This window comes from Winogradskyella pacifica, from assembly GCF_013403915.1.
Taxonomy (GTDB): Bacteria; Bacteroidota; Bacteroidia; order Flavobacteriales; family Flavobacteriaceae; genus Winogradskyella; species Winogradskyella pacifica.
In genome coordinates this window covers 1-57,671 of the sequence record NZ_JABFDI010000005.1, presented here as the reverse complement: position 1 = coordinate 57,671, position 57,671 = coordinate 1, and the positions used below count along the sequence as shown (strand labels likewise).

The window sequence follows — 57,671 nt, the reverse complement described above, 5'->3', positions numbered from 1 at the left end:
AAGCATTTACGTATTACTGTGACGCAATCCTTCAATGATAAAATCGTTTGTATTGGTTTTGGCTTAGGCGATAAAATAGATATTATTAAAAGCAAAAGACCATTTAGTGCTGCCTACGCTATTGATGAAAATCATTGGAATGGCAACGTTAGTTTACAGTTGAAATTGAAGGACATAAAAGAATGATAAATCCTGCAAGGTTTCAAAAACCTTGTAGGTATAAAATATAATTGATTATCTTTCCGTTGATTGTGTATGAAACAACCAATCCTATTTCTTTTCTTTTTTTGTGGCTTTATTTCAACAAGCCAAAACTTAGTGCTCAACCCTAGTTTTGAGGATCATAGAACAAAACATTGCATTTCAATTTTAGGAGGTTTTAATATTCATATTACATATTGGTCTATACCAAATTATGGATCAACAGATTTTTTTGACACCTGCGAAGAGACTATGGGAGGCAGAAACTATAATGGGTTTCAAGATGCTAAAGCAGGAACAACTTATGCTGGCATGTATTTGTTTACTGACAAAAACTACAGAGAATATGTTCAAGGAGAACTTTCTAAAACATTAATAAAAGAAAAGAAATACAGAATGACTTTTTATTTGAGTTTAGCAGATAAATCGTCTTATGCTTTAAAGGATATTCAAGTTTTAATTACGGAAAAAAAATTAAAACCTTGTGATCATTCTAATGCTTGTGATAAGGCTATTAAACCATCTAAAGCGACTGAAGGAAAGTTTAAAATGTATTCAAATCCTGATAATATTTATTTTTCTAATAAAGAGTCTTGGATAGCATATACTTTCGAATTTACAGCCGAAGGTTATGAGAACTACTTTTCTATTGGTAATTTTTATAGAAATGCTAAAACAAAAAAAGAAGATGTATTATCTAATAGTCCTTTTTTGTTTTCCTATTACTATATCGATGACGTTTCAATTGAACCCTTAGAAAAGGAAGAAAAGAACATCAAAAAAGAAACCATCAAAACGGTTGAAAAACCCACCATTAAAACTAATGAGATTTACACCTTCAAAAATGTACTATTCGATTTTGATAAATCAGATTTATTAGACATTTCAATAAAAGAATTGAATCAACTTTACAAGCATTTAGAAGCTAATCCTACATTAAAAGTTGAAATCTATGGTCACACAGATACTATTGGATTAGAAGCCAGAAACCAAGAATTATCAGAACAACGTGCCAAAGCAGTTTTAGATTATTTAATTGAAAAAGGATTAGATGTCACACGCATTACATCCTTTGGTTTTGGAAGCACACAACCTATTTCAACTAATAACACAGAAGAAGGACACCAATTAAATAGACGTGTTGCTTTTAAGTTGATACAAAAGTAAAATAAGACCTTTGCTTATTATACATTTGTATTGAATCAATTGCGGACCTGCTAGGTTTTTAAAACCTGCTAGGTCTAGTAACTTTAAACCAAATTGGCGAAAAACGATCCATACGCAGCATTAAGAATCAAAGAATTCAACATCTTTTTATTGGTTCGGTTTGCTTTGGTTTTTGGTTGGTCTATGCAATTTATTGTCATCGAATGGCAAGTGTATTCTTTAACTAAAGATCCATTGTATTTAGGTTTAGTTGGTTTAATGGAAATAATTCCTGCTTTTACAATGGCACTTTTTGCTGGGCATATTGTAGATCAAAAAGAGAAACGCAATCTTTTTGCACTTTGTATTGCGGCATTTTCCTTAATTAGTTTAGGTCTGTTTTTCTTAACATGGGACAGAATAGTTGGAGATTGGGAAACACAAACCATCTTAATTTTTATTTATATTTTAGTCTTTTTTGGTGGCTTCTTACGGTCGTTTTTTGGTCCCACGATATTTTCATTAATTGCTTTAATTGTTCCAAAGAAAATTTATCCGAATGCAGCAACTTGGAGCAGTAGCACTTGGAAAGCCGCTACAGTTTCTGGAGCTTTATTCGCCGGTTTTTCTATTGATTGGATTGGTGTACACACCACACTTTGTATCGTTTTTGCTTTAGTAACACTGGCATTAGGCGTTACCTTTTTTATTAAGAAGAAACCGATTTTAAACCCAAATATTGGAGAGTCTGTAAAAGAAAGCTTGAAAGTTGGACTGCGATTTGTGTTTAGTAATAAAGCTATTTTAGGTGCTTTATCTTTAGATATGATTGCGGTTTTATTTGGAGGAGCTGTAGCCTTATTATCTGTTTTTGCTCAAGATATTTTACACGTTGGCTCTAAAGGTTTTGGCATATTAAATGCCTCTGTTTCTATCGGAAGCATACTAACTATGTTCATTACCACGTATTTGCCTGTTAACAAGAACGCAGGTAAAAAACTACTGATTTCCATTTTTGGGTTCGGCATATGCATTATCATTTTTGGGTTTTCAGAATTGTTTTGGCTGAGTGTTTTAGCCTTGTTCTTTTCTGGTGTTACAGATGGAGTGTCGATGGTTATAAGACAAACCATTTTGCAAATAAAAACTCCAGATCATATGCGTGGTCGTGTAGCATCTGTTAATTCTATGTTTGTAGGTTCTTCAAACGAACTTGGTGCTTTTGAAAGCGGTATAGCAGCTAAAATTTTAGGCCCTTCTGTTGCCGTTATTTTTGGTGGAGTTATGACACTAATAACCGTTGCGGGAATAGGAATTAAAAATAAAACGCTACGAGAATTAGACCTTACCGTGGATATTGAAGAATTTGAAAAAGAGGACGTGTAAAATGACCACTAAGCCTTTTCGTTTTTGTTACTTTTGCCATTAATATCTTTAAAAATTTCAATTAGCATGATTCTAAAACTGCTTAAAATAGCTTTAGAAAAAGACATCGTCATCTCTTCGATTAAAGTCGCTATAGTGGTTGGCTGTATTTTAAATATTATCAACCAAGGAGACCTTTTATATCATTTAAATTTTGAAAAGGTTAATTGGCTAAAGCTTGGCTTATGCTTTGTGGTGCCATATTCTGTATCGACCTATGCTTCCGTTAAAGTAAAAACAGGACAAAATTAATAGGTTTTCAGCTCAAAATTTTCACCGTCAAAAACTCCATAGGTATAATACTGAATCCAGTCCCCTAAATTAATGTACTTAGACGTTTCATTTAAGTCAATTTCTAAAGGCAAATGTCTATGACCAAACACAAAATAGTCTCGGTGTTTATCTTCAAGCTTACGTTTGCAATACACGGCTAACCATTCATTATCTTCTCCTAAAAACTTCGCATCATCATCGCCAGAAATCATTTTGTTTTTTACAGACATATACTGTCCTATTCTAATTCCAATATCAGGATGCATCCATTTGAATAGCCATTGAAAGAAAGAACTCGTAAACACTTTTTTCATGCGTTTATAGCCTTTATCTCCAGGTCCTAAACCATCACCATGACCAATAAAAATGGTTTGGTCGCTGAGCGTAGTCGAAGCGCCATAACTAAACGTAAATTCTTCAGGTTTATGATATACAGGAATACCTAATTCTTCTTCAAAATAGCCATTCATCCATAAATCGTGGTTACCCACAAAATAATGAATCGGAATTCCGGAATCACTAATTTCTGCTAGTTTACCTAAAGTTCTTGTGAAGCCTTTTGGAACAACAGTTTTATACTCGAACCAAAAATCGAAAAGATCTCCCATTAAAAAAATAGCAGCAGCATCATGCTTAATCTCATCTAACCAAGCTACGAATTTTTTTTCTCGAGGACGAGAGGCTTCACTTGTAGGTGCTCCTAAATGATTATCTGATGCAAAATAGATTTTTTTTCCGTTGGCAATATGTATGTGATTGGATTTATTCATTATCACTAGCAAACCATTCTGCGAAAGAAGACGCTGTTTCAGAAAGTCTTAATGAATGTAATTTGATGTTATCAGGTAAACGCTGTTTTATTTTTTCCGCAAAATCAATGACCATCATTTCACTTGTTGGCTGGTAATCTACTAATAAAACGTTGTGATCTCTATCTTGTAATTCTTTGGCTAAATCAACGTGTGGTGTGTTCTTATTAAAAACCGTAGCATGATCGAAAACATCTACAATATCCTCTTTTACAATTTTCTTTAAATCACCGAAATCGATCACCATTCCGAATTTCACGTTAGAAGCATCCGAAATTGGAGTTCCAATTACAGTTACATAAAGTCGGTAACTATGGCCATGTACATTTTTACACTTACCATCGTAACCATAAAGTGCGTGACCTGTTTCAAAAGAAAACTGTTTTGTAATGCGAATTTTGCTCATGCGATTCTAAATTATAGTGCAAAGATATTATAAATGTAAAAGGAATCGGTTTTTAGTCTACATTTGACTACTTTTTTTAGAAACTATGAAAACTAATTCTTGGCTTAGCCTAACGTGAGCAGTCTTTTTGAAGCTATTCCGTTTGTTGAAAATGCGCTTTATGAGCGTGTTATTTCAGACATCTCATCGCAAAAATATAGTATTGTTGATGATTTTTTTTCAGAAGATGAAGTAATTGCTTTACGGCATTCGTTGCTTCTAAAGTATGAAGAAGATGCGTTTAAAAAATCGGCTATTGGGAATAAAACTAACGAGCTCGTTAAAAAAGCTGTACGTGGTGATATTATTCTTTGGATAGATGAAAACGTCATCAATTTTGCCGAACAATTATTCTTCAATAAAATTAATGATTTAAAAGATTACTTAAATCGCACTTGTTTTTTAGGTATTAATCAGAAGGAATTCCATTATGCCATTTACCCTAAGGACACCTATTACAAACGTCATTTAGACACGTTTCAGAATGATGATAGACGTAAATTATCTTTTGTGTGTTACTTAAATAGTGAAGATTGGAAACCTGAAAACGGTGGTGAATTGGTCCTTTATTTAGACGGTGAAGACAAGATTATTTATCCATTTCCTGGCAAAGTAGTTATTTTTGAAAGCCAAGAATTAGAGCACGAAGTAAAACCTGTAAATACACAAAGATTGAGTATTACAGGTTGGCTAAAAACTCGTTAAATACTTTTAGCGTCTTTTCTTTTTATTATAGAAATAGACAATAATAAGCACTATTCCTAAAATTAAGAATAGGCCATTTCCACTAAAAAAACCAAGTATATCCATGTTATTCGTCTTTATATCTGTTTTTGTTATACCTATAAACTATATAAGCAAGTCCGACCAAAATTAAAAAAGGCAAGAGCGAGCCTATAAAAACACCGACGCCATAACCACTATCTGGCGCACCTTTTAGTTTTTCGTCAATATTAACCTCTTGAAGAATTGCTATAATTAGGTTCATTTACTTAAAATAATTTATGATTCAAATTTAGTTGTTTTGGGCAAGCGTTATAAATGTTTTTCGAAATTTTATAATTAATGGTAAACCGCGAGCAATCATCCAAAATGTAAATGCTATAAAAATGCCGTAAAGTTTATAGTCTAAAGCATCCGTCCAAAAAATAATAGGTACAAAAACAACCAGCGTAGAAAAAACCAACACATTTCTGAGGTATTTCATTTTACCAAGTCCTTTAAAAACACCATCGAAAATAAAGGCTAAGGCACATAGAGGTTGCATGGCCAAAACAATCCAAAACACGTTGTAGAATTCAGTCAATACTGCTTCGTCATTGCTAAATAGATTGCCTAAAGGATAATAGAATACAGCACCAATGATGCCAATAAAAAGTCCAACTACAATGCCATATTTAATCAGTTTATTACTTAATTCTAAAAGGCTTTTATAATCTTTTGCACCCAACAATTTTCCTGATAAAATATTACCAGCACTTGCATAACCATCAATAAGAAAAGCTCCTAAAAACCAAAGATTTATAGCAATAGTATAGGCTGCGATATAACTCTCACCATATTTTGTAGCGAAACTCGTTCCAAAATACAAGGCAATATTTAGCGCGATAGTTCTAATGAATAAATTAAGAATCATTAGCGTAAAACGTTTCATTTCAGGATTAAAAGGCAACTTTGCGATTAAAGGAATATCTGTTTTTTTGAGTAAATAATATGCTGAAAGTAACGCCATAATCAATTGAGCAAGAACACTAGCATAAGCCGCACCTTTGATATGCATGGCAGGTATAACCCCTTCAATACCATAAACAAAAGCAAAATCTAAAATAATATTCGCCAATGCACCAGAAATAGCAATTAACATTGGGAAATAGGTGTTTTGAAGCCCTCTAAAAGTTCCAAAAACAGCGATGGTAAACAAGGTAAAGGGAAATCCAAAAACCCGAATTTGATAATAGTCTACACTATAATTTAGAATGTCGCCCGAGGCATTGTAAAGTTTAAAAATATGAGAAGCCAATGGGTATGTAATGGCTATAATTAAAAGACTGAGTGTTGTAATTACAAAGATAGCTTGAGCAGGTAAATTCTTCACGGCTTCCACATTTCCGGCACCTAAGTATTGTGAAATAATTGAAGAAATAGCACTTCGAGTTTGGCCTAAGACCCAAATTAACATGGATAAAAATGTCGTTACAATACCAACTGCTGCCAAAGATGTTGTAGCATTCTGTTCCATATTACCAATAATGGCTGCATCAGTTAAAGATAAAATAGGCTCAGACACTCCCGCAATTAAAGCAGGAATCGCCAATTTGTTAATTTGTTTTAAAGTTATAGATGTGCTCACAATACTAGTTCGTAACAATGAAAAGGAAATTCACTTTGCTTTGGAAAGTAAATATCTCCTAATCGTTTATAACCGCGAAGTTCGTAAAACTTTTGGTTTCTTTTGTTCTGCGAAAAGGTATCTAATCGAATAGAGCTATAGCGGTTGTCAATAGCAAATTGCTCTGCAAACGACATCAGTTGCTGCGCATAACCCTTGCCTTGAAGTTCTGGATGAACTGCCAATCGATGAATATAAATATTGTTTTCATTTTTAGTCAACCACTCAATAGGTATATATTCCGAATCCATAAGTGTAGAAATTACAATGCAACCTTTAACAACCTTATCTAACTCTAAAACATAAAGCTCGTTACGCTTTATATCATTTTGAAAAGCAGACAAATTTGGATATTCGTCGTTCCATTGAAAAACACCGTTAGAAATCATGGATTTAGCACAAGATTTTGTGATTTCTAAAATTGTTTGAATATCTTTTTCTTCTGCTAAACGAATCATTTTATTGTTTACTTTTACTAATCTATTATTAATAATTATTTGGGGATGTAGCTCAGTTGGCTAGAGTGCTTGACTGGCAGTCAAGAGGTCGTCGGTTCGAGCCCGATCTTCTCCACAGAAAGCATGCGTTAGGCATGCTTTTTTTATTTCACAAAGTCAATAATACTGTTTATTACTGTGTTTAACTCGCCTGAAGGATTATTTTCGTTCCAAGGATGTTTGGTATTAAACACATGATCCGCTCCTGTAATAATTTCTAACTTGCTATTTCTGCTCCATTCGTAAATACTGTAGGCTTCATTTATATTTACAGCTGTATCGTTATCACCATGAATAATGAGAATTGGAATGTCTATTTGTTTGGTGGCAGATTCAATATTCAGGCTTTTTTCATGCGCTTTAAAATCTTCAAAAAATTGATAATAATGAGGCATTTGCTGTTTCGTTCTACCGTTTACAACATACTTAACACCATCTTCTTTCCATTTTTGAATCACTTCTTCTGTACCAAATCTATTTTCAAAATTACTAACACTTGCTAATGTAATAAGCTTGGTGACTCGTTGATCTTCCGAAGCTTTTAATATCGCAATACCTCCACCACGACTGTGCCCTATTAGACAAATAGCATTAGTGTTTATCTTTAAATTAGATTCGAAACGATTTTGAGACCAAGTCATAACAGCCTCTAAATCATCTAATTCTTTAGTGTAATTGTTATTTCCAAAAGCTTCCAAATCAGGAAAATCAATAGGATTTTCCATAGTACCTCCATTATGAGAAAAGTTGAATTTAATAAAGCAAAATCCGGCTTTAGCAAAAGCTTCTGCCATTAGGTTCCATGCTCCCCAATCTTTAAACCCTTTATAACCATGGCAGAATATGATGATAGGTTGATTTGTTTTATCTTCAGAATAAAAGGCATCAATTAAGATCGGTTTTTTACCGTCTCTTTCTAAAATTATGTTTTTATCAATTATCATTAGTCGAGTTCCTTTTCAGTAAAATTAAGCTTTGGATTACAGATTTCTAAAATCAGTTTTTTGAGTTCTATTTCAAAATTATCTAAGGTTTCATTCGTAATTAATTGGTCTTTTGATCTGGCATGAGACGACGCTTTTTTACCGAACTTCAATAAGCCTTCACTTAAGTTTTTAAACGAAATAATTCCAGCTTCAATAGGTAATTGTATCAAGTTTTGTTGTCGCATCATATAGGCATAACACAAAATTTGAAACGATTTACTATACTTATCGTAATCTGAAGTCAAGTCTTCCCAATTAACAATTTCAACTTTATTTTGTTCCACCTTACCAGATTTATAATCTACAACTCTAGTCATGCCATTAAAGCTATCAATTCTATCCACTTTCCCTTTTAACTTAATAGGAAAATCTAAACCTTCAATTTTAATATTGATAGCTTCATCAGCTTCAATAGAAAGAATTTTAATCTCATTGCCTTGTTTAATACTCTCTAGTTCTAAGTTTAAGAAATTTGAAATGTAACGTTGGGCAATTTCAAAAATGATAAGATTTTTACCTTGAGAAAAACCACCTTTGTTGTAGAGTTCTTCAAAATGCTTGGTGACCATTTGTTTAGTGCGACTTTTGAAATCTTTAAGATGTTCTACAGTTAAAATAGAGCCTTCTAGTGGCTTGTAAAAATCCTCTAAGGAATTATGAATAACAGAGCCTAAAGTATTCGCTGCGATGTTTTCCTCAACCTCATCAAATTCTTTAATTCCTAAAATTTTATCGTAATAAAAATCCATAGGATTTCTAATATAGCTTGTTAATGACGACGGGGAGTAGCCTTTACCAGATAATACTTTTATTTGTTCAATTACTGAAGGCGTTTTTATTATTTCGATTAATTTCTGTTCTATAATCGGAACATCTGGTGATATAATTGTGTTCTTTATATCATGAATGCCTTCCACTTCTAACTGTGTTAAAAATCTACTTTTTTCACCGCCTTTTAAAGCATCAATTTCTGTGTTGTATAAAATGTATACGTTTTTAGCACGTTGTAAAAGTCGGTAAAAGTGATAGGTGTAAACCGCATCCTTTTCTTTAAAGGTTGGTAGTTTATTTTCAATTTTTACATCGAAAGGGATAAAGGAATTATTTGTTTTTCCGGAAGGAAGAATACCTTCATTTACAGAACTTATAATCACTGTTTCAAAATCTAAAACACGAGATTCTAACATCCCCATAATTTGAAGTCCTTCTAATGGTTCTCCTTTAAAATCTAAAGTTTCTGAGCTTAGCAGTTCTTTGTAAATAGATTGTAGTGCTACAATTGATTTAAGGTGCTTGTAGGTCGTATCTAACTCGGACAGTTGATTAAATAAGGTATTAAAGCGATATAAATATTCTAATTCTAAACTGTGATTTTGTTTCTCGCTATCGAAATTGGCTTTCATTTTTAAAATCAATTGAGAACAATATTTTAAAGCTGTTTCCGGATTATCGTTCCATGATTGAAAGAGTAATTCTATAAGTTCTTTATGCGAACTTGTAAGTTCCTTAAGCTCGTGCACAGTAATATAAACCGTGTTATTTTTTTGAATATTTGCTACTATAGCACTTGAAGCGTTTATGGGTGTAGTTTCAAACAATGGATAAACGGAAGGATGCGACAGTAAGCCAATAACATCTTTATAATAAAATTGTTTCGGATTGTGTTTATGAACGGTAAATAATTGCTCAAAAAACGACGCCAAAGGCACAAATTGTAATGGCAAACCCATGGTAACATTGAGTTTAGTTATATTCTTAGGTATTGAATTTAATACCGGAAGTAATAGTTGTTCTTCACCTAAAACGACAGCAATATTGGATAAATTAGTCTCCTTTTCTGTTAATTCCTCTAACAGCTGACCAATATATTTAGCTTGGCCAACCAATTTAGGAATCCCAATCGCTTGGATATTCTTTGGCTCGTTATAATGATTACTGACCCAATTAAAAGGTTGCGTTTCAAAGTAATTCCATTGCTTTCTATGCTGTCTCGTAAATAAACCAGCATCATGTATTGCATCATCAATAAATGCTTTATCAATATCCCAATAAATATGAGCCAAGTCGTTTTTCAGTAAACCCTGAATAATTTGAGACTCAGCGGTATTTAAAGCATTAAAACCTAAAAACACATGGATTTTTCCTTTGCAATTGTCCATGTAAGATTCTAAATTATCTACAGCTTCCCGATAAATTAAACCTTGATACCCTTGTTTTGATTGCAATAGATTATCCGTAAAGGCCGTGTAATAATTTTTAAGCTGTTTCCAAAACTTTAAATGATTTTTAACCAGATCGGTTTGATCAGGATCTAAAGACCAATGATGAAGCTCTTTGATAGCGTTTAAGTAATCAAAAATGTGTTCTTGAGGTATAAGATAACGATCAATCTCGTTGAAGTCTTGTAATAAGATTTGAGCCCATTTAGAAAAAGACTCAAAAGACTCTTGTTCCTCTTCATTAGTTAACGCTTTATACGTTTCGTAAAGTCTAAATAGTAAATCTGTATTCGGCAGGTTTTGTAAACCAGATAACTCTTCTACAAATTCTTCACTACTGAGTATTTGAGGAGCAAATATAGGCTGATCTATTAATGTAGAAAGGTGGTGCTTCAGAAAAACACCAGCACGTTTACTTGGCAGAATAAAATATAAATCTTCTAATTTTAGGTGTTTCTTTTGAAGATCTACGAGAACCGATTTTATAAAACTTATCATTCTATAAAAATAGAAAACGCCCCGAATATCGGGGCGTTTTTTTAATATATTTTAGATGTGATTAGTTTTTCAACTTCACCTCTACACGTCTGTTTTCTTTTTTACCAGCACTTGTACTGTTACTAGCGATAGGATTAGACTCACCGAAACCAGCAGCAGTTAATCTATCAGCACTAATACCATTAGCAATTAAGTAATCTCTAACTGCACTTGCTCTTCTTTCAGATAAAGCTTGGTTCATTGATTTAGAACCATCAGAATCAGTATGACCTTCTAAAGAGAAGTTAGCTTGTGGGTATTCTTTAAAGATAGCTACCATTGACTGTAATACTTGATCAGTTTGCTTCTGGAAAGTTGCCTTACCTGAATTAAATAAAATAGATCTTGCGTATTCATTTAAAGTTTCCATTACTGGAGCAGTTGGCTTAACTTCTGGACAACCATTGTTTGCAACAGTTCCAGCTTCGTTAGGACACTTATCATCTTTATCTAATACACCGTCACCATCAGTATCTGGCCAAGGACATCCACTGTTTGCAGCAGGACCTGCTTCGTTTGGACAATTATCATCAGCATCAGCAACACCGTCACCATCAGCATCTGGACAACCACCTAAAGTTTTTAAACCAGCAACATCTGGACACTTATCATCTTTATCCATTACACCATCACCATCAGAATCAGGACAACCATTAAATTCAGCTAAACCTGCAACATTAGGACAATCGTCTTTTGAATCTTGAATACCATCGTTATCAGAATCTGGACAACCATTGAAGATCTCTAAACCAGCTTCTTCAGGACAAGCATCATCTTGATCATATATACCATCACCATCTGTATCAGTACCACCAAACTTAAACGTAAGACCAACTGAATGTTGGAAATGTGTTGGTAAATAATCTTCGAAAGAATGCTTGTAAGTAGACTGAACATCTATACCAAGACTTTCAGATAACCAAAACTTGATTCCTAAAGTTCCGTTTAAAGTTCCAGCTCCAATTTCATCAACCCAAGTGTAACCACCACCAACACCTAAGTAAGGGTCAATTGTGTTAGAGTTAATAATATCCATAAAGCTATAAGAAACTCTACCATCAACACCATAATATGTTAAATCATCAACGTCATTAGTTGATTCTTCACCTGTAATAGGATCAGAATTAGAACCAAATTTTTCAATTCTGTTTATAGATCCTTTTGCTGTGAAAGTAAAACCATCACTAAGGTATCTAGAAACAGATACTGTAGAAAGTGAAGGTAGGAAATTCCAGTGATCAGATGCATTAAAGTATTCGTCAAAATAGTCTCCTTGTGGTGCGTCTTCTCCTACTGGGTAAAAGTCAACTGCGTTGGCTCCAAATGTAATGGCCCATGGATTGTTCTTGTCTTGTGCATTAGAAGTGCTAAAACTTGCGATAAGCACTGCGACAAAAAATAATCTGCTAAGATTTTTCATATTCTAATTAATTTAAATTTTAAGTGTTAATTGTTGGCAAAAATAAGTTGTTAAACTGTATTAACAAAGACAAATATATAAAAATATTGCAAAACCGCCCTAAAATAAGGCGATTGGGTTAAAATTATAATGGTTTCAGATAACATTTAGCTCTTTTCCTACTTTTACAAAGGCCTCTATGGCCTTATCCAGCTGGCTTTTGTCGTGAGCAGCAGAGAGTTGCACTCTAATTCTAGCCTTGTCTTTTGGAACTACAGGAAAAAAGAAACCTATAACATAAATCCCCTCCTCAAGTAGCTTATTAGCCATAGTTTGAGACAGTTTGGCATCGTATAACATGACCGGAACTATAGCTGAATCTCCATCGACAATATCGAAGCCTGCGTCTTTCATTCCTTTCTTAAAATATTTGGTATTCCAATCTACTTTATCTCTTAATGTTGTATCGTTTTTAAGCATGTCAAAAACCTTTATAGAAGCTCCAACAATTGCAGGAGCCAAAGAGTTTGAAAACAAATAAGGTCTAGAGCGTTGACGTAAAAGCTCAACAATCTCTTTTTTGGCTGTAGTGTAACCTCCCATTGCACCACCTAGTGCTTTTCCTAAAGTTCCGGTAATGATATCGATTCTACCTAAAACTCCTTTTTCCTCAAGAGTTCCTATTCCTGTTTCACCGATAAATCCTGTAGCGTGACATTCGTCAATCATCACCATAGCATCATACTTATCCGCTAAATCACAGATTTTATCTAAAGGTGCTACTAAACCATCCATAGAAAACACACCATCGGTTACAATAATTTTGAAACGCGCTCCATTAGCATTTGCTTCAATTAACTGTGTTTCTAAATCTGCCATATCATTATTTTGGTAACGATATCTTGCCGCTTTACATAATCTGACTCCATCAATAATTGATGCATGATTTAACGAATCTGAAATTATAGCATCTTCTTTTGTTAATAAAGGTTCAAAAACACCTCCATTAGCATCAAATGCAGCTGCATATAATATGGTATCTTCTGTACCATAGAAGTCCGCAATTTTTTGCTCTAACTCTTTGTGAATATCTTGTGTTCCACATATAAATCGAACTGAAGACATACCAAAACCATGGGTATCCATTGTATCTTTAGCTGCTTGTACAACATCTGGGTGTGAGGATAAGCCTAAATAATTATTCGCACAAAAGTTTAAAACTTTCTGTCCTGTAGTAAGCGTTATTTCTGCTCCTTGTGGAGAGGTAATAATACGTTCTTCTTTAAAAAGACCAGCGTCTTTTATTGATTCTATTTCTTGTTGTAAATGATTTTTTATATCTCCGTACATTGCGTTTGGTTTTGAATATGAAACAAAGATACTATGAAAAATTAGACTTCAAGAACTTCAATTGTATCATTTATATAAACCACCAACTTATGCGTTACCTTTAAATTCATTTGGTTCAAAACAGCTTCGTAATCACTTAATTGTGCTGCATGAAATCTTTTAGCATCACCCGTTTTATAATCAATAATTATAGCTTCGTTGTTAGCGTTTATATTTAATCGGTCTGGCCGTAGTAGTTGACCAGTACTCGTAATAATATCGCGTTCATTATAAACCTTAAAATTATCTTGATAATACGTCTTTAACATGGGATGTTCTATAACATTTCTAACTAAAGTCATTAACTCTTCTTTGTTTTCGGTTGTTACATCTCCCGAAATCAATAAATCATTAAAAGCGAAATCAACATCATCATCCGTTATAATTTTAGATAATATTAAATGTACTAAATTTCCGCGTTCTATAGCCGCTTCTTGTTGTGTGTCCCAAAGTAAACCTGATTTGGTGACAATATTTAAATTGTGAGCCTCTTTGGCTACAGAAATAAATTTTAAAGGATTAGCAGTAATTTCCTTTTCGGAACTATTGTCGTTCGGTTTTAAAGTTCCAAAACTATAATTGAGTTGATTGTCGGTCCACTTATTTTGATGTTGTAAAAAATTAATAAACATACCAGCATAGGTATTCTTTTTCACCTCACCTTTTGTCGTAATATCTTTTTTCGAAATAATATATAATTGCTCCACAGCTCTAGTCAACACAACATACAATAAATTGATATTATCTAATTCTAATTGCGATTGATGTGTGTTATAAATAAGTGATCCTGTCTCTTCAAAATGCTCTACCTCTTTATTATAATTAAGAAGCAAGGTATTGAACCCACTATAATTTTCAGCCTGTACAGGAAACCAAACTTTGGGTTCTATCTCTCTATAGATATCGAGATCCGCATACGGAAATATGACCACAGGAAACTCTAGTCCTTTAGATTTATGAATGGTCATAATCTGAACCGCATTCATATTTTCTGGAGTGACAACACTTAATTTATCTGCTTTATTTTCAAAATAGTTAACAAATGCAGCGACATCCGAATTTTGTTTTTGAGTAAACTCTAAAACAACATCTAAATAAAACTGAAGATAGGCGTCTGAACTTTCATTAAGATGGAATAATCGTACAACATGTTCTACCAATTCATAAAGCGGTAATTGTAAACATTGATTAATGTCTATATATAAATCTAACGCTTTTAAACCCACAAACATCTCGTTTAAGTCATCCGTGAGGTAAGTGATAAAAAACTGATGTTTATCTTTAATCTGAAGTTGCTCCGCTAAATAGGAAAGCACCTCCACCTTAAGACTGTCGTTATTGGGTTGAGTCAGTAACTTTAAAAATGAATTGATAAAATTAACCTTATCAGAATTTTTTAAAAGTAGGGTTTCTGATGAAGTGATTTTAATACCATTTTCATTTAAATAATTAGCTATCGCAACTCCTTCTTTTCGTTTTCTCACCAATACACAAATATCATCTAACGGAAAGCTGTTATCTTGACATTGTTTTATGGTTTGTAAAACTTGACTTGCGTACATTTCGTGAATGTCATCCTCTTTTTCAACATTTAAGAAATTCAGATTCACATAGCCTTCAGATTTATTATGAGTTTTTTGACTGGCTAACTTATAAAGTTCCGCATAAGCGACTTCACTAAAAGTACTCGCACTAAGAAATTCAAAAAATGAATTATTAAATTCAATAACCGCTTTTGCACTTCTATAATTGGTATCTAAAGCTAAAACTTCGGCTTCAAGCTGAAATGGATTATCAATTTTATTATACAGTTTTATAAACTGTTCGGCTTCACCACCTCTCCATCTATAAATCGCTTGCTTAGCGTCACCAACGAGCATCGCAGAACCATTAGCGGTTGATAGTGCATTTTCTAACAAAGGCACTAAATTATCCCATTGCATTTTTGAGGTATCCTGAAACTCATCTATAAAATAATGCTTAAATTTTTCACCTAAACGTTCATATATAAATGGTGTAGGTTGATTTTTAATTTCTTTACTTATAATAGTATTAAATTCTGAAATCAACATTTTGTTTTGATCAGCCTTTAAGGCATCTAACTCATTTTTTATAGCGTTTAATACGGACAGCGGAGTGATATTTCTATAAAATCCTTTTTTAAGTTTTAACTCGAAAATTGCTTTTTTAGTAGCAACGAAAGCCGCTGATAAGTGAGATTGAATACTTTCTATGGTTGAAGCAACCGTTTCCGAAACACGTTTTGGATACAGGGTATTACCCTCAATTAAGTCGTTTTGCCATGCCGATTCAAAGTTAATACTGAAGCGTTTGTTTTTTAAATTTTCAAAATGCTTGGGCAATGAACTTCTATTAAAATCATTAAATTGTAATCCCGATTCCTCAATTAAGGTTAACGCTGTTACAGCGGTATTTATAATGGTTTCTTCTTGCTGTTGAATTTCCTGAGATAATTGTTGCTTTAAGTTTTTAAAATCTTCAAGTGTCTTCTTCTTTAAGGTTTGAATGGCAAACACGTCATTCTCATTTACTAGTAATTTTGAAATTTTATTAAAGTCATAACTAATATCCCAACTTTTATCATCATCGGCTTTTTCAATCGCAAAATCCACTAAGACTTTCGTTAAAGTTTTATCACTTCCCGCTTTAGCGATAAGGCTATCCACCGCTTCATTGAGAAGTCTTTCTTGGTCGAGCTCCACTTCAAAATTTATAGGCAGTTTTAAATCGTGCGCAAAAGTTCTAATCACTCGATGCGTAAAGCCATCGATGGTAGAAATATCAAAAGCACCATAATTATGAATTATATGTTTTAAGATGCGATTCGATTTTGTTTGAAGCGTTTCTGGTGCTATTTTTAGTTCCTCGCAGATAGCCACAAACATGGGGTGGGGATTTACTAAGCTGTTTTCCGAAGAAAATGATTTTAGCATATCTACAATACGCTCTTTCATTTCACCAACGGCTTTATTGGTAAATGTTATGGCTAAAATAGATTTAAACTGATCGAGACTTGTAGACTGAATCAGTATTTTTAAATAGGCTTTGGCTAATGTAAATGTTTTTCCACTGCCTGCAGAAGCGTTATATATTTTGAAGGCTGAATTTTGCAAGAGATAATTTTTATACCAAAATAGGGAATCTTAATAGTTTATTAAGAGAAAATCAGTGACAAAATTGTAAATTTGGGTTGAGAGAATTTATAAACCAATTAAAACATTAAGATTATGGCTTTCGAATTACCGAAATTAAAATATGCTTATGATGCTTTAGAACCAAATATTGATGCTCGCACAATGGAGATTCATCATACTAAACATCATCAAGGCTACACATCTAAATTAAATGCTGCTATTGAAGGAACTGATTTAGAAGGAAAAACTATAGAAAACATTCTTATTAACCTAGATATGGATAACAAAGCCGTTAGAAATAATGGTGGTGGATTTTACAACCATTCTTTGTTTTGGGATGTTATGAATCCTGAAGGAAAAGGCCGCTTATCTGGTGAGTTAAAAGATGCTATTGAAGCAAAATTTGGTTCTTTTGAGGCCTTTAAAGATGCATTTTCTAAAGCAGCTGCAACACAATTTGGTTCTGGTTGGGCATGGTTATGTGTACATGAAGGAGGAAAAGTTGAAGTGTGTTCTACACCAAACCAAGATAACCCATTAATGCCAGGTGTTAAATGTGAAGGTACACCAATTTTAGGATTAGATGTTTGGGAACATGCATACTACTTAAACTACCAAAACAGAAGACCAGATTATATTGACGCATTTTTTAATGTGATTAACTGGAATGAAGTAGAAAAGCGTTATGCTGAATCTAAGTAAGCAAAACTTAGATTATATCTATTAAAGAATCCGAGTCTTAAAAAAAGATTCGGATTTTTTGTTTCAATAACCCAATTCTTGCTTTAGGTTATCGTCAAAATTTCAAAACCTACTAAATTGCATAAGCGCCAAAATGGCCATGATGCGTTAAACTCACATGTATATTTACGGAATTACACAGTACTGTAGGGATATTAAATTCTGATTTTTGAAATTTTAAATCCTCTTTTGAAAGCTGATATAATTCTGAAAGCGTAATTAATAGTGCATTTCTTAAAACAGCACTCTGATTTTTGTAGGTTTTATCTTTAAATTCTATGACTTCGGAAGTCATGCGGTCATCAAGAAGTCTGGCTTCAGATAAAATGTATTTTGAAGTGATGCTAGTCTTAATTTGACATTCGAAATTTTTATACTTTACATTACCGTTTTCAAATTCAAATTTACACTCAAAACTTTTCGGACTATAAAATTGGCTTGGGTTTACTTGCACATATAATTTATATGCAGCTTCTTTCATGCTCCATAATCTCCAAACCACATGAAATGGATTCGTACAGTTCTTAATTAATTGCTGTTCTGTCTCTGTAAAAATTTTTTCTAAATAACGCGGTCGTTGCCAATGAGAAGTAAATTTCGCTTCCTCTAAATCCACGATATCATTGCCAACCATTAGGCCTTTAATTTTGTGTTTATAATTAGCATAGCAGCTTTAACATCTAACATTTTTTCCATGTCCTCATTTTCTAATCTAATATTAAATTCATCTTCAATATCTAAAATGATATCCACAAGATTTGCTGAATTAACCTTTAGATCATTAATAAAGTCTGTGTCTTCAGAAAGCGTTTTAAAAGCTACCTCATCTTGAATATAAGGTTCAATAATGGTTTTTAGTTTTGTAATAAGTTCGTCGTTAGTCATAATTATTTCTGTTGAACACGGGATTCTTGTCTAGTTTAATTTTAGTTTGAATATATAAAGTTACGTAAAGTGATAAAAACGTAATAACGTTGCTTTTTATAAATCTATTTAATAGTTAAATTTCTTAAAAATTACGCAAGCATTGACATCACCAAAACCAAAACTCGCCTTCGCTATAATATCAAAATTGAAATCGGTTTTTTCTGTTGGAATTTTATTTGAATCAACAAGCGCTTCAATTTCTGAATGTAAATCTTCACAATTAATATTTGGTGCTACAAACTGATTCTTCAGCTGTATAATACTTGCAACACATTCAATAGAGCCTGAAGCTGCTAAACAATGCCCAATCATGGATTTTGTAGAGTTTATATATGGAAAATCAGTTCCCTTTCTACCCAAAGCTTTAGACCAGTTTTCAATTTCTAAACTGTCTTTTGAGGTCGCTGTTAAATGTCCATTAATCACTTCAATATCATTTGAGGTAATTCCTGAATTTTCAATTGCTTTTCTTATGCAACGTTGTACAGCTTCGGCGTTTGGTGCTGTTAGTGTACCTCCTTGTCGTTGACCACCAGAATTTACTTCACCTCCCAAAACCTCAGCATAAATTTTAGCACCACGTTTTAAAGCACTTTCTAATGATTCTAAAAGCACGGCTCCCGCACCACTTCCTGGTACAAATCCACTTGCTGTGGCGCTCATTGGTCTCGATCCTTCTTCTGGGCTTTCATTGTGTTTATAAGTCATTACACGCATAGCATCAAAGCCTCCCCAAATATAAGGACCATGATCACTACAGCTACCAACTAACATACGTTTGGTTTTTCCATTTTGAATACGTTCATAACCCATTAATAGCGCTTCGGTTCCTGTAGTGCAGGCTGAAGAATTTGTGGTTACTTGATTTCCTAAACCCAACATACCACTCAAATACGCACTTACACCACTTGCCATGGTTTGCAAAACTACCGTACTTCCTAAACGCCTTACATTACCATCGTCAACACCATAAATTGCCTCTCTAAATTTTTCAACTCCTGAGGTTGCTGCTCCAAAAATTAAACCTGTATCATAATCTAATTGACTTTCAGAATCCATATCAAAACCGGCATCTTTCCAGGCATCAATACCTGCGATGCATCCGTATAAAATCCCTGAACTATTAAATCCTCTTAATTGTAAATCTGTAAAATATTGTGATTTTTTTTCGTCCGAAATTTGAGGAACACCACCAATCTGACATGAAAATTTAAAATCTTTTAAGTTATCATGACATGTGATTCCGGACTTACCTTCTTTTAAAGATTTCGTAAAATCGGGAACTCCAACTCCATTGGGTGCTACAACTCCTAATCCTGTTATGACTACTCTTTTTTTCATCTTGTTTTAACCTTATTAAAAAGAAAGAAATTTATAATTCTGAAAGCTATCTGATTTTTGAAAACTGACAGCTCCGTATAAATTAAACTTTAATCATTCCTGATATCGTTCCTCTGCAAACCAATTCTCCCTTTTCATTTAGCATCTTCACTTTACATTTCAACTTATTAAAACGAAAGACTTCTTTTTCTGAAATTACAGTTACTTTTTCATTGGGGAAAACAGGTAAATAAAAATCCATTTGATGAGATGTTAAAGCTATTTGAGGTTTTCTAGCTTGGCTTAATTCATCTTTTAATAAATAAATACCCAAACATACCAAACCAATTTGCGCCATACATTCTGTAAGAATCACTCCTGGTGTTATGGGATGATCTTTAAAATGACCTTGGTAAAAACTTTCATCTTCTTTAAATGTGTAGTGCCCTGTTATTCCATTTTCTGAAATAGCAGCAATACCATCTACGAATAAGAATGGTGCTTGGTAAGGTAGCCGTTTTATAATGTCTTCCTTTATCATACCATTACCACTCTAACAAAATACGTTGTGCCGAAAAACCTGGCCCAAAACTTAGCATTATTCCCTTGTCTCCTTTTGGTAAATCTCGATCCATAAAACGCTCTAGAACATAGAGAACAGTTGCGCTACTCATGTTACCAAATAATCTTAAAACCTCTTTGGTGTCATCTATGTTTTTGCCTAAATCGCCAAACAAATCCTCAACCGTTTGCACTATTTTTTTTCCTCCTGGATGAAATATCAAATGATCAATATCTTCAATAGTTAAATTATTTCGTTCTAAAAACGGGTGTATAATTTTTGGAAAATGATCTGCAATGGTTTGTGGTACTGATTGATCTAAAATCATTTGTAAGCCTGTGTTTTTCAATTTAAAACCCATCATGTGGTTGGCATCATAAAAATGATACATGGCTTCGTCTTTGATTTCGGGTCCTTTTTCATGATCGTAAGACGATAGAATTACACTTGAGCAGCCATCTCCAAAAATAGCTGCACTGACTATGTTTACCATAGAAAAATCGTTAAGCTGAAAAGTTGCGGTTGGCGCTTCTACGGCAATAACAACGGCTCTCTTATTTGGATTTGCTTTTAGAAAATTCTTAGCATATATTATTCCTGAAACTCCTGCTGCGCATCCCATTTCTGTCACTGGTAAACGAACAATGTCTTGTTTCATTTTTAAGCTATTTATTAAATAAGCATCCAACGACGGAATCATAATCCCTGTGCAACTTACTGTAATAATATAGTCGATATCTGTAGGTTGTAAATTTGCTTTATCTAAGACTTTCTGTAAACTCGCTTCCGCTAATTTTATAGATTCTCTAGTATAAATATCATTTTTTTCCTCAAAAGAGGTACTTACAAAAACCTCTTCAGGATCCATAATAGAATACCGCTTATCTACAGCTGCATTTTCAAAAATCTTTAAAACTTTTCGTTTAAAACGTTCTTCTTGGCCATCTAACCATAATTCAACAAAGGGTAAAATATCTTTAGTTTCTCTGCTGTATTTTGGTAATTGTTTTGCTACTGCTGTTATTTTTACTGCCATATATTTTCTATTAAAGGCGATTTTTATTTTTCGTTTTTAAACAAATCTGCATAAATACTCAACTTCGAATAAGCCATTGATAACGAAAAGCCCATTGCCAACGAATCTCTGATTTTAGATGTAATGTATTAGAATAATTTTCCAAATCCTTTCGGCTAAACGCTCTTAAAATTGAAGTTAATCCGTCCTCAACTATCATATCGTTGGAAATTGTTAATCCTAATAATTGAAATAATCTATAAGCTATTTTACTACGCTGTAAATCGTTGACTACTATTCCTAAGTTAGCATTTTTTGAAAGACGCTTCAATAAACTTAAAATATCCTTATCCTTAAAATGATGCAAAAACAAAGTGGTTAAAGCAATATCAAACTCTAAAACTTCAAATTGATCTGAAAAAACATCAATGCTTTCAAAGCTTAATTCTGGAAAATCAGTTGACAATTCGTTAGCATAAGCAATAGCATCTGCATTAGCATCTATTCCAATTAATTTAAAATTGTACTGATGCTTTCTTCCATAATTTGCTACTAACCTTAAGATATCTCCATGACCACAACCTAAATCTATAATGGTGTAGGTTTTATCTTTAGGTTGATTTTTTAAAAGTTGTGCAATTCCATCTAAGGTTACCCGATTGCCACCCAACCATTTGTTAATCTTACCGAGTTTATTCAAAGTATCACGAAGCAATTCTCCCTTAAGAGAAAAATCGTCCATGATTTCGGTTTTGTTACTTCTTAATTTGGTATCTAAAAATAAGCTCATTTCACTTTCATAGGTTTACCGTGTGTCATTTTAATAATCATTGGCATTAAAAACGGAAACCATCGCAATACTGATAACAATTTTGGCGCCAACCAATCTTGTCTAAATAAATAAGCGATACTGTGACCTACTTTTAATCGTAATCCAAATGTTTTTCTCCAACGTTTGGTATATAGATATTCTAATCTTTGGCGTGATGCAATTTTTCCTTGAAGGTAATCAATAATCAATTCAGATGCTAATTGCGCACTTCTAATTGCCATTCCCATACCATTTCCGCATAACGGATGAATCATACCTGCTGTATCTCCACACATTATGATATGATTTTCTACAGGTTGTTTCGTTTCGAAAGAAATTTGACTTATGGTTATTGGCTTTTCAAATTGTGATATTGTAGTCTTAAAAAGTGTCTTTAATTCGGAATTTTTAAAAAGTACTTCTTCTTGAAATGTTGCAATGTCTTTGTAGGTTTTGAAAGCTTCAAAATTAGTAATGTAACACAAGTTAATATGGTTGTTTTCCACTTTTGAAACACCACAGTAACCCCCTTTAAAATTATGCAATGCGACCTTATCATCAGGGAAATCTCCTGAAACATGAATTTTAACTCCTAAATATGGTGACTTCTTTTTAATGAATTTTCTATCAAACTGAATATCTAAATTTGAGCGTTTGCCATAGGCTCCAATAACTATTCTTGCTTGAAAACTTTGATTCGTTTTTGTTTCGATTTGAAAATTGTCTGCTTCAAAATTTACATTGACTACAGAATCTTGAAACACGGAAACACCGTTTTTAATAGCTAATTGATACAGTTGAAAATCCATCTCATAGCGACTCATTCCAAAACCTCCAAGCGGTAAATTAGCTACAATCTTTTTATTGTTATGTGTGGTTAATTCGAAATTAGAAATTTGTTTTGCACCGAATTCAAAAGGATTGAAACCTAAAAATTCTAAATAAGGCAATACTTCGTTAGATACATACTCTCCGCAAACCTTATGTTTTGGATACTCATTTTTCTCAATGAGTAAGACTTCTAATTTAGATTTCGCTAAATGAATTGCACTTGTTAATCCGGCTAATCCACCACCAATAACGATAACATCAAAGTCTTTTTTCTTCATTTAAAGCTTTTAGTAAAACACAAAGTTCTTCGTTCTAATATACATATTGTTAAGTTACGTTAGAAAAGAAAACAATAAAACGAGTTTAACGTTTACTATTCAATTTTAGTAATTGTAAACACATCATCTCTAAATTGAACTGTATCACCAACAGATTTTGAAAGTAATAATTGGGCCATTGGTGTTGCTGCAGAAATGGCATAAATTTTATAATCTTTTAAACTGATTTCACCCGCACTAATAGCTATGAAATAATTGGCTTTTGATGTGAACACCACACTTCCAAATGCGACTCTTTGATGCTTAGATGCTGTATTAATGTTCTGAAGAATTTCTTTTTGTTTTTCAATTTCAGATAATTGATGACCTGCTTTTTCACGTTCTAATTGCAACATCGCTCTGCCTGTTTCATGCTTATCTCCAGCGCTACTTTTGGTTTCAGATTGTAAGGAATTTTGGATGTCTAAAATAGTGTTTTGAACCGTTAATAAACGGTCGTTAACAAACTTTAAACAGGACTTATATAATTCATCTTTTATAGTCATTTTTACTTCTTTAAGTCTAATTTTCCGTAGAACCTCATTTGTTTTACAATCCACTGTTTTCGGTTTTGAATATATACCGAGGCCGGATTTGCCCGATAATTTCTTGGATTAGGTAATACTGAAACGATTGCTGCGGCCTCATAAGCGTCTAAATTTGATGCTGATTTTTTAAACCAATACTTTGATGCTGCTTCAGCACCATAAATGCCCGGTCCCATTTCAATACTGTTTAGATATACTTCGAGAATGCGTTCTTTACTCCAAATGGTTTCAATTAAAAACGTAAAATAGGTTTCTAAGCCTTTACGTAACCAGCTGCGATCTGGCCATAAAAAAACATTCTTTGCCGTCTGCTGACTTATAGTACTTCCTCCCTTAATACGTTTACCTTTTTTGTTGTGTTCATAGGCTTTTTCAATGGCTTCGACATCAAAACCGCTATGGTCTAAAAACTTTTGATCCTCACTACAAATAGCAGCTAACTGTAAGTTTTTAGATATTTTATCTATGGACACCCAATCGTGTTTCCACATTTTAGAGGCTTCTTCACTTTCTGTATATCTAATAACCATCAAAGGTGTTACAGGAACAGGAACGTATTTAAATAGAAACACCAAACCTATAGAAAGCGCAACAAACCATAAAAGGATTTTTATTAAAAACCGAAATAATCTTTTCATAAATTAATCTAATAATTGAGCTAACTGTTTACCCATTGTACTACCGATTGCAATTCCCATTCCACCTAAACGCACTCCGCAATACGTATGGTTTGATAATTGTTTTACGATTGCTTTTTTCTGTTTACCGACTCCCATTATGCCACTCCAACGATGATCAATTTCAAAATTAGTCTGTGGTAAAATAGTGGTTTTTAAAAGTTCTTGAAGTTTATTTTGAATGATTTCTGTTTCACCGAATGTTGTGGTCGCTTCGGTTTTAAAATCTAGATTTCGACCTCCACCCAACAAGATTCTGTTGTCTATATTTCTAAAATAATAATACCCTTCGTCTAAATGGAATGTTCCTCTAATAGGTAAATTCTCAATAGGTTTAGTAATTAAAACTTGTGCTCTTGCTGGCTGAACTTCGGGGATATTGAATTGTTTAGCAAAGCCGTTTGTAGCTATAAAAAGTTTCTGGGTTGAAAGTTCAAATTGATTAGTGTTTAGTTTCACTGAATTTAAATCTTCTGAGAAGGTTTCAACAGTACAATTATTCAATATTTTTATTCCTAAAGATTGCACTTTATACAATAGAGCATTCATCATTTTACCAGTATCAATCTGACCTTCAAATGAATTAAAACAATATTTCGATTTTATGTTTTTAAAGCCGAGATTGTTTTCTTTGAAGGAAAACACTTTGGTATTAAATAGTGGCTGTAAAAATTGATTGATATATTCCTGCCTATCAATGCATGAATTAAATAAAGTGTCATCAGAATCTAAAAACAACTCATAACCTCCGAGGTTTTGATAACCGATAGCTTCATCGCCTAGAGTTTTACGAAGTAATTGCAATCCATCGATTCGTTTTTTAATTAAATCCAATACCTCAATTTCCGAATGGTGATTTAAGTCGTCAATAATTTCACTTAAACTTCCAAAGCATGCGAAACCTGCATTTTTAGTACTCGCTCCTTGTGGAAGCATTCCTTTTTCAAGAATTAAAATCTTAGCATCTGGAAATCGTTGTTTTAGTTGTAAAGCGCAATTAAGGCCTACAATGCCGCTACCAACAATTGTATAATCAATGTTAGTTAGCCAGTTTTTTATTTCCCAATATGATAAATTCATAGCATAAAAAAAGCTCCTGATTTAGGAGCTTTTAAATTAATAAATTATATTCTTAATCTACTATAATTTTCTTAGTCACTTTTTGTGCACCATCTACAATAGTTAATAAGTAAACACCCGATTGTGCATTATTAAGCTGAATTATTTCTTCAAATCTACCTGTATTTTGAAAGCTTTTCGTATAAATTGATCGGCCTCTAATATCATAAACAGCGACAGAAACGTCTTCTCCAGATTTTGGATTAAACTGAATATTAAACTCCCCGTTATTTGGATTTGGATAAATACTTAATTGATCTAATTCGTTATCATCAACACTTAGAGACTCTGAACAAAATTCTAATGACCAATTTTGCAATATCCCTGTATCGCCAGAATAGAAATCAGCGATAAGAATTCTCCAATCTCCCTGAGAATCTAAACCTTCAAATATAGATAATGGTTCAACCGGGCTATACGTATTCCCACTGCCTGTAGCGCTACAATCTATTGTAGATGCACCATCTTCAAATTCAATGAGTATATCATCGCTGCTTGAGCAATTTCCTGACCAAATAACGGCCTCCGTAACGCCATCTGGGTGTAATAACTGTACTAATAAATCACCTACAAAAGTATGATCTACATCTATATTTAATTTAAGAGACTCAATAGTAAAATTATCTGGAACGTTAAGCGTACGTTGTAATACAGGACCATTTATAGGCGTAGTTGAACCTGTTCCATCTGCGATACTTACTCCAATATTATCACCACTCGCACTGTAGGTATCACAAGTTATGGCAACTCCAATAGCTATATTTTCGTTATTGACATTAAAGAATATTCCGTTTGCTGCTTCTACCATTATTCTATTGCTAGAAGACGCTACATCTGGTACTGTAATATCATGTGAACCATCATTTGGCACATTTAAAGCTAAAACCGTATCAAAATTCTGACCATCAGTAGCTAATAGAATATTTACATTTGCTTCATTAACACCATTACCTGTAGTCCCCGCAACATTCCAAGTTACCGTTTGAGTTGTGCCTACATCCCAAGTTACCCCATCTACATTTTGGGACGTTACTACAAATGGACCCGCTGCCGTGGTAACTGTTGCTGTCATCTGATCTGAATCTGTTTGTCCACCTCTAGCATCATTATCTCTAACAGTTAACATAAAATTAATATTACGACTAATAGTTACTAATTTTTCCCATGTTGTTGATGTCCCACCATTTACTAAAATGTCTTCTAATCTCGGTACGTATCTGACAGGATTATTAGTACCTTCAAAAGATCTTACTAACGGACCAGTAGTTGTAGTTTCAGTTGGTAATCCAGCAGTCCCTAAATCGTACTGCTCCCATGTATAAGTTAAGGTTTCCATACCATCTACATCACTAGAATTATTTCCATTTAATTTATATGGTGTTCCTTGAGGTATTATATAATTAGCACCTGCGTTTGCAACAGGCTGTGTGTTACCTGTTGGTACTGCATCTACTGGACAAGCACCTGAACTCGTTACATGATTCCATATTGTGTTTATACTGTTTTGATGAAAATAAGCATCGCTACCAATTTGTATATTATCAGAACCACAAATACCTGCATAGGCCATAATAGTTGTTCCACTACCCGGTTCATAAGCTGAAGAAGAAGATCTATTTACACCTGAACAACTACCCACTGTACCATTAAAGGTATGTGGTGCACCAAACTGATGTCCTAGTTCGTGAGCCACATAATCCACATCGTAAGCATCGCCAATTGGTTGTGTAGACCCAGTAATACCACTACCTTTTCTACTATTAACACAAGTAGATCCTAAACTTGCTAAGCCTCCTGATGAACTGGTACTAAATGTATGTCCTATATCAAAGTTAGCAGTACCAATTTGGGCGGTAATTTGATTATGACTTTGTTGAATTAACAAGTTCCCATTGTCATTATCAAACGGGTCAGTTGCAGCATCAGTATAAACTAAATTAGCATTATTAGCCACCAAGGTCATTGTAATTGATAATTCTCTTTCGTAAATACCATTTATTCTCGTCATCGTTGTCACTATCGCTGCCATTGCGCCAGCAACCGTTCCACCATGAAAAGCTGCGTACTCTCCTGTACATGCTATAGCTGTACGATAATTTCTCAAAGTACCATCACTAGCATTTTTAGTTATAGGATCATTAAACGTTTTAGCATCTAAATCCAAATCTTCATCTATAACACCACACTGAAATTCAAAATCGCTTTCTGTTAAATCTCGTTTAGAATAAACCGTGTATATATTCCCTACTTTAGAAAATGGATCTATAAACTGAGTCCCATTAGATGTTCCTAAAAACATAGCGTGAAGGCCTTTAGACGTAATACTAAACCTAACTATTTCCGTAGGATTATCGATCCCTTGACCAGCATAAGATCTCATATTTGGAAACTGAGCCTGTAGTTTTGGCTCCATAATTGAAGCTTCAAAAACCTTAAATCGACTTAGTTCACCATCTGAATTTGGAAAAGAAATAATCGTATTTCCTGGATTTTCTCTATCACCAATAGTTTGAAGTTTCGTTTTTAATTGTTCAATCTTTAGTTGAAAAAATTTTTCAGATTTAAGATTTATTTTTCTTGAAATCTGTTCGGATTGTTTTGCTTTTTCAGCATTTAGACGCGTCCATAATTTAGAGGAGTTTTGACCTTGAGCAGCCATTGAAAAAAGCACAATAATAATTGTGGTAATTTTTAAAACGTAATTCTTAAGCATAATTTTCTTTTTTTATAGCTTATAAAGTTAAGTTTTTTATATTAAAAAACTCGTTACCCTATAAAAACAGGCGATTCTTACATAGTATATGGTACAAAAAAAACCCAAACTTACATTTGGGTTTTAATTTTAGTCTTCAATTTGTTTTTCTAACTTAAAGTCTTCCATAAACTTAGTGGTATAATTACCAGCTAAATATTCTGGATGATCCATTAGTTGTCTATGAAATGGTATCGTTGTTTTAATACCTTCAATCACAAATTCATCTAATGCACGCTTCATTTTATTTATTGCTTCTTCTCTAGTTTGAGCCGTTGTAATCAACTTAGCAATCATAGAATCATAATTTGGCGGAATGGTGTAGCCAGCATAAACATGTGTATCTAAACGCACTCCATGTCCACCCGGAGCATGCAATGTTGTAATTTTTCCTGGTGAAGGCCTAAAATCATTAAACGGATCTTCAGCATTAATTCTACATTCTATAGAATGTAATTTAGGCGTATAATTTTTTCCAGAAATTGGCACTCCTGCAGCAACTAATATTTGTTCTCTAATTAAATCGAAATCAATAACTTGCTCTGTAATTGGGTGTTCTACTTGGATACGTGTATTCATCTCCATAAAGTAGAAATTACGATGTTTATCTACTAGAAATTCTACAGTACCAGCACCTTCATACTTAATGAATTCAGCAGCTTTAACCGCAGCTTTACCCATTTTAGCTCTCAATTTATCTGTCATAAACGGAGAAGGCACTTCTTCCGTTAATTTTTGATGACGTCTTTGGATAGAACAATCACGTTCTGATAAGTGACAAGCTTTTCCGCGAGAATCACCAACAATTTGTATTTCGATATGGCGAGGCTCTTCTATGAGTTTCTCCATATACATATCATCATTACCAAATGCTGCTTTAGATTCTGAACGCGCAGATTCCCATGCATTTTGAAGATCTTCTGGTTTCCAAACGGCACGCATCCCTTTTCCACCACCACCGGCAGAAGCTTTTAGCATTACAGGATAACCGGTCTCCTTGGCAACTCTTACACAATCTTCAAAGGTTTCAATAATACCTTCACTTCCGGGAACACAAGGTACACCGGCAGCTTTCATGGTTGCTTTAGCATTGGCTTTGTCACCCATTCGGTTAATCATATCTTCAGACGCACCTATGAATTTTATACCATGCTCTTCACATATTTTTGAGAATTTTGCGTTTTCAGACAAAAATCCATAACCAGGATGAATAGCATCTGCATTTGTAATTTCTGCAGCTGCAATGATATTTGATATTTTAAGGTAAGACTCACTACTTGGCGCTGGTCCAATACAAACAGCTTCATCTGCAAACTTAACATGAAGACTTTCTGCATCTGCTGTAGAGTATACAGCTACCGTTCGTATGCCCATTTCCTTACAGGTTCTAATAACTCTAAGCGCTATTTCCCCTCTATTGGCTATTAATATTTTTTTAAACATAACTTTTATGTATTTAAAATTTCAAATTCCAAATTCCTATAAATTTAGAAATTATACTTTGGAATTTTAAATCGGGTTATGATGGATCTACCAAGAATAATGGCTGATCGAACTCTACTGGGGACGAATCATCAACAAGTACTTTAACGATTTTACCAGAAATTTCTGATTCTATTTCGTTAAATAATTTCATTGCTTCGATAACACAGAGTACATCTCCTTCTTTAATATCTGTACCAACCTCAACAAAAACGGGTTTGTCTGGAGATGGCTTGCGATAAAATGTACCAATTATTGGAGATTTTATAGTAATGTATTTTGAGTCTTCTGCAGGTGCAGCCGCTTCTTGTACAGGTGAAGCTGCTTGTTGAGCTGGCATCTGTTGTTGCATTACCGGAGCTTGCATTGGCATTTGTTGTACAAATGTTGTCTCGTTTTCTGAACCAGTTCTAATGGTGATTTTAATATCATCCATTTCTAACTTAACCTCACTTGCTCCAGATTTAGCAACAAATTTAATTAAGTTCTGAATTTCTTTTATATCCATAATTTTAGATATTTTGTTAGTTAGTTTTTTAATTAGGAGTTATAAGCCCACTTAAGATAAATTGAGCCCCAAGTAAATCCACCACCAAAGGCAGCAAATATAATTTTATCACCTTTTTTAAGTTGTGATTCGTAGTCGAATAATAATAAAGGTAATGTTGCAGAAGTGGTGTTACCGTACCTCTGAATATTCATCATTACTTTATCACTTTCTAATTCAATTCTATTGGCTGTAGCATCAATAATACGCTTATTAGCCTGGTGTGCTGCCAACCATGAAATATCAGCGTTGGTAAGGTTATTTCTTTTCATAACCTTTTCAGCGACATCTGCCATATTAAAAACAGCATTTTTAAACACTGTTTTCCCATCCTGAAAAATATAATGTTTACCTTCTTTAAAAGTATCTTTATTAATAGGATAAGAAGAACCACCGTAAGTTGCTTGTAAAAAGTCTCGACCTTCGCCGTTACTTCTTAATAATTCATCTTGTAAACCTAAACCTTCTTCGTTAGGTTCAAAAAGAACCGCTCCTGCTCCATCACCAAAAATAATGCAGGTTGCTCTGTCTTCGTAATTAATAAATGATGAATTTTTATCCGCTCCTATTAAAAGAACTTTTTTGTAGCGTCCGGCCTCTATATAAGCTGTCGCTGTAGACATGCCGTAAAGAAAGCTAGAACATGCGGCTTCCAAGTCGTACGAAAATGCATTTACAGCTCCAATTTGTGTTGCTGTATATGCAGCTGTTGCAGCCGCTTTCATATCTGGTGTTGCAGTACAAACAATAACTAAATCAATTTCTTTAGGATCTAATCCTTTTTTTTGAATTAAGTCTTCTGCCGCTTTTATGGCCAAAAACGATGTGCCTTTACCTTCTTCTTTAAGAATTCGACGCTCCTTTATGCCTGTTCTTGATGTGATCCACTCATCATTGGTCTCAACCATTGTTTCGAGGATTTTGTTCGTTAAAACATACTCAGGAACATAGCCTCCGACAGCTGTAATTGCTGCTGTGATTTTACTCATTATTAGCTTTTAGATTAATTAAAAGTATGAAAAATCGATAAAAAATGTTACGTTTTATTCAATTTTCCTCGTTTTCTAGCAAATAGTAACGCAAAGTAAGTGGTTTTTGCTCTATTCAAAAAATAATAACAAAAAAAACGCTCACATAGGAGCGTTTTCTTGTATGCATGCATAGTACTTATGCTGCGTTTTCTTCTTCTACAGAGTTGTCAATAAGAACTTGACCTCTGTAATATAGTTTACCATCATGCCAATGAGCTCTGTGGTATAAGTGTGGCTCACCAGTTGTAGGGCAAGTTGCTATTTGAGGTACAGAAGCTTTATAATGTGTTCTTCTTTTATCTCTTCTTGTTTTCGATATTTTACGCTTTGGATGTGCCATTTTAAATGTTATTTATCCGTTAATAGTTTTTTTAAATTATTCCAACGAGGATCAATATCCTCTGATGATTTTACTTTGTGGTCCTCACTTGGACTTAGTTCTTCTAATTTTGAAAGTATATCAGTCTGTAACGAACCGTCTTCAATACCTGGATGAATTCTTTTAATAGGAACTGCTAAAATAATCAGCTCATATATATATTGTGCTATATTAATTTCATATTCCCCATGTTGTACAATTAAGATGTCTTCATTCTCATCATTATACTCGTTACCAAATTTAACGACTAACTTAAAATCGTCGTTAATAGCCTGGTTATAGGGTTCATTTGAAATATCGCAATTAACATTTACTGTGCCTTTAGCCGAAAAATACAACTCTAAAAGTGTTGATTTTTTTTCGAATTCTAGGTCAATTTTAACATCAATCGCATTAAATTCATCATATTCAAAATGCTGAAAGAACGTATTATCAATTTGAAAATCAAAATGATGCATTCCTTCTTTTAATCCAACAAAAGGGATAGTATAAGATTTTAATGCCTTCATTATCACATTCAATTTGAGCGTGCAAATATATAAATTTTTCCTTACTTAAAGCCTAGATATCAACAAATTTTGTTTATAACTATCTAGAAGCCTTTTTTAAAGGGTTTTTACTATAATAATTATAGTCTTCTCTATGTTTAAAAATTTCGATTGCAGTAAAGATTGCTTGTTTCATTGAACTTTCATCTGCGATCCCTTTTCCTGCTATTTCATACGCCGTACCATGGTCTGGAGACGTTCTCACTTTATCTAAACCTGCGGTGTAATTTACACCTTTCCCAAAAGCAATTGTTTTAAAGGGAATTAAACCTTGATCATGATAAGACGCTATTATGGCATCGAAATTTTTATAGGTGTTAGAACCAAAAAAGCTATCTGCTGAATAGGGTCCGTAAACTAAAGTGCCACCAGCTTTAATTTTTTCTAAAGTAGGTTTTAAAATCGTATCATCCTCGTTACCAATCACTCCATTATCACCAGCGTGTGGGTTTATAGCTAAAACAGCAACCTTAGGTTTTCTTACTCCAAAGTCCTGTATTAAAGATTTAGTAACCGTTGCTATTTTTTCTTTAATGAGGTCTACGGTAATCGCATTGCTAGCATCTTTAAGCGGAACATGATCTGTTAAAAGTCCCACTCTCAATTCATCAGAAACCATAAACATTAAACTTTTTCCATTTAAGGCTTTAGCTAAATAATCTGTATGACCAGGAAAGTTAAATTTTTCCGATTGAATATTGTGTTTATTAATTGGTGCGGTTACTAATACATCAATCGTACCTTCTTTTAAAGCATTGGTAGCCGCTTCGAGAGATTTTATAGCGTATTCTCCTATCTTTTTGTCCTCTGTACCAAATTCGATTTTTACAGGTTCGCTCCAAACTTCAACTACATTAACTTTTCCGTGAACCACTTTTTCTGGAGAATCAATACTAAAAAAATTAATTTTACTATTAAAATGGTTCTTAAAGAACTGCATTGTTTTAGCCGAAGCAAAAATCACAGGAGTATTTAATTCTAAAGATCTTGGATCTTCGTAAGCTTTAATGACTATTTCCGCACCAATACCGTTGAGGTCACCAATAGAAATTCCTACAATTATCTTTTCGTCTTTTTTCATTTTTTGTCTTTAACTTTGTAACTGCAAATTTAACTAAATAAAGTACAAATTATGTTTACAGGCATTATAGAAGATCTCGGAACAATTGAAAAACTAAATAGAGATGGTGGAAATCTTCATATTACAGTACATACCGCTATAACAAGTGAATTAAAAATAGACCAAAGTGTCGCTCATAATGGTGTCTGTCTCACCGTTGTTGGTATTACAGGAGATACTTATACGGTTACAGCAATCCAAGAAACACTCGATAAAACCAATTTAGGATTACTCAAAGAAAAAGAATGTGTAAATATTGAACGCGCCATGAAACTGGGTGACCGCTTAGATGGCCATATTGTTCAGGGGCATGTAGATCAAACTGCAACTTGTATTGAAATAAAAGAAAACGAAGGTAGTTGGGTTTTTACTTTTGAATATGATAAGGATCTTAATAATATTACCATCGAAAAAGGGTCTATTACTGTAAACGGAGTGAGCTTAACGGTTGTAAACTCTCAATTGAATCGTTTTTCTGTAGCTATTATACCTTATACATTTAATCATACCACATTTAAAACATTAAACGTTGGTGATACGATAAATTTAGAGTTTGATGTTATTGGGAAATATGTAAAACGTCTTAATGACCTAAGGCATTAAGCGTTTTTACGAGATAATTTATTAGACTTATAAATACCATAGCTTAACGCAAATATAAATAGAACTACTATGCCTCCATCAATTGGAAGACCAGGCGGTGGTGGTGGTGCTGGCGGCGGCGGAACAGATCCAGTAGTGCCCTGAGCCATAGAAGCGAACCCTACAAAAAAAACTAAGATTGAAACAAACATATTTTTCTTATGCATTCTGTTAATTGAGGTGTAAAAGTATTAAAAAAAATGAGTTGACAAAATTAAATTCATTAAAAACATCTACAAACGGCAAATTTTATCGACAAAGTGCATAAAATGAGGTTGAAATAGGGAAGTTACCTACATTTTTATTTTTACTTAACGCAAATATAATATTAAAATTACATAACCAACATAGTGTACTCGCTCAAATAACAAAATAAGCGTTTAACTACCAACGCTTTCTAAAAATAAAGACGAAAAACAGCATTCGTAGTAATCCCTAACGAATATCTAGAAAATTTTATTGCATTATTCTCTGCATCAATTCTGTAATAATTATTAATTGGATTTTTAACATCTGAGATGTTCCAAGCGGAAACACCAACCTCCGAACGAAACAATTTATTTATCTTAAATTTATAAAGCGCGGAAGCGTCGATTCTTAAATAGTCTTGTAATCTTTCGTAATTTGCGCTATCAAAATTAATATCATTGGCTGTAACTTCATTTTCTATTAATGGTACCGATGTTGGTTTCCCTAGTCTATAATTTAATCCTGCAGAAACGTTCCACGACTCATTACTATAGGTTGTACCGATTGTAAAGGCATGTGTAATATCAAAATTACTGGGGAATTCAATTTCCTCAAGCGTTTCAAAGGTATAATCGTTTTTTATATATGAATAACTCAACCACGTGTTTAGATGATTGAAATTTTTCCGGACTAAAAACTCAGCTCCTAAAACATCATAGCTTCCTTTTTCTTTTTCAAATTCATACTTCGTGGTAAACCCTTGGCTTTGTGTGGTTATGCCATCAACTTTTTTGTAATATGCTTTCGCATCAATTAACCAACCTTTGTTTTTATAAAGCAATCCTAATGAGGCTTGTTTACTTTTAATTATTGGTATACTATCATTATCTGTGAGCTGCCATCGACGTTTTTCTACTCCTAAAAAATCATTTTGAAAGTTGATAATTTGCGAGGTGTTTTGATGTTTAAACTCACCTAATGCTTCTAATTCAAAATGGCTACCTAACCCTTTTCTAATACTTAAACGCGGTTCTATAATTACTTCATCAAACTTCTCAATATAATTCGCCCTTACTCCTAACTTTACGGTAAGATTTTTAGTTTCATTTTCAAACTGTGTCTGAGCAAAAACCGCTTGTTCTCGTAAAACTTCAGAATCACGTCTTACAAATCTTGGGACATCAATATCATTTAGGTTTGTAATTTCAGATTCAATAAAATTATAGCCCAAATTGAATTGCCATAAGTTTTGAGTATAAAACCCTTCCAATTTTGCCGAGGTTTCAGACACTATATTTTCTTGTAAGAAACGCTGTTCTGCCATAACGTTAGCGTTTACAGCTTGTAATGTATAATCTGTATTATAAATATTGAGCACAGTACTTAATTTATCATTCCATTGCCGACGATAATTTAAGCCTACCGAAATACTCTTTTGAGAAATACTACTTTCTCGCGTTTCTTCTACTCCATTAAAAAGCGCAGATTCATCAAAGGTTAAATCATTATGAACTAACATGAAATTTAATCGTACAAAATCCTTATCCGATGGTTTATAAAGCCACCTTAAAGACGCATCATAAAAATCGAAGGCTTGATTTGAGTTACTAACATTAGATGTATTTTCTGCTACTTCTGTATTTTGTGTCACACGTTCAAAATACGTTTTATAGGTTGGTGTTCTTACCAATTCATCAATAGATTTACGTCCTGCAATTTGAACTGAAGACTTTTCACCAATTGGTGCATTTAAAAATAAATCGGCATTAAGAAGATTAATTCCAAAGGAACCTTTAAAATTGGATTCAATGGTTTTACTAGAATGCATATCAATAGTTCCTGAAACACCGTCGGTATATGAAGCATCTGTACCGTTATTAATTACGGTTGCCGTTTGTGTGATCTGCGGATTGAAACTTGAAATAAGTCCGAAAAAATGACTGGATTGATACATTTTTATCCCATCCCAAAGCAATAAATTCTGATCGTGAGACCCTCCTCTTATATTAATATTAGAAACCGTTTCATCTACACTTAGTACACCAGGCAATGCCTGAACGGTATGCAACACATCAGACTCTATAAGTCCGGGAAGCAAGGTAAACCTGCTATAATCAATAGCAATACTTCCGTCTTGTTGCTTGTCTATACCTTTAACAATATAGCCGTTGAGCACTACAGAACTAAACACTTCAGCTTCTTCAATTAAAGTAATAGCCTCACAACTATTTAATTTAAAAAACTTAGCTTGACGCTTTATGGTTTTAAAACCTATAAATCGGATGGTAAGAAGCGTCTCTAATGATGGTACTTCTATTTCAAAATAGCCATCATCATTAGTTACTGTGTAATTGTGTTTTGTATGAATAGTTGCTCCATAAAGCGGATTTTCTATGTTGTCTCGCAAATAACCACAAATTGTAATGGGCTTGGTGATACTAAAGACCACGTCGCTAATTTTGGTAAAAATAAAATTGGTCTGTTGTTCTAAGGTTTCAATTTTAGTACTAAGACTTAGATCATCATCTAAAGGGATGACATAGACTTCTTTAAGAAGGTCACTTTTATAATTGAAATTAATATTATGAGTTTTAGAAATCTCATTAAGCACTTGTATGATAGATATTTTTCCATCATTAGCTTGTGCTTTTACTGAAAAGCAAATAAATACACTTAGTAAAAAAGTTATATACTTAATCTTTAGCATTGTGTATGACGACCTCTTTATTATTTATAATTTCATAGGTCAAACCAAGCGGCTGTGTAATTGATTTTAAAGCATTATTAAGGTTATCGTGCTCAAATGCGCCTGTAAATCTCAACGTATTTGCAGCAATGGAATCCGTAATTGTGATGTTATATTGACTTTCAAACTCTAAAAGCACTGCTTGTACTGATGCATCTTTAAATACACTCATATTTTTAAGCCAATACGGTTCTGCTATAGCAATAATAGATTTTTTAGCCGTTCCTGATTTTAAAATAAACTCTGAACCGGCTGGTACTTTTATAACCGCATCGTTATAACTGACTTGCACCAAACCTTCATAACAGGTTACTTTAAAAATACTATCCTTTGTAAATACATTAAACTCGGTTCCTAAAACCGTTACTTTTCCAAAATCAGTATTGACATCGAATTGCTTTCCTTTTTCGACATCAAAAAAGGCTTCTCCTTTTAAATTTAAGGTTCTTTCGTTATCCCAATTTGAAGGACTATATGTAAGCTGAGACAACTCATTAAGTTCTACTCTAGAATTATCAGGAAGTGTAATGGTTTCTTTTTGTGCTAAATCGGTTGCAATTGTATTGGTATTATCTCTATTTAAAAACAAAAATAAGGTTAAACCAATAACAAAAACAGCTGCAAATCGTGATGCTATATTCATCCAATTAATTGACGAAGCCTTTTTATTTTGCAACTGGCTTTCTAAAGCTTCAAACGCAGGCACTTTTGCATTATGATGACCACTAAATCGCTGTGCTTCTTCTGCTATTTCATTATACAGCTTCGCATCATCTAAAGCATTAAAAGCTTCCGCCTCTGCTTCAGATAAGTTGTTGTCCAACCATTTTTTTAGTAAATATTCTTTGTCCATAACTTGATGCTATACTTATAAAACAACTCAACTTTCAATTGTCCCAAAATTATTTTCAATTCAGTTCTTCCAACTGATCTTTCAACTTATTTAAGGCAGCATAAATTCTGTGTTCAGCTACTTTTTTGGTAATATTTAATAACTCTGCAATTTCTTTATGGGTTTTTCCATCGACCTTACTTAGAAGAAAAGCCACACGTTCTTCTTCTTTTAATGTTGACAAAGCTGTTTCGTAACGCTTTAAAAATTCCTTTTTTCGCAACATAAATTCTGGCGTCTCATTGGTATAATCCTTCGGCTTTACTTCTTGATGCTTAAAAACAATCTTTTGGTGCTTCACTTCGTTAAGCATCATATTATTTGCAACCGTATATAAATAAGATTTTGCAGCTTCAGGTGCCACTTTAGCACAATTTTCCCATAATTTAATAAAGGCATCTTGCACTTTATCTGATGGGTTTAATAAATCACCATACTTGTAATACAAAATAGTACTCATGCTTTGCGCATACTTTTCGTAGAGTTTAGAAAAGCGTAGTTTATCACAGATATCTTTGTGGAGCGACTTAGACAATTAAAAGTGTTTTTTTGAAATTTGAATTACCAAAAGTATACTTTTTTTTAAAGACCATGCAAAAGATTACGTTACTAAAGCATCAAATTTAAATTCTAGAATTAGATTCGAAATCACCATTAAAAAATTTAATTAAAATAATTTTGGGAGATTATACAATGTGATTGTTTTAAAACTATACGTTCAATTTAAAATGACATAATACATGAATCAACCTATTAAAAGTAAAAGCAACTATTCAGAATTTGAAACGACTCAGATTTCAATTAAATAAAAAAAATAAAAAAATTCTTGGGACATTTAATTACTGAGTTGTTCTAAGTATAAAGGGAGTAATTAAAGCGCCTTATTAAATGAAAAACTTAACCATGATCATAAAAAACAAATTAATTATGAAAACTATCAAACCTTATCTTTTTGCCTTATTAGGTTTATTCTTAACAATGACATCTTGTAGAACCGAAGATGATATAAGTATTGATCCACCAGCAGAATCTACATTACAAGCTAATTCAGCTTTGGCAAGTCAGATTCAAAGAGTCACCATGAACGACGGCTCAATAGATAACGTCGTTTACAATGCCAATTGCTTTACCATTCAACTACCAATAACAGCAACCATAAATGGGGTAGAATTAACCATTACTAATATTGATGATTATGATGATCTTGAAGATGTTCTTGACGAATTTGATGACGATGACGATACGGTTGTTATCGATTTTCCTATCACCATTATTTTTGCTGATTATTCTGAAATTCAAGTTAACAGTTTAGATCAGCTAGAAGATTATGCTGATGATTGTAACGATGAAAATGAATTTGATGATGACATAGAATGTCTAGATTTTGTATATCCAATTTCGGCTTCCGTTTTTAACACCAATAATGAAGTTATTGCAACACTAACATTCACCAATGACTATGACCTTTATGAATTTATAGATGATATAGACGAAGATGATTTAATTGGTTTCGAATTCCCTATAAGTATCATAATTGCTGATGGTAATGAAATTGTAATTAACAATTTCGACCAGCTCGATGATGCCATTGATGATTTTGGTGACGATTGCGATGAAGATGATGATTACGATTATGACGATGACGATTGTACGAACTGCACACCAAGCCAATTAGAATCTATTTTAACAGCTTGTTCGGGTTGGTATATAGACGAATTAGAACGTAATGATAATGACTTAGAAGACAACTATACAGGTTACCTCTTTAATTTCTCTACAGATAATACCGTTACAGTCACTTGGACTGGCAACACTGCCAATGGAACTTGGACGACAAGTGGAAATGGAAATAACATCACAGTAACCTTTGATATTCCTGGATTTGATGACATCAATAGTACTTGGAATTTACATGAAATCGATAATGACGATGATGATAATGAGGTTGAAGTCAGCTTTGAAATTGGAGATGACGACGAACTAGAATTTAAAAACGACAATTGTAACTAATCCTTAAAATTAATTAATACCTAAAATTAAATATTATGAAATCACATTTTATAAAACCCCTATTTACATCCAAAATCTTATTAAGCGCTCTACTAGTTTTCAGCTTATTATCTTGTTCTAATGACGATGATGATGACCATAACGACGATTGTAATACTTGTACTACGGAACAATTAGAAACTATTTTAACAGCTTGTTCAGATTGGTATATTGAAGATTTAGAACGAAACAATATCGATTTAGAAAGCAATTATGTAGGTTACTTCTTTAATTTCTCAGCAGATAATACGGTTACCGTGACTTGGGATGAAAATACAGCAAATGGCACTTGGACTGCTAGTGGCTCAGGAAATAACATCAATGTAACCTTTAATATTCCAGATTTTGATGATATCAATGATACTTGGATATTAGATGAACTTGATAATGATGACAATGATAACGATGTGGAAGTCAGTTTTGAAATTGGGACTACTGACGATTTAGAATTCAAAAACAATACCTGTAATTAATCACCTTAATTACAAAGTTCTAATTTAAATTTCCAAACTTAATTGATTAATAGCAGAGCCAACCTTGAAGAAATTCTTGGTTGGTTTTTTTATTGAAGACCTAAGAAAAGTATACAAAAAGCCTTACTTCTCTTTAATACCTACGTTTATAGCCTCATAGATCGATTTAACCTCAGCCTCTCCATACTTCCGTTCTAAACGTCTTATAGTAAAATGTGCCGTTGCCATATTCTGAAAGTGATCTACAAACACATAATTTAATCCACCACCCCCTATAGCGCCTACAATAGGAACAGCTTGTGCTAAAAATTTCTCACTGATAAGAAGACTTAATCTCGTAGCAATTTTAGATAAAAAATTACCAACAGCATTAGATCCCAAAGCACTTGCTCCTTTTACCAAACTATCTAAGCTCATTTTTATACCAGCTGCTGACACGTTATTTAATGCTGAATTTAATGCCATACGTGTGGTGTAGTAACTGGCTTCCATACCGTCATCATCTATAGAATCTCCACCAAGCGCAAAAACTTGCAGACATGCCATCTGCCCTTCTAAAGTATAAATATCTTCACCTTCACTACGCGCTATATCCATAATAGTACGCATTAAAAACTTAGTGGTAAGTGTCACTTCTGAAGCAAAAATAGCAGTACCAAAACCTGTAGAAGATCCGAAAAACCCACTTAATGCTCCTGTACCTGTTACAATACTTTTATACGTGTTTTTTGAAGGCTTTTTAAATGTTTTGTTTTTTTGAATGGTTAATAAATTAGCTTTTATAATTTTTAATAATACCGATTCTGTAATCTTCTGCACTTTAACTAATACTTTTTCTGGCACGTAGCTAATTCCTGTTTCAACCGTATTACCAATTTTATTGACATTACGAATTGCCCAACCTAAATTTTGCATGCTAGATTTTGCGCGTATTAAGGCTTCTTTGTCTTCTGGTGTTATGGGATTTACTGTTAGATTCAAAACATTTCTATTTATTATAATAGGTCGTAAAAACTTAGCAATTGTTACACAGCAATGAAAGACTAGCCACGAACGATATCAAAAAAGGATGCATATCTTCTTTGTTTGATTGGCAAAAACAATGCTGCGTCCTTAAATCATATGTTTAGACGTCTTAAGTCACATAAAAAAATCCGCGTTTCACAATTAAGTGAAACGCGGATTATACACTAGGTTTTAAAATTTTAGTTTGGGGTAATTGTAATTCTAAGAACGGTATCAACATTTGGGTAACTATAACCATCGTTAACATTAGATAAGAATTGAACTGGTTCCGTTTCATCGATTCCAGTATCGGCAGCTAATTGATTAGTCACTGTATTAGGACCAATAGCAGGTTGCTCGTTAACCTCAGTTCCGGCATCCCATAAGTACACCTCATTTGTAATATCTCCACTTAAAGGGGTTCCGTCTGCACTGAATAATTCAATTCCTGTATCTTGAGTAGCAAACAATACATCATTTGTAGCGGCTAACATACTTGCAAATGATAAGCTATTTCCTGCTTCGGCTGTAAAGCTAAACGTATAAGTATTTCCTGGTAATAAAGGCCCAGGACCACTACCTCCATCTACAGTATTAAACACAGCTCCTGAAATCTGGCCTTCTAACCCACTTAGATTATCAGCTAAAACAGCCGTATTTCCATCTTCAGCGATATGTTCTAATCCTAAATCGAAATCTGTAACTCCCGATGTGAATAATGGCATCGTATTTCCTTCATGAACCACAAAGATTCCAGGAGATGATGGGTAAGTCACTCCAGTATTCTCTGCAGTATAGTCGCTTAAAGGTGTTGCATTTCCGTCTTCAGCAATCGCTTCAACACCTTGTCCGTAATCCGCTTCACCTTCTGTGAACAAAGGATTTTCACCACCATGAATCACATAAACACCAGGTGATAAAGGCGCAACAGAACTTCCTGCACTCGTCTCTAAACTTGCTGTTGTTAAATCTTCTATAGAAACAGTAAATAGTGTACCTTCTACATGAGTGATGCTTACAGAAATTATTTCGTTTACCGCTGGGTAATCAAACATAAAACCATTGGTAACATCTGCAATTTTTAATACGTTTCCGTTTTCTACCGCTCCAGTATCAGGACCAGATTGCATGCCAACTGTATTAGGACCCACTGCAGGTTCTTCGTTGACTTCTGTTCCCGCATCCCATAAATAAACTTGATCGGTAACGTCTCTAGAAATAGGATCTCCATTGTCATCATAAAACGCAATGCCGTTGCCATCAGGAGCAAAAAACAAATCGTTAGTTGCTGCTAACATGGTTACAAAAGATAATTTTTGACTTCTACCGGCATCAACGGTAAATTCGTAACGTTTTCCCGGCGTTGCTGGCCCAGGACTTGCATCGCCTACCGGGGTATTAAATATTCCAGAGTCTATAAAACTATAAGCACTCCCAATATTTTCAATACGCACTGTAAAATTAGAAGGTTCGCCGAGATTTACTATCGTGCTGTCGTCGTCATTATCGCAACTTGCAAAAAGGGTAATAACGGATAAAAGTGTAATAAATTTAAATTTTTTCATTGTAAATGTGTTAATGATTATATATCTACAAATATCCTCCGAGAGTATCACCAAATTATAACAACGCCATAACTATAGTATAAACTATTATATAAAATTTATAACGAAGCGGTTCTTTTAAGCACTGGCAGATTAAAATAAAACTCGGTGCCCTGATTTAAAATACTATTCACTTTGATAGTTGAATTGTGAAGGTCCATAATCTTTTTAACAATGGCCAAGCCTAGTCCACTACCTTTTGTGGCGTCGGAATAGAATTTGCCTTTTCGGTAGCGTTCAAATATATAAGGTAACTCTTGAGATTCTATACCGCTTCCGGTATCGGACACCTTTACCATCACCTGATCATTTGCTGTGTAAAGCTCTAAGGTAACAACATCGCCTTGCTGACAATGTTTAATCGCATTGTCTATGATATTCTGTAATGCTCTATCAATTAAGGCAATATCCGCGTATACAAAAGGGAGATCTTTAGAATACACCGTATTTATACTTACTCCTTTATTTTTGGCGATAATGCGGTATTTATCGGCGATATCTTGAATAATTTCTGCCATCTGTAAGGCTTCAGGCTGCACGGCTTTTTGATTGGCTTCCAAAACACTTAACTCAAACAAATCGTTCACCAATTTCTTAAGACGTTCCGAATTTTTAAGCACTATTTCCATGTAACGCTGCTTTTCCTTTTCCTCTAGGCTGTCTCCTTTAATCATGATGGTTTCAACAAAACCTTGAATAGACGCAATAGGTGTTCTTAGATCGTGAGAAATATTTGCAATAAGTTCTTTACGCAAGTTGTCTACACTCTGCAAATCTTGAATATTACTTTGAATGGTATCGGCCATGTCGTTATAGGTATTGGCCAATAATCCCATTTCGCCATGCTGCACACCTACAACGCGAGCATCATGATCCCCATTTTTAAAAGATGTAAACGCCGCAATAATTTTATTGAAATTTCTTGTGATAATATAAATGGAAAGCAACGCCACCAATAAGGCTGCAAATAGTGCATATAAAACATTACGCATGCTGAGTTTACGAATATAACTGGCCTCATGTTTATTAATTAGCGAGTCGTAATCGTTACCACCAACGATCGTATAGATATACCCTACTTTTTTATCTTTATAAAGGTAAGGTGCTGCTGAAAATATTTTTTTAGTACCCGGTAATTTTGGGTCGTCACCCTTAATAAACACCTCTCCATCTTGGGCGATAAATTCGGTTACAGGTTTTAAATCAATGCGTTTTGCTTTCACCTCTTTATTCATGGCAACATGCTTAAGAATGTTCCCTTCTAAGTCTAATAAGTAGACTTCAGTCGCAGGATTAGTGGCCATAACATGATGCATTAAACTGCTCATTTTAGCACCCACTACCGAATCGCCGTCGTAGAGTCCTTGGATTTCTTCAACAATAAATCCTGAGACATTTTTATTTAAGCCTTGGGTAATTTCATCGTGATAATCTTCCGAAAGTTGTGTCGATGTTTTGGTAATTAAAAAGGCAAGTACTACAAATAAGAGGGTGAGCACACCAGCAATTTTGTAGAATAAGGTGTTTTTTGTTTTCATAAGGTCTTAGGATTCAGAAAATCGGTAGCCCACTCCCCAAGTGGTGAGTATGTATTCGGGGTTTCCAGGGTCTTGTTCTATTTTTGCGCGTAAGCGGTTAATATGAGAATTTACAGTATGTTCGTAACCTTCAAACTCATAGCCCCAAATGCGGTGTAATAATTGCGCACGGCTATAGGTTTTACCAACGTTATTGGCTAATAAACAGAGTAATTCAAATTCTTTGGGCGTAAGATTAAGTCGCTCACCTTGTAATTCTACTTTTCGCATTTCCTGATTGACCACAAGATCTTTACGCGTTAATACTGGTAAATCTGGGTCTTCTTCTGAAGTCGTGCTTGTTGTATCGAAGCTTTGGCGCCTAATGATCGCTTTTACACGGGCTTGCAATTCACGAACACTAAAGGGTTTAGTCATATAATCGTCTGCTCCAGTTTCAAGACCTAAAATCTTGTCGATCTCATCGCTTTTACTAGTGAGCATGAGTATGGGCGTATTAACTTTTGAAGCTCTTAACTCTCTACAAATATCTAAGCCTTTTTTACCAGGTAACATTAAATCTAAAATAACAAGATCGTAAGCATTTGTGGAGGCTTCTAAAAAACCTTCGTTACCATTATAACAACTTTTTACGCTTGTTTGATCGTCTTTAAGGTTTATTGTAACCAATTCTGCGATATGCACATCATCTTCAACAACTAGAATTTGAACCATTTTCAATTTATTTTGTGGGCAATCTAGTCCTAAAGTATCATGAAAGTATCCCGATACTATGTTATTTTAAAAACAACATCTGCTTAGATTACAGGTTAATACTTGCAATAGACGAAAGAAGCTGCAGATGCTTTCAAATAAGTTGAGCAATAAAAGATTTACTCCCAAAATTTTTCGATTTCTTCAAGGGGTTTGCCTTTATTTCAAAAGACAATATAAAATTCTGTTATAGCTTATCCACTATATTCTAGAAATACCGATGTAATTACCTGCTTTTTTGAATTGTAGTTACGTAGAACCTTATTAATTCTTTGTCAGACAATCCATTGAAAAATCGGCTAATAAGTCGACGCAACTTTGTACTTTTATAACATGAATATAGGATTAGTACTTTCTGGTGGTGGTGTTCGTGGAGCAGCACATATAGGCGTCATTAAGGCACTAGAAGAGCACGGCATCTTTCCTACACATATTGCAGGCACGAGTTCTGGTGCTATTGTCGGCGCCTTGTATGCTGCTGGAGTTTCCTGGTCAGAAATGTTAACGTTCTTTAAAACCATACCGCTTTTTCACACTAAAAGGTATGCACGAAATAAACCTGGATTTTTAAACTCTGAAAACTTCTATGATGACCTCAAAACCTATTTTCCGAAAGATAATTTTAATGATTTAAAAAAGCCTTTATTCATTCCCGCAGCTAATATTATTGATGGAACGTCTAAGATGTTTAGCAAAGGGCAACTTATAAAACCTATTATAGCTTCAGCCTCTTTTCCTGGTGTGTTTACACCAACCGAAATTAATGGACAATTCTATGTCGATGGAGGCACATTAAATAATTTTCCTGTTGAACCCTTAAAAAAAGATTGTGATAAAATTATAGGTGTATTTGTTAATCCTTTAAAAGAGATTAGTATAAAGGACTTAAAACACTCTTACTCAGTAATAGAACGTGCCTATAAAATTAAAGTTACAGCAGAATCTACGAATAAATTCCCGGATTGTGATTTGGTAATAAGCCCTAAAGACTTAGTCAATTATGGCACTTTTGGAATGAGCAATGTGGACGCTATTTTCAATTTAGGATACATGTCCACACTTGCAGCATTAAAAGACAACCCAAGTCTTTTTACACCATAAATTAAAATTATTTCTTCTACCGTGGATTAAAACTACCCACAACCAACTTATATACAGATATTTATTTTTTTTGAAAGGAATTTTAACAGTTCTCGACAAATTCAAGAACCAACCAATCAAAAACTAAATGCAACTAACCAAAATTTTAGGCTACCTTGGTCTTATCGCCTCTATTCTTGTAGGATTAGGCGAATATTTTCTACACTATTCACCTTCCATTTTAGAACATTCTGAGGGTTATGAGTTTTTCAAATTTGTAGCTTTAGAGCATCTTACCACAGGACATTTCCTAGCTGTTATTGGACTGCCTTTTTATTTTGCAGGATACATACATATATATAGAATGCTAAAATCTGGTAACGAAACTTTAGCAAGACTCGTTTTGGCCATTGGTTTTGTTGCTTTTGCTGTTGGAGGTGTTTGGATAGGCTCTAGAGCATCTATAGGTAATATTGTGCACTTAAAGGATACTATAGATCCTTCAACATACCAAAACCTATTAGCACATTACACCGATCATATGGAAGTTTTAGTAAAAGCGCTTCGTATAATTATAGCTACACTTTCTGTTGTTTTTGCTATCGCTATTTTAAAAGGCGGCACGTATTATAAAAAATGGATGGCCATTTTCAATCCCATTGTTATACTTATTTTATTGGTAGTTTTAGGAAAACTAATCCCTTCAATAGGTAAGCACATGTTACCCATACTAATGAATGTAACTCACTTTATTTTATTTGCACTATCACTTTACCAACTAAAAACTATATCAAATGAAACTCATTAAGAAATTTTTAAAACTATTAAGTATTGCCATACTACTGCTCCTTCTAGTGTTAGTTGGTTTTTTCTGGAGAGATTCAGTTTCTGATAAATACGACATAACTATTGCGGAAAATGAAATTCCAAAATTCACCCCTATTCCTTTAGATTTTGTGCATCAATATAATGGCAAAAAATCATTGCCAATTGCTCCTTCAGCGTTAATCGATATTAATAATGATAATATAGATGAAGTCTTTTTTGGAGGTGGCATGGAACAAGAAGATGCAATTTTTGCGTATCGGAATAATGAATTTGTAAATATTTCTTCAGAAGTCAATTTGCCTAAAAAAGGAAATACAACGACAACTGTTGGTGTGGTTTCTGCCGATTTTGATAATAACGGATTTACGGATATTATTTTAGGCCGAGAAGACGGACTTCGCATTTATTTTAATACCAATGGAACGTTTACAGAAACTATTATTGATACTCCAATCAATGAAAAATCTAATCCTGCCGGAATAACGGTAGCCGATATTGATAAAGATGGAGATTTAGATATCTTTTTAGCTACCTATCTTAAAAAAGAATTGATGGAAGGGCAAAATATTTTTGAAGATTACAATTATGGTTCTACAAGCGAGTTGTTACTTAATAATGGTGATAACACTTTTAAAAGTATTACTAAATCTGCTGGTTTAGACTATGTACATAATACATTTCAAGGTGTTTTTGTTGATATCGATAATGATAGTTGGCAAGATTTAGTAGTGGTACATGATACTGGCGAAGTACGTACCTATAAAAATAATGGGGACTTAACTTTTACCATGAAAGCCAATCCTTTGACTAAGAAATTTGCGTATCCAATGGGACTCGCTGTGGGTGATTATAACAATGATGGTTTGGTAGATTTTATGTTCTCTAATACAGGAAGTACACTCCCTAATATGATTGCACAAGGAGATATAAAAGATACATCCTTATTTACTGATAAATGGATGCTATTTAAAAACGAAGGAAATTTTAAATTTACCGATGTAGCAGAAAAAGCCAAAATAGCAGATTACGAATTTGCATGGGGTTGTACTTTTGCAGACCTTAATAACGACGGTTTACAAGATTTAATGGTGGCCGAAAATTATGTAGACTTCCCTCCAAGTAAATTATTCAAATTACCGAGTCGTGTTCTAATTCAAAAGGAAAATGGAACATTCGCACCTACCGAAGAAGAGAGTGGACTTACAAATCCTCACTTTGCTATTACGTCATTAGTAAGTGACTTTAATCAAGATGGGTATTTAGATATGATTTGGGTAAATATTGATACACCTGCATTAGCCTATATAAATAAAGGTGGAACCAATAATTATCTACAGGTAGATTTAGGAGAGTCTGTTAACGTACAAGCTGCTAAAGTAACCGTAACTACGCCAACAAAAACGCTGACCGAATGGTTAGTAACAGGAGAGGGTTTAGCTAGTGATCAAACCGCATTACTTCAATTTGGCTTAGGCAAAGAATCTAGAGTTTTAAACATAAAAGTTTGGTTGGCAAATGATAATGAGATTAGTATTGATAATCCAAAAATCAATACTATTATCGATTTAAAAGCTGAAGTTGAAAGGCAAAAGTCAACTTTAGAGACACTTGAAGAAGAATTATAAAATATAAGTGACGTAGAATTTTTTTAGCGTATCTTACCTAATAACTACCTGATATTTAAGTTTTTTCTGTATTTAAAAAAAGATTTAACTTACCTATTATAACTATTATCAATAACCTTAAATAGCATTAGCACTATTTTAAAGGCTGGTACGCTTTTGTTTTTGTTTTAATGAAAACAGTAGCGTATAAATTAAAAACTAATGTCAAACAAAATCACATATTACAGCATTCTTGCAATCCTTATAATAGGATTATTTGGTGCAGGAGGGCTAGTTATTGAAGAATTTAAAACAGGTGAAGGTTGTCCTAAAATAATGGACATACCAATGTGTTTGGTTGTTCTAATCTGTTTTATTATTCCACTAATATCACATCTCTTAAAAAAGGGTAATGTCTTATATTTTTTATTTACAGGGCTTGCTGGTAGCATTGCTTTAATAGCTTCAATTATGCAATTCACAGGACATGCCGAATGCCCAAAAACAGCTTCAGGTACACCAATGTGTTACTACTCCTTATTGCTCTTTAGTAGTTTAATTATTCTAAAAACATTATACATTAAATCAAAACCTAAACCATGAAAAAACCAGTAGTCATTGCTCAAGTAAGCTCCTTAGAAAATAAGCAACCAGAACATGCACTGGTCAACGGATTAGACTTAGTCATCGTGAAATTTGATGATGATATTTCTGTACTTTACGGAAGATGTTTGCACAGAGGAGCACTAATGTCCGACGGTCATGTAGATGGTCATAATCTTATATGCGGAGTTCATGGATGGGATTATCGTGTAGATTCAGGAGTTTCAGAATATAATAACAAAGAAGTCCTTCATAAGTTTTCTACCAAAATTGAAGGTGATGATTTATTTGTAGATGCTTTCGAAATTGATGCTTATTTAGTAAATAGTCCACAGCCTTTTAATCGCGATACGTATTTAGGAGCCTACGCAGATACCCATCCAGAAGAAACAGAGCCATATACAGGTTATATAAAAGAATTGGCTCAAAATGGACTAAAAAATATTGGTCATCATGGATTCTCAGCTTCTATGGGAGTCGATAGAGATACACTTCCTAAATGGAACGATATTCAGTTTTTACCCGCACAATTAGCATCGAGACCTTTATTAGATCATGAAGACGTTGCAACTAAAGTTGTGATTGGACCAAAAGCAAAAAAGCCCTTAGAACTAGATATGCCACTTTTTGTAAGTGATATGAGTTTTGGAGCCTTATCTCGTGAAGCTAAAATAGCATTATCAAAAGGAGCTGAATTAGCAGGAACAGGAATTTGCTCTGGTGAAGGTGGCATGTTACCAGAAGAGCAAGCGAGTAATTCCAAATATTTTTACGAATTAGCATCCGCTCAATTTGGATTTTCTTGGGATAAATTAGACCACGTACAAGCCTTTCATTTTAAAGGCGGTCAAGGTGCAAAAACAGGAACAGGAGGACATTTGCCTGGCAATAAAGTAAGTGCTGAAATTGCAGCAGTTCGCGGATTAAAAGAAGGGGAAACAGCAATTTCACCAGCTGCAAACCCAAATTTTCATACAGTTGAAGACTTTAAAGTGTTTGCAGATAAAGTTAGAGAACGCACAGGAGGCATTCCTATCGGGTTTAAAATTGCGGCCAGTCATATTGAAAAAGACATTCAATTTGCACTCGATGTTGGTGTCGATTATATTATTCTAGATGGTCGTGGTGGCGGAACAGGCTCTGCTCCTACTATTTTAAGAGATCATATTAATGTGCCAACCATTCCGGCATTAGCAAGAGCAAGAGCTTATATGGATAAAGTTGGTGCAACTGATGTCACTTTAGTTATTACAGGAGGTTTACGTGTTGCTGAAGATTTTGCAAAAGCCATAATGTTGGGAGCAGATGCTATTGCAGTCTCTAACTCAGCGTTACAAGCTATTGGATGTTTAGGGATGCGTGCTTGCGGCAGTAATAATTGTCCGGTAGGGATTGCGACTCAAAAAGAAACGTTACGTAGCAGATTGATTATCGATTCTTCTGCTAAACAATTACAAAACTACTTTGAAGCAAGTAACGATTTAATCAAAGTTATAGCGCGTGCTTGTGGTTATGATAGGATCTCTAAATTCAATCACGATGACCTTTCAACTTACGACCACGACATACATCAACTTACAGGAATTAATTACGCAGGAATAAAATAAAAAAACAGACTATGGAAAAACAAATGCATTTAGCGGCTCAATATTTAGCTGCAGCAGGAATAAGCTTTTTAGAAAAACAACCAGACGACAGCCATACTAACTTAGGGTTTGATAAAGACAATGGAAATCTTTGTACGCATATACTTTCAGACAATGGTGATCAATTATGTTTAGATTATGAAAAGTTCGCATTACAATGGAAATCTAATAAAGGAACTACAACTTTTGAGTTAGATGGAGCAATGCATGCTGAGGTTTTAAGTTGGTTATCGGACACGTCTAAAGCCCATTTAAATAAAACATATCACTACGCGTTTCACTACGATTTACCTTATGCTATAGACAATTCTTTTACGTTTGAATTGTTAGATTCTGACCAATTGAATACACTCAAAAATCTACGTGTTTTAGCGCAATCAGTTCTTGAAAAAATAGATCAACACTACGACCTTAATACATCGATTAGAGTCTGGCCACATCATTTTGATTCTGGTATTTATAATGCATTACCTGGTTCTGATATTACTATTGGGTTAGGTTTAGCAATTCCTGATGCTATTAGCAACAAACATTATTTATATATCTCTGGATACAAAAATGGTGGTACAATAGACACATTACAATTACCGAAATTGCCATCTGGAGAATGGAAATCTGATGACTTTAAAGGTGCGGTTCTTAATGCAGATACGATTGTAGAATCTGAAGGTGTCGCATTTTTTGAAGAAGCAATAAGCGTGCTAAAAAACAACGAACTATAACCACAAAAGTATTACTGGTTATTATTCTGAACTGGAGTAATAACTGGTAGTAATGACATTTACAATGTTTCAACATCTTTGGAAATTTTAATCATAGTTGTATCCACGTTTGGGCTTATTTTGTTGATTACATATTCCGTTAGATCTGTGAATATTCATCAATTTCAGTTTTAAAATTAGGTCTAATTAAATCCATTTTATTATGAAAAAACAAAAATAATTTAAGGTTCTAAACCATAGAAAAATACTTCCAGAAGGACGTATACAAACCGTAACAGCTGGTTCTGAAGGTACGTGTGGCAAACACCACTAACTAACCCAAGCTTTGCAAAATATGCAGAAAATTGTGGTGTTTCAGGAATTCGTGTTGAAAAACGCAATAAACATAACAGACCTACACTTTTAAAAGTGTTACAGATGTAAATTTAATTTAAGAATAAAACATATTAAACAAACTAAAAATGAAAATAATTAATAAAGCAAGTAATTTAATAGCCGCTGCGCTTATGCTATTTTTTGCAATTCCAAAATTAGTAGGAATTGAAAAAAGCGTTCAAGGGTTTGAACAGTTTAAATCGTTAGTACCGATAGATCCAGATATTTTTAGAGTATTTACAGGTAGTGTGGAACTCGTAATTGCGATTCTTCTTATCATATATACTATTAAGAACACAAATAACTTAGGGAAATTGGCCTATTTTTTATTATTGGCAACAATGATTGGCGGTTTAACAATGGAGTTCTTTGCAAGACCAGAACCAGTAATGATGCTTGTTGTTATTGCAGTACTTCTTTCTGTACTTTCTATATATAAACTCAAAATATTAGCCAAAAAGTAGTATAATATTCAAAGTAAAATACAGCACTTTTAAAATGAAAGTGTTATAATTTAAACAATAGATAGATACAGTAAATAAGGTTAATGCGGAATTGCAAATAGTTAATCGCCCTTTTAAGTATTTGTAATTTTCTCTTAACGCCTATTCATTTTATGTTAAGTGATTTTAGCTCTGCTTATGTTGCAGTTATAAATTAACATCATAGGCAATTTTACCTTGCCATTGTTATCGGTGTTTTTGTTGGATAATATATTAATACAAAATCAAAATAACATGTTTGAATCTTTCAGTATTGTATTTACAATCGCAGCACTTTTTAACTACATCAATTATAAGTGGTTAAAACTACCAACAACTATTGGGTTGATGATTTTAAGCTTACTCTTAATCATTCCTATAATGTTAAGCGAATCTGTTTTTCCAGAATTTTACAGATTCTTTTGTGATATTATTGTTAACGCCGATTTTAAAACACTATTACTCAATGGTATTTTAAGTTTTTTATTGTTCGCAGGCGCACTGCATGTTAACCTCGCCGCACTCGAAAAAGAGAAAAAATCAATTTTGTTGTTTGCAACGTTAGGTGTTCTCATATCTACATTTATAGTCGGTGGTTTAGTGTTTTTTGGCGCACAATGGATTGGTTTAGAATTGCCTTTTCTGCACGCACTTTTATTTGGTGCTTTAATTTCACCTACCGATCCAATTGCGGTGATGGCTATTTTAAAAGAAGCAAATATTGCTGAAAGTTTAGGTATAAAAATAGAAGGAGAATCCTTGTTCAATGATGGTATTGGTGTTGTTGTCTTTTCTGGTATATTATTAATTGCTACAGCAACAGGAGAACACAGTTCAGCTGAAATAGGGACAGAAATAGGCACATTATTTTTAGAAGAAGCAGTAGGCGGATTACTTTACGGATTACTCATCGGTTTTCTAGGCTTAAAATGCATTCAATCATTAAAAGAAAACCCACAATTGGCAGTAATGATTACACTTGCTGTAGTCATGGGAGGAACAGCAGGCGCATTTATGCTACACATATCGGCACCATTAGCAATGGTTGTTGCAGGTTTATTAATAGGAAACAAAATTCATGTAAACGAAGATAAAAACGCTATACAAAAAGCCATCAATTCTTTTTGGGAAATTTTAGATGATGTTTTTAACGGCATCTTATTCGTACTTATCGGATTGGCTATTCATCTGTTAGAATTTGACCTCACACATTTATTATTAGGTGTTCTTACTATTGTCATTGTATTGGTAGCGCGTTTTATTTCTGTTTTACTTCCTTATTCACTACTAAAACACCAAGCAGAAAAGCCAATAAAAACAGTCGCTGTATTAACTTGGGGAGGATTACGTGGGGGAATATCAATTGCTCTTGCCTTAAGCTTATCAAATGATCTATCCAGTGAGCTTATTTTATATATTACTTATGTAGTCGTATTGTTTTCAATAATTGTACAAGGCTTAAGCATTGGAGCATTTGTAAAGAAATTGTATAAGTAGAGATGCTATTTGAATAATTTGATGCAGAAAATGCGATACAGCTCTTTTCTTTCTGAAATGCGTCAATAAGATGAGTTACTAAAGATTACATTGATTTAATATCAAATCAATACTATAAAATTCTTTAGATAATCTAACCATATAAAAAAAACAGAATTATGGAACTAATAGATGTCACTTTTTTAAGCCCTGTCGCCCTTTTATTACTTCGAATTAGTGTTGGAATGGTCTTTTTTAGTAGCGGTAAAAGTCATGCAATAAACCCTAAAGAACGTGGAGAAAGTATGGGGATGCCAGCATCGGCTGCTATGGTATTGGGCATCACGGAAATGCTTGCAGCAGTATCTATTATTTTAGGAATTTTCACGCAAGTGGGAGCTATATTGATTATGATAACAATGCTTGGAGCCATCTATAAGAAAATTTTTGAGTGGAAAACAGGATTTTACGCAGAAGAAGGTTTTGGTTGGCATTATGACGTTATATTTTTTATTGCAGCCTTTATAATATTAACTACAAATGGTGGCTTATATACCATTTATTAAAATAAAACTATGTCTAAAAACGTATCAGAACAATTATTGGAAATATTAATAGCTACTGGAGTTAAGAACATCTACGGTGTTACGGGTGATGCTCTTAACTTTTTTGTGAAAGCTATAGAAAAAAGAGATGATGCTAATTGGATTGGCTTTAAACATGAAGGCAATGCATCATTTGCAGCGTTTGGAGATAGTGAATCTACAGGTTCGCTTGCCGTCTGTGCCGGAACCGTTGGACCAGGAGCCTTACATCTTATTAATGGCCTTTATAATGCTAAAAAAGCACGAACACCGGTAATCGCCATTACAGGACAAGTTCCCCAAATACAACAGGGAACAAATTATTTTCAAGAGGTCGATCTTACAAAAGTATATGATGATGTTTGTGATTATCAAGCTATTATTAAAACACCAGAAATGGCACCACGTGTCATTTTACGTGCTATTCAGATTGCAGTTTCCCGAAAAACAGTTTGCCGAATTGAACTTCCTGCAGATGTTGCCGGAATGGAAGCAGAAAACGAACAAATGTTAAGACCTATTTATAATTCTGATGCTATTTTAATGCCTGGTAATGACTCCGTAAAGAAAGCCGTAGAAGCCATTAATAGTGCCAAGACGGTTGCTATTCTTGCAGGTCATGGTTGCAGAGAAGCCAGAAGCGAAATCCTTGACCTTTCCCGAAAATTAAAAGCCCCTATTACACATACGCTAAAAGCAACCGACATATTTGACCACGATACCGAAAATACGGTTGGCCTCACAGGACTAATAGGCAATCCAACAGGCTATAATGCAGTGATGAAATGTGATTTGTTGCTCATGCTCGCTACCGATTTTCCGTACACTGATTTCTTACCTCACGATACAGAAACTATTCAAGTTGATATAAGAGAAGAAAATATAGGAAATAGAACAAGTGTAAACATTGGTATACATAGTGACGTAAATACTTTTGTGAAAGCACTAATTCCATTAGTTGAAGAAAAAACTGATGACCAATTTCTTTCAACATTAAACGAAAAATTCACCAAATGGAAAAAGAGTAAATTAGAGGAAGCATCACCAGAGCGCGATAACGAACCGTTACATCCACAAATATTTACACGTTATATTAATGAATATGCTTCAGACGATGCCATTTTTACAGTTGAGACAGGCACCTCGGCCATATGGGCTGCACATCATATTTCATTTCATACTAACAGAAGAATTATGGGCTCATTTAATCATGGTTCTATGGCTGTCGGACTTCCTGCAGCTATGGGAGCGTCAATGGCCAATCCTGGCAGAGAAGTATGGTGTATCTCTGGAGATGGAGCGTTCAATATGGCAATGCAAGATTTTATTACGGCTGTAAGATATAATCTTCCTGTTAAAATCCTTATTCTCAATAATTCTCAGTTAAGTTTTGTAAAATTAGAAATGGAGGAAGTAGGACTCGCACCTGCTTTGGACGCTTTAGAACAACAAAATGTCAATTTTGCAGACTACGCTCGTTTGTGCGGTGGAGAAGGGGTCCGAGTCGAAAAAGCTAAAGACATAGAAAATGCCATAAAAATGGCAAAAGTAAGTACTAAGCCATTTATTATTGATGCGGTTGTAAGTAGCGGTGAATTATCTCTACCACCGCATATAGGGCTAAAGGAGGCTGTTGGCTTTGGAACTTCAAAATTAAAAGAAGTGAGCCAAATCATTTCTGGAGATGCTGATCAATGGGACAACCTTAAAAAAGAACTCAAGGCCTTTTTTGATTAATATTTTAACCTTTTAAAACTAAAATTATGAACAACAAATTTTTAAGAAGGATAAACAAATATTACTAAAAATTAGGTAAAGGTATTTAGGCTTAAATCATTCAATATCACTTTTGCTAAAGTAATTATACCCTATCTCTGTTTTACTTTCTTATTAATTATAGAATAATACATCTTATAACTGAGCAATTGTTATTTCTATTATTGATTAAGAATTAAGTAGTCGTAAATTTGTAAAAAGATCATATTTTTAAATATGGTCTAAATTATAAAACATCCAACTATGGGCGATAATTCAAAAGTAAAGGCAGAGGATAAATATTTAATGGAAGAATTAGATATTGATAAAGACGCCTTAAAGCAATTAAAAAAGAAATTGGCGAAAGTTGCACCAAGGTCTGAAAGAGGAGTAGAAACATTATTTAGATTGTTATCTAAAAATCAGTATACTCTAAACACGATGATAGATACAAAATCTAATATTTTAATATCCATAAACGCTTTAATTTTATCATTGATTCTAGGTACGGTAATGAGTCAATTAAGTACAGATCCTCACCTAATCTTTCCTGTAGTAATGATATTGTTCACGAATCTAGCTTCAATTGCCTTTGCAATTTTTGCAACACGACCAGAATTAGTTCATGGAAAAAGTGAGACAAAAAACTTAATGTTTTATGGGAACTTTCATGAGATGGAAGAAGATGAGTACGTAAATAACATTACCAACTTAATGAATGAAGGAGATGAGTTATATAAAACCATTGCAACAGACACTTACCATTTAGGTAAAACAATTGATCGTAAATTTAAATTACTTCGTAAATCCTTTAATATTTTTTTAGTGGGTATTATTTTATCCGTAATCGCATTTATAGGGTGTCATGTATTTTTTGGAGGGATGATTTAATTTTTAAGCAAAGCTTTTTAGCTTCGGGCGTTCTATATAAGATTAAAACGTCTACTTCATAAAAAAAAGAGGCTGTCTAAAAAGGCAGTCTCTTTTTTTATATTTTATATTTTCAAAGAAGCATTGATTTTCGTATC

At 33.7% G+C, this 57,671-nt stretch carries 55 protein-coding genes and 1 tRNA gene (1 of these 56 running past the window's edge); 21 read left to right on the top strand and 35 right to left on the bottom strand.

Translation table 11 applies throughout. From position 1 onward, the window contains the following. The 4 genes from recJ to nrtS all read left to right on the top strand — a co-directional run. On the top strand, positions 1-186 hold the end of the coding sequence (recJ, locus tag HM984_RS06130; protein WP_179348526.1) for a single-stranded-DNA-specific exonuclease RecJ. It extends 1,506 nt beyond the left edge of the window; 186 of the gene's 1,692 nt are visible here — the last part of the coding sequence; the start codon falls outside the window, past its left edge; the stop codon is at positions 184-186. A 69-nt stretch (positions 187-255) separates the two neighbouring features. After that, positions 256-1,368: an OmpA family protein gene (locus tag HM984_RS06125; RefSeq protein ID WP_179348525.1), complete on the top strand. Its 1,113-nt coding sequence runs from the start codon at positions 256-258 to the stop codon at positions 1,366-1,368. A gap of 93 nt (positions 1,369-1,461) precedes the next feature. Continuing rightward, complete coding sequence (locus HM984_RS06120; RefSeq protein ID WP_179348524.1) at positions 1,462-2,733, top strand: MFS transporter; 1,272 nt, start codon at positions 1,462-1,464, stop codon at positions 2,731-2,733. Positions 2,734-2,799: 66 nt separating this feature from the next. Continuing rightward, complete coding sequence (gene nrtS / locus HM984_RS06115; RefSeq protein WP_115808334.1) at positions 2,800-3,024, top strand: nitrate/nitrite transporter NrtS; 225 nt, start codon at positions 2,800-2,802, stop codon at positions 3,022-3,024. Here the strand turns inward: nrtS and HM984_RS06110 are convergent. Together HM984_RS06110 and HM984_RS06105 are read right to left on the bottom strand one after the other, a co-directional pair. Beyond that, a complete protein-coding gene (locus HM984_RS06110; protein ID WP_179348605.1) occupies positions 3,021-3,797 on the bottom strand; it encodes a UDP-2,3-diacylglucosamine diphosphatase in 777 nt (258 codons plus the stop codon). The two genes, nrtS and HM984_RS06110, sit on opposite strands and share 4 nt — an antisense overlap. Positions 3,798-3,807: 10 nt before the next feature. Next, positions 3,808-4,260 (bottom strand): 6-pyruvoyl trahydropterin synthase family protein, encoded by a 453-nt coding sequence (locus tag HM984_RS06105; protein WP_115808335.1) that lies wholly within the window; start codon positions 4,258-4,260, stop codon positions 3,808-3,810. A 114-nt stretch (positions 4,261-4,374) separates the two neighbouring features. Here HM984_RS06105 and HM984_RS06100 point away from each other — a divergent pair, with 114 nt between their 5' ends. Continuing rightward, positions 4,375-5,004 (top strand): 2OG-Fe(II) oxygenase, encoded by a 630-nt coding sequence (locus tag HM984_RS06100; protein ID WP_179348523.1) that lies wholly within the window; start codon positions 4,375-4,377, stop codon positions 5,002-5,004. Between the two features lie 106 nt (positions 5,005-5,110). Here HM984_RS06100 and HM984_RS06095 read toward each other — a convergent pair whose 3' ends face one another. Genes HM984_RS06095 through HM984_RS06085 form a run of 3 tightly spaced genes read right to left on the bottom strand, consistent with a single transcriptional unit; the run spans position 5,111 to position 7,146 of the window. Next, the gene (locus HM984_RS06095) at positions 5,111-5,287 is read right to left on the bottom strand and encodes a hypothetical protein (protein WP_179348522.1); all 177 of its coding nucleotides are present in this window, start codon (positions 5,285-5,287) and stop codon (positions 5,111-5,113) included. A 27-nt stretch (positions 5,288-5,314) separates the two neighbouring features. Continuing rightward, positions 5,315-6,649 (bottom strand): MATE family efflux transporter, encoded by a 1,335-nt coding sequence (locus HM984_RS06090; RefSeq protein ID WP_179348521.1) that lies wholly within the window; start codon positions 6,647-6,649, stop codon positions 5,315-5,317. Next, positions 6,646-7,146, bottom strand: coding sequence for a GNAT family N-acetyltransferase (locus HM984_RS06085; protein WP_179348520.1), 501 nt, complete (start codon positions 7,144-7,146; stop codon positions 6,646-6,648). The genes HM984_RS06090 and HM984_RS06085 overlap by 4 nt, the downstream gene beginning before the upstream one ends. Before the next feature lie 41 nt (positions 7,147-7,187). Here HM984_RS06085 and HM984_RS06080 point away from each other — a divergent pair. Next, positions 7,188-7,261, top strand: a tRNA-Ala gene (locus HM984_RS06080). A 28-nt stretch (positions 7,262-7,289) separates the two neighbouring features. Here HM984_RS06080 and HM984_RS06075 read toward each other — a convergent pair. The 5 genes from HM984_RS06075 to HM984_RS06055 form a co-directional block, all read right to left on the bottom strand. Beyond that, positions 7,290-8,129 (bottom strand): alpha/beta hydrolase family protein, encoded by an 840-nt coding sequence (locus HM984_RS06075; protein WP_179348519.1) that lies wholly within the window; start codon positions 8,127-8,129, stop codon positions 7,290-7,292. Next, entirely contained in the window at positions 8,129-10,888 is a 2,760-nt protein-coding gene (locus HM984_RS06070; protein WP_179348518.1) for a PD-(D/E)XK nuclease family protein, read from the bottom strand. The genes HM984_RS06075 and HM984_RS06070 overlap by 1 nt, the downstream gene beginning before the upstream one ends. A 61-nt stretch (positions 10,889-10,949) precedes the next feature. Next, on the bottom strand, positions 10,950-12,347 hold the full coding sequence (locus HM984_RS06065) for an OmpA family protein (protein ID WP_179348517.1): 1,398 nt from the start codon (positions 12,345-12,347) through the stop codon (positions 10,950-10,952). A 135-nt stretch (positions 12,348-12,482) separates the two neighbouring features. Next, entirely contained in the window at positions 12,483-13,676 is a 1,194-nt protein-coding gene (gene kbl, locus HM984_RS06060; RefSeq protein WP_179348516.1) for a glycine C-acetyltransferase, read from the bottom strand. Between the two features lie 41 nt (positions 13,677-13,717). Then, positions 13,718-16,849: a UvrD-helicase domain-containing protein gene (locus HM984_RS06055; RefSeq protein ID WP_179348515.1), complete on the bottom strand. Its 3,132-nt coding sequence runs from the start codon at positions 16,847-16,849 to the stop codon at positions 13,718-13,720. A gap of 114 nt (positions 16,850-16,963) precedes the next feature. Between HM984_RS06055 and HM984_RS06050 the strand changes: the two genes are divergently transcribed. Continuing rightward, on the top strand, positions 16,964-17,572 hold the full coding sequence (locus tag HM984_RS06050) for a superoxide dismutase (RefSeq protein WP_115808344.1): 609 nt from the start codon (positions 16,964-16,966) through the stop codon (positions 17,570-17,572). Positions 17,573-17,684: 112 nt separating this feature from the next. Here HM984_RS06050 and HM984_RS06045 read toward each other — a convergent pair whose 3' ends face one another. From HM984_RS06045 to pdxA, 17 genes are all read right to left on the bottom strand, one after another. Beyond that, the gene (locus HM984_RS06045; protein ID WP_115808345.1) at positions 17,685-18,245 is read right to left on the bottom strand and encodes a 4'-phosphopantetheinyl transferase family protein; all 561 of its coding nucleotides are present in this window, start codon (positions 18,243-18,245) and stop codon (positions 17,685-17,687) included. After that, positions 18,245-18,496 carry an acyl carrier protein gene (locus HM984_RS06040; protein ID WP_115808346.1) on the bottom strand — a complete coding sequence of 84 codons (252 nt, stop codon included), beginning with the start codon at positions 18,494-18,496 and terminating at the stop codon, positions 18,245-18,247. The genes HM984_RS06045 and HM984_RS06040 overlap by 1 nt, the downstream gene beginning before the upstream one ends. A 108-nt stretch (positions 18,497-18,604) precedes the next feature. Beyond that, entirely contained in the window at positions 18,605-19,879 is a 1,275-nt protein-coding gene (locus HM984_RS06035; RefSeq protein WP_179348514.1) for a beta-ketoacyl-[acyl-carrier-protein] synthase family protein, read from the bottom strand. 82 nt (positions 19,880-19,961) lie between these two features. Beyond that, positions 19,962-20,399, bottom strand: a complete 438-nt coding sequence (locus tag HM984_RS06030) for a 3-hydroxyacyl-ACP dehydratase FabZ family protein (protein ID WP_179348513.1) — start codon at positions 20,397-20,399, stop codon at positions 19,962-19,964. A gap of 4 nt (positions 20,400-20,403) precedes the next feature. After that, the gene (locus HM984_RS06025) at positions 20,404-21,456 is read right to left on the bottom strand and encodes a type III polyketide synthase (protein WP_179348512.1); all 1,053 of its coding nucleotides are present in this window, start codon (positions 21,454-21,456) and stop codon (positions 20,404-20,406) included. A 58-nt stretch (positions 21,457-21,514) separates the two neighbouring features. Then, a complete protein-coding gene (locus tag HM984_RS06020) occupies positions 21,515-22,225 on the bottom strand; it encodes a methyltransferase domain-containing protein (RefSeq protein WP_179348511.1) in 711 nt (236 codons plus the stop codon). Continuing rightward, positions 22,222-23,355, bottom strand: coding sequence for an NAD(P)/FAD-dependent oxidoreductase (locus HM984_RS06015; protein WP_179348510.1), 1,134 nt, complete (start codon positions 23,353-23,355; stop codon positions 22,222-22,224). The genes HM984_RS06020 and HM984_RS06015 overlap by 4 nt, the downstream gene beginning before the upstream one ends. A 95-nt stretch (positions 23,356-23,450) precedes the next feature. After that, positions 23,451-23,900 carry a 3-oxoacyl-ACP synthase gene (locus HM984_RS06010; RefSeq protein ID WP_179348509.1) on the bottom strand — a complete coding sequence of 150 codons (450 nt, stop codon included), beginning with the start codon at positions 23,898-23,900 and terminating at the stop codon, positions 23,451-23,453. A 2-nt stretch (positions 23,901-23,902) separates the two neighbouring features. Then, complete coding sequence (gene mtgA, locus HM984_RS06005; protein WP_115808353.1) at positions 23,903-24,580, bottom strand: monofunctional biosynthetic peptidoglycan transglycosylase; 678 nt, start codon at positions 24,578-24,580, stop codon at positions 23,903-23,905. Between the two features lie 3 nt (positions 24,581-24,583). After that, positions 24,584-25,699 carry an NAD(P)/FAD-dependent oxidoreductase gene (locus HM984_RS06000; RefSeq protein ID WP_179348508.1) on the bottom strand — a complete coding sequence of 372 codons (1,116 nt, stop codon included), beginning with the start codon at positions 25,697-25,699 and terminating at the stop codon, positions 24,584-24,586. Positions 25,700-25,751: 52 nt separating this feature from the next. Further along, positions 25,752-28,451: a reprolysin-like metallopeptidase gene (locus tag HM984_RS05995; RefSeq protein ID WP_179348507.1), complete on the bottom strand. Its 2,700-nt coding sequence runs from the start codon at positions 28,449-28,451 to the stop codon at positions 25,752-25,754. 129 nt (positions 28,452-28,580) lie between these two features. Next, a complete protein-coding gene (accC, locus tag HM984_RS05990; RefSeq protein WP_115808356.1) occupies positions 28,581-29,933 on the bottom strand; it encodes an acetyl-CoA carboxylase biotin carboxylase subunit in 1,353 nt (450 codons plus the stop codon). 76 nt (positions 29,934-30,009) lie between these two features. After that, the gene (gene accB, locus HM984_RS05985) at positions 30,010-30,480 is read right to left on the bottom strand and encodes an acetyl-CoA carboxylase biotin carboxyl carrier protein (RefSeq protein WP_115808357.1); all 471 of its coding nucleotides are present in this window, start codon (positions 30,478-30,480) and stop codon (positions 30,010-30,012) included. Positions 30,481-30,512: 32 nt separating this feature from the next. Further along, the gene (locus HM984_RS05980; protein ID WP_115808358.1) at positions 30,513-31,508 is read right to left on the bottom strand and encodes a beta-ketoacyl-ACP synthase III; all 996 of its coding nucleotides are present in this window, start codon (positions 31,506-31,508) and stop codon (positions 30,513-30,515) included. A 178-nt stretch (positions 31,509-31,686) separates the two neighbouring features. Continuing rightward, positions 31,687-31,890 (bottom strand): 50S ribosomal protein L32, encoded by a 204-nt coding sequence (rpmF, locus tag HM984_RS05975; protein ID WP_020897471.1) that lies wholly within the window; start codon positions 31,888-31,890, stop codon positions 31,687-31,689. Between the two features lie 8 nt (positions 31,891-31,898). Continuing rightward, a complete protein-coding gene (locus HM984_RS05970) occupies positions 31,899-32,438 on the bottom strand; it encodes a YceD family protein (protein WP_115808359.1) in 540 nt (179 codons plus the stop codon). A gap of 79 nt (positions 32,439-32,517) precedes the next feature. After that, a complete protein-coding gene (gene pdxA / locus HM984_RS05965; protein ID WP_115808360.1) occupies positions 32,518-33,558 on the bottom strand; it encodes a 4-hydroxythreonine-4-phosphate dehydrogenase PdxA in 1,041 nt (346 codons plus the stop codon). 51 nt (positions 33,559-33,609) lie between these two features. Here pdxA and HM984_RS05960 point away from each other — a divergent pair, with 51 nt between their 5' ends. After that, positions 33,610-34,200, top strand: coding sequence for a riboflavin synthase (locus HM984_RS05960; protein ID WP_179348506.1), 591 nt, complete (start codon positions 33,610-33,612; stop codon positions 34,198-34,200). Here the strand turns inward: HM984_RS05960 and HM984_RS05955 are convergent. The 4 genes from HM984_RS05955 to HM984_RS05940 form a co-directional block, all read right to left on the bottom strand. Next, positions 34,197-34,406, bottom strand: a complete 210-nt coding sequence (locus HM984_RS05955) for an Fjoh_0651 family PID-CTERM protein (RefSeq protein ID WP_257018453.1) — start codon at positions 34,404-34,406, stop codon at positions 34,197-34,199. The genes HM984_RS05960 and HM984_RS05955 overlap by 4 nt on opposite strands. Positions 34,407-34,636: 230 nt before the next feature. After that, positions 34,637-37,135, bottom strand: coding sequence for a TonB-dependent receptor (locus HM984_RS05950; RefSeq protein ID WP_179348505.1), 2,499 nt, complete (start codon positions 37,133-37,135; stop codon positions 34,637-34,639). Beyond that, the gene (locus HM984_RS05945; RefSeq protein ID WP_179348504.1) at positions 37,122-38,027 is read right to left on the bottom strand and encodes a FecR family protein; all 906 of its coding nucleotides are present in this window, start codon (positions 38,025-38,027) and stop codon (positions 37,122-37,124) included. Before HM984_RS05945 ends, HM984_RS05950 begins: the two co-directional genes overlap by 14 nt. A gap of 55 nt (positions 38,028-38,082) precedes the next feature. Next, entirely contained in the window at positions 38,083-38,601 is a 519-nt protein-coding gene (locus HM984_RS05940) for an RNA polymerase sigma factor (RefSeq protein ID WP_179348503.1), read from the bottom strand. A gap of 392 nt (positions 38,602-38,993) precedes the next feature. Here HM984_RS05940 and HM984_RS05935 point away from each other — a divergent pair, with 392 nt between their 5' ends. Together HM984_RS05935 and HM984_RS05930 are read left to right on the top strand one after the other, a co-directional pair. After that, a complete protein-coding gene (locus tag HM984_RS05935) occupies positions 38,994-40,076 on the top strand; it encodes a hypothetical protein (RefSeq protein ID WP_179348502.1) in 1,083 nt (360 codons plus the stop codon). A gap of 35 nt (positions 40,077-40,111) precedes the next feature. After that, on the top strand, positions 40,112-40,588 hold the full coding sequence (locus HM984_RS05930; protein WP_179348501.1) for a hypothetical protein: 477 nt from the start codon (positions 40,112-40,114) through the stop codon (positions 40,586-40,588). A 123-nt stretch (positions 40,589-40,711) separates the two neighbouring features. Here HM984_RS05930 and HM984_RS05925 read toward each other — a convergent pair whose 3' ends face one another. From HM984_RS05925 to HM984_RS05910, 4 genes are all read right to left on the bottom strand, one after another. After that, positions 40,712-41,569: an EcsC family protein gene (locus HM984_RS05925; RefSeq protein ID WP_179348500.1), complete on the bottom strand. Its 858-nt coding sequence runs from the start codon at positions 41,567-41,569 to the stop codon at positions 40,712-40,714. A 224-nt stretch (positions 41,570-41,793) separates the two neighbouring features. Further along, positions 41,794-43,158, bottom strand: a complete 1,365-nt coding sequence (locus HM984_RS05920; protein WP_179348499.1) for a spondin domain-containing protein — start codon at positions 43,156-43,158, stop codon at positions 41,794-41,796. Between the two features lie 98 nt (positions 43,159-43,256). After that, on the bottom strand, positions 43,257-44,735 hold the full coding sequence (locus tag HM984_RS05915; RefSeq protein WP_179348498.1) for a HAMP domain-containing sensor histidine kinase: 1,479 nt from the start codon (positions 44,733-44,735) through the stop codon (positions 43,257-43,259). A gap of 6 nt (positions 44,736-44,741) precedes the next feature. After that, positions 44,742-45,449, bottom strand: coding sequence for a response regulator transcription factor (locus HM984_RS05910; RefSeq protein WP_115808370.1), 708 nt, complete (start codon positions 45,447-45,449; stop codon positions 44,742-44,744). 372 nt (positions 45,450-45,821) lie between these two features. Between HM984_RS05910 and HM984_RS05905 the strand changes: the two genes are divergently transcribed. From HM984_RS05905 to HM984_RS05855, 11 genes are all read left to right on the top strand, one after another. Next, positions 45,822-46,589 (top strand): patatin-like phospholipase family protein, encoded by a 768-nt coding sequence (locus tag HM984_RS05905; RefSeq protein WP_179348497.1) that lies wholly within the window; start codon positions 45,822-45,824, stop codon positions 46,587-46,589. Between the two features lie 127 nt (positions 46,590-46,716). After that, positions 46,717-47,376: a DUF6796 family protein gene (locus HM984_RS05900; RefSeq protein ID WP_115808372.1), complete on the top strand. Its 660-nt coding sequence runs from the start codon at positions 46,717-46,719 to the stop codon at positions 47,374-47,376. Beyond that, entirely contained in the window at positions 47,363-49,021 is a 1,659-nt protein-coding gene (locus HM984_RS05895) for an FG-GAP repeat domain-containing protein (protein WP_218845023.1), read from the top strand. Before HM984_RS05900 ends, HM984_RS05895 begins: the two co-directional genes overlap by 14 nt. Positions 49,022-49,222: 201 nt before the next feature. After that, positions 49,223-49,603, top strand: a complete 381-nt coding sequence (locus tag HM984_RS05890; RefSeq protein WP_179348496.1) for a hypothetical protein — start codon at positions 49,223-49,225, stop codon at positions 49,601-49,603. Continuing rightward, positions 49,600-51,210: a glutamate synthase-related protein gene (locus HM984_RS05885; RefSeq protein WP_179348495.1), complete on the top strand. Its 1,611-nt coding sequence runs from the start codon at positions 49,600-49,602 to the stop codon at positions 51,208-51,210. Before HM984_RS05890 ends, HM984_RS05885 begins: the two co-directional genes overlap by 4 nt. Before the next feature lie 11 nt (positions 51,211-51,221). After that, the gene (locus HM984_RS05880) at positions 51,222-51,971 is read left to right on the top strand and encodes a hypothetical protein (RefSeq protein WP_179348494.1); all 750 of its coding nucleotides are present in this window, start codon (positions 51,222-51,224) and stop codon (positions 51,969-51,971) included. Between the two features lie 461 nt (positions 51,972-52,432). Next, positions 52,433-52,810, top strand: coding sequence for a DoxX family protein (locus HM984_RS05875; RefSeq protein ID WP_179348493.1), 378 nt, complete (start codon positions 52,433-52,435; stop codon positions 52,808-52,810). Positions 52,811-53,083: 273 nt separating this feature from the next. Next, positions 53,084-54,325, top strand: coding sequence for a cation:proton antiporter (locus tag HM984_RS05870; RefSeq protein WP_179348492.1), 1,242 nt, complete (start codon positions 53,084-53,086; stop codon positions 54,323-54,325). 158 nt (positions 54,326-54,483) lie between these two features. Beyond that, a complete protein-coding gene (locus tag HM984_RS05865) occupies positions 54,484-54,870 on the top strand; it encodes a DoxX family protein (RefSeq protein WP_115808378.1) in 387 nt (128 codons plus the stop codon). A gap of 9 nt (positions 54,871-54,879) precedes the next feature. After that, a complete protein-coding gene (locus HM984_RS05860; protein WP_115808379.1) occupies positions 54,880-56,625 on the top strand; it encodes a thiamine pyrophosphate-dependent enzyme in 1,746 nt (581 codons plus the stop codon). A gap of 282 nt (positions 56,626-56,907) precedes the next feature. Beyond that, positions 56,908-57,534, top strand: coding sequence for a Pycsar system effector family protein (locus HM984_RS05855; RefSeq protein WP_179348491.1), 627 nt, complete (start codon positions 56,908-56,910; stop codon positions 57,532-57,534). Positions 57,535-57,671 lie beyond the last annotated feature (137 nt).

Bases quoted from the DNA above. Each gene is read 5' to 3' on its own strand.
- HM984_RS05855 (WP_179348491.1), top strand. From the start codon at position 56,908: ATGGGCGATAATTCAAAAGTAAAGGCAGAGGATAAATATTTAATGGAA.
- HM984_RS05875 (WP_179348493.1), top strand. From the start codon at position 52,433: ATGAAAATAATTAATAAAGCAAGTAATTTAATAGCCGCTGCGCTTATG.
- kbl (WP_179348516.1), bottom strand. From the start codon at position 13,676: ATGTACGGAGATATAAAAAATCATTTACAACAAGAAATAGAATCAATA.
- HM984_RS06070 (WP_179348518.1), bottom strand. From the start codon at position 10,888: ATGATAAGTTTTATAAAATCGGTTCTCGTAGATCTTCAAAAGAAACAC.
- HM984_RS05955 (WP_257018453.1), bottom strand. From the start codon at position 34,406: ATGCATAAGAAAAATATGTTTGTTTCAATCTTAGTTTTTTTTGTAGGG.
- HM984_RS06015 (WP_179348510.1), bottom strand. From the start codon at position 23,355: ATGAAGAAAAAAGACTTTGATGTTATCGTTATTGGTGGTGGATTAGCC.
- HM984_RS06025 (WP_179348512.1), bottom strand. From the start codon at position 21,456: ATGGCAGTAAAAATAACAGCAGTAGCAAAACAATTACCAAAATACAGC.
- HM984_RS05900 (WP_115808372.1), top strand. From the start codon at position 46,717: ATGCAACTAACCAAAATTTTAGGCTACCTTGGTCTTATCGCCTCTATT.
- HM984_RS06050 (WP_115808344.1), top strand. From the start codon at position 16,964: ATGGCTTTCGAATTACCGAAATTAAAATATGCTTATGATGCTTTAGAA.
- rpmF (WP_020897471.1), bottom strand. From the start codon at position 31,890: ATGGCACATCCAAAGCGTAAAATATCGAAAACAAGAAGAGATAAAAGA.
- HM984_RS05890 (WP_179348496.1), top strand. From the start codon at position 49,223: ATGTCAAACAAAATCACATATTACAGCATTCTTGCAATCCTTATAATA.
- HM984_RS06095 (WP_179348522.1), bottom strand. From the start codon at position 5,287: ATGAACCTAATTATAGCAATTCTTCAAGAGGTTAATATTGACGAAAAA.
- HM984_RS06085 (WP_179348520.1), bottom strand. From the start codon at position 7,146: ATGATTCGTTTAGCAGAAGAAAAAGATATTCAAACAATTTTAGAAATC.
- HM984_RS06030 (WP_179348513.1), bottom strand. From the start codon at position 20,399: ATGATAAAGGAAGACATTATAAAACGGCTACCTTACCAAGCACCATTC.
- HM984_RS05880 (WP_179348494.1), top strand. From the start codon at position 51,222: ATGGAAAAACAAATGCATTTAGCGGCTCAATATTTAGCTGCAGCAGGA.
- HM984_RS06000 (WP_179348508.1), bottom strand. From the start codon at position 25,699: ATGAATTTATCATATTGGGAAATAAAAAACTGGCTAACTAACATTGAT.
- HM984_RS05960 (WP_179348506.1), top strand. From the start codon at position 33,610: ATGTTTACAGGCATTATAGAAGATCTCGGAACAATTGAAAAACTAAAT.
- HM984_RS05865 (WP_115808378.1), top strand. From the start codon at position 54,484: ATGGAACTAATAGATGTCACTTTTTTAAGCCCTGTCGCCCTTTTATTA.
- HM984_RS06105 (WP_115808335.1), bottom strand. From the start codon at position 4,260: ATGAGCAAAATTCGCATTACAAAACAGTTTTCTTTTGAAACAGGTCAC.
- pdxA (WP_115808360.1), bottom strand. From the start codon at position 33,558: ATGAAAAAAGACGAAAAGATAATTGTAGGAATTTCTATTGGTGACCTC.
- mtgA (WP_115808353.1), bottom strand. From the start codon at position 24,580: ATGAAAAGATTATTTCGGTTTTTAATAAAAATCCTTTTATGGTTTGTT.
- HM984_RS05995 (WP_179348507.1), bottom strand. From the start codon at position 28,451: ATGCTTAAGAATTACGTTTTAAAAATTACCACAATTATTATTGTGCTT.
- accC (WP_115808356.1), bottom strand. From the start codon at position 29,933: ATGTTTAAAAAAATATTAATAGCCAATAGAGGGGAAATAGCGCTTAGA.
- accB (WP_115808357.1), bottom strand. From the start codon at position 30,480: ATGGATATAAAAGAAATTCAGAACTTAATTAAATTTGTTGCTAAATCT.
- HM984_RS06075 (WP_179348519.1), bottom strand. From the start codon at position 8,129: ATGATAATTGATAAAAACATAATTTTAGAAAGAGACGGTAAAAAACCG.
- HM984_RS06020 (WP_179348511.1), bottom strand. From the start codon at position 22,225: ATGAGCTTATTTTTAGATACCAAATTAAGAAGTAACAAAACCGAAATC.
- HM984_RS05860 (WP_115808379.1), top strand. From the start codon at position 54,880: ATGTCTAAAAACGTATCAGAACAATTATTGGAAATATTAATAGCTACT.
- HM984_RS05920 (WP_179348499.1), bottom strand. From the start codon at position 43,158: ATGAAAAAATTTAAATTTATTACACTTTTATCCGTTATTACCCTTTTT.
- HM984_RS05945 (WP_179348504.1), bottom strand. From the start codon at position 38,027: ATGGACAAAGAATATTTACTAAAAAAATGGTTGGACAACAACTTATCT.
- nrtS (WP_115808334.1), top strand. From the start codon at position 2,800: ATGATTCTAAAACTGCTTAAAATAGCTTTAGAAAAAGACATCGTCATC.
- HM984_RS05905 (WP_179348497.1), top strand. From the start codon at position 45,822: ATGAATATAGGATTAGTACTTTCTGGTGGTGGTGTTCGTGGAGCAGCA.
- HM984_RS05885 (WP_179348495.1), top strand. From the start codon at position 49,600: ATGAAAAAACCAGTAGTCATTGCTCAAGTAAGCTCCTTAGAAAATAAG.
- HM984_RS05935 (WP_179348502.1), top strand. From the start codon at position 38,994: ATGAAAACTATCAAACCTTATCTTTTTGCCTTATTAGGTTTATTCTTA.
- HM984_RS06125 (WP_179348525.1), top strand. From the start codon at position 256: ATGAAACAACCAATCCTATTTCTTTTCTTTTTTTGTGGCTTTATTTCA.
- HM984_RS05930 (WP_179348501.1), top strand. From the start codon at position 40,112: ATGAAATCACATTTTATAAAACCCCTATTTACATCCAAAATCTTATTA.
- HM984_RS06045 (WP_115808345.1), bottom strand. From the start codon at position 18,245: ATGGTTGGCAATGATATCGTGGATTTAGAGGAAGCGAAATTTACTTCT.
- HM984_RS05910 (WP_115808370.1), bottom strand. From the start codon at position 45,449: ATGGTTCAAATTCTAGTTGTTGAAGATGATGTGCATATCGCAGAATTG.
- HM984_RS05950 (WP_179348505.1), bottom strand. From the start codon at position 37,135: ATGCTAAAGATTAAGTATATAACTTTTTTACTAAGTGTATTTATTTGC.
- HM984_RS06040 (WP_115808346.1), bottom strand. From the start codon at position 18,496: ATGACTAACGACGAACTTATTACAAAACTAAAAACCATTATTGAACCT.
- HM984_RS06010 (WP_179348509.1), bottom strand. From the start codon at position 23,900: ATGACTATAAAAGATGAATTATATAAGTCCTGTTTAAAGTTTGTTAAC.
- HM984_RS05895 (WP_218845023.1), top strand. From the start codon at position 47,363: ATGAAACTCATTAAGAAATTTTTAAAACTATTAAGTATTGCCATACTA.
- HM984_RS05970 (WP_115808359.1), bottom strand. From the start codon at position 32,438: ATGAAGGCATTAAAATCTTATACTATCCCTTTTGTTGGATTAAAAGAA.
- HM984_RS05980 (WP_115808358.1), bottom strand. From the start codon at position 31,508: ATGAGTAAAATCACAGCAGCAATTACAGCTGTCGGAGGCTATGTTCCT.
- HM984_RS06035 (WP_179348514.1), bottom strand. From the start codon at position 19,879: ATGAAAAAAAGAGTAGTCATAACAGGATTAGGAGTTGTAGCACCCAAT.
- HM984_RS06065 (WP_179348517.1), bottom strand. From the start codon at position 12,347: ATGAAAAATCTTAGCAGATTATTTTTTGTCGCAGTGCTTATCGCAAGT.
- HM984_RS05870 (WP_179348492.1), top strand. From the start codon at position 53,084: ATGTTTGAATCTTTCAGTATTGTATTTACAATCGCAGCACTTTTTAAC.
- HM984_RS05915 (WP_179348498.1), bottom strand. From the start codon at position 44,735: ATGAAAACAAAAAACACCTTATTCTACAAAATTGCTGGTGTGCTCACC.